This window comes from Xenorhabdus khoisanae (assembly GCF_001037465.1).
Classification (GTDB): Bacteria; Pseudomonadota; Gammaproteobacteria; order Enterobacterales; family Enterobacteriaceae; genus Xenorhabdus; species Xenorhabdus khoisanae.
Genome location: NZ_LFCV01000005.1, coordinates 1 through 44,252, shown reverse-complemented (window position 1 = coordinate 44,252; position 44,252 = coordinate 1). Strand labels below are relative to the sequence as shown.

The 44,252-nt window shown below is 47.8% G+C and carries 65 protein-coding genes and 3 tRNA genes; 52 read left to right on the top strand and 16 right to left on the bottom strand.

Annotated features, from left to right (window positions below; genetic code table 11):
• The first annotated feature begins 680 nt into the window (after positions 1-680).
• From AB204_RS01225 to AB204_RS01190, 8 genes are all read left to right on the top strand, one after another.
• Positions 681-1,046, top strand: a complete 366-nt coding sequence (locus tag AB204_RS01225; protein ID WP_047961578.1) for a hypothetical protein — start codon at positions 681-683, stop codon at positions 1,044-1,046.
• A gap of 190 nt (positions 1,047-1,236) precedes the next feature.
• The gene (locus AB204_RS01220) at positions 1,237-1,638 is read left to right on the top strand and encodes a GFA family protein (protein WP_047961577.1); all 402 of its coding nucleotides are present in this window, start codon (positions 1,237-1,239) and stop codon (positions 1,636-1,638) included.
• Positions 1,639-2,014: 376 nt separating this feature from the next.
• Complete coding sequence (gene uvrY / locus AB204_RS01215; protein WP_047961576.1) at positions 2,015-2,674, top strand: UvrY/SirA/GacA family response regulator transcription factor; 660 nt, start codon at positions 2,015-2,017, stop codon at positions 2,672-2,674.
• A 22-nt stretch (positions 2,675-2,696) separates the two neighbouring features.
• On the top strand, positions 2,697-4,529 hold the full coding sequence (gene uvrC, locus AB204_RS01210; protein ID WP_047961575.1) for an excinuclease ABC subunit UvrC: 1,833 nt from the start codon (positions 2,697-2,699) through the stop codon (positions 4,527-4,529).
• A 56-nt stretch (positions 4,530-4,585) separates the two neighbouring features.
• On the top strand, positions 4,586-5,134 hold the full coding sequence (pgsA, locus tag AB204_RS01205) for a CDP-diacylglycerol--glycerol-3-phosphate 3-phosphatidyltransferase (RefSeq protein ID WP_047961574.1): 549 nt from the start codon (positions 4,586-4,588) through the stop codon (positions 5,132-5,134).
• A gap of 144 nt (positions 5,135-5,278) precedes the next feature.
• Positions 5,279-5,354, top strand: a tRNA-Gly gene (locus AB204_RS01200).
• Positions 5,355-5,358: 4 nt separating this feature from the next.
• Positions 5,359-5,432, top strand: a tRNA-Cys gene (locus tag AB204_RS01195).
• 6 nt (positions 5,433-5,438) lie between these two features.
• Positions 5,439-5,525, top strand: a tRNA-Leu gene (locus AB204_RS01190).
• Between the two features lie 110 nt (positions 5,526-5,635).
• Here the strand turns inward: AB204_RS01190 and AB204_RS01185 are convergent.
• From AB204_RS01185 to AB204_RS01135, 12 genes are all read right to left on the bottom strand, one after another.
• Positions 5,636-6,664: a tyrosine-type recombinase/integrase gene (locus AB204_RS01185; protein ID WP_047961573.1), complete on the bottom strand. Its 1,029-nt coding sequence runs from the start codon at positions 6,662-6,664 to the stop codon at positions 5,636-5,638.
• 2 nt (positions 6,665-6,666) lie between these two features.
• Positions 6,667-6,885 (bottom strand): DUF4224 domain-containing protein, encoded by a 219-nt coding sequence (locus AB204_RS01180; protein ID WP_047961572.1) that lies wholly within the window; start codon positions 6,883-6,885, stop codon positions 6,667-6,669.
• On the bottom strand, positions 6,854-7,051 hold the full coding sequence (locus AB204_RS21070; RefSeq protein WP_072061369.1) for a hypothetical protein: 198 nt from the start codon (positions 7,049-7,051) through the stop codon (positions 6,854-6,856). The genes AB204_RS01180 and AB204_RS21070 overlap by 32 nt, the downstream gene beginning before the upstream one ends.
• A gap of 66 nt (positions 7,052-7,117) precedes the next feature.
• Entirely contained in the window at positions 7,118-7,300 is a 183-nt protein-coding gene (locus AB204_RS01175) for a hypothetical protein (protein WP_047961571.1), read from the bottom strand.
• Complete coding sequence (locus AB204_RS01170; protein WP_047961570.1) at positions 7,293-7,916, bottom strand: HNH endonuclease signature motif containing protein; 624 nt, start codon at positions 7,914-7,916, stop codon at positions 7,293-7,295. Before AB204_RS01170 ends, AB204_RS01175 begins: the two co-directional genes overlap by 8 nt.
• Positions 7,913-8,143 (bottom strand): hypothetical protein, encoded by a 231-nt coding sequence (locus AB204_RS01165; protein ID WP_047961569.1) that lies wholly within the window; start codon positions 8,141-8,143, stop codon positions 7,913-7,915. The genes AB204_RS01170 and AB204_RS01165 overlap by 4 nt, the downstream gene beginning before the upstream one ends.
• A 13-nt stretch (positions 8,144-8,156) precedes the next feature.
• Positions 8,157-8,336 (bottom strand): hypothetical protein, encoded by a 180-nt coding sequence (locus tag AB204_RS01160; RefSeq protein WP_047961568.1) that lies wholly within the window; start codon positions 8,334-8,336, stop codon positions 8,157-8,159.
• 43 nt (positions 8,337-8,379) lie between these two features.
• Positions 8,380-8,877 (bottom strand): siphovirus Gp157 family protein, encoded by a 498-nt coding sequence (locus AB204_RS01155; RefSeq protein WP_047961567.1) that lies wholly within the window; start codon positions 8,875-8,877, stop codon positions 8,380-8,382.
• Entirely contained in the window at positions 8,874-11,000 is a 2,127-nt protein-coding gene (locus tag AB204_RS01150; RefSeq protein ID WP_047961566.1) for a hypothetical protein, read from the bottom strand. Before AB204_RS01150 ends, AB204_RS01155 begins: the two co-directional genes overlap by 4 nt.
• 15 nt (positions 11,001-11,015) lie before the next feature.
• Positions 11,016-11,264, bottom strand: coding sequence for a hypothetical protein (locus tag AB204_RS01145; protein ID WP_047961565.1), 249 nt, complete (start codon positions 11,262-11,264; stop codon positions 11,016-11,018).
• A 13-nt stretch (positions 11,265-11,277) separates the two neighbouring features.
• Positions 11,278-11,610, bottom strand: coding sequence for a hypothetical protein (locus tag AB204_RS01140; RefSeq protein ID WP_047961564.1), 333 nt, complete (start codon positions 11,608-11,610; stop codon positions 11,278-11,280).
• Positions 11,611-12,463: 853 nt separating this feature from the next.
• The gene (locus AB204_RS01135) at positions 12,464-12,835 is read right to left on the bottom strand and encodes a hypothetical protein (protein ID WP_053067806.1); all 372 of its coding nucleotides are present in this window, start codon (positions 12,833-12,835) and stop codon (positions 12,464-12,466) included.
• Positions 12,836-13,235: 400 nt separating this feature from the next.
• Between AB204_RS01135 and AB204_RS01130 the strand changes: the two genes are divergently transcribed.
• The 16 genes from AB204_RS01130 to AB204_RS01065 all read left to right on the top strand — a co-directional run bounded on the left by AB204_RS01130 (position 13,236) and on the right by AB204_RS01065 (position 21,033).
• Positions 13,236-13,463: a transcriptional regulator gene (locus AB204_RS01130; protein WP_047961563.1), complete on the top strand. Its 228-nt coding sequence runs from the start codon at positions 13,236-13,238 to the stop codon at positions 13,461-13,463.
• 56 nt (positions 13,464-13,519) lie between these two features.
• Positions 13,520-13,981: a toxin YdaT family protein gene (locus AB204_RS01125; protein WP_152671476.1), complete on the top strand. Its 462-nt coding sequence runs from the start codon at positions 13,520-13,522 to the stop codon at positions 13,979-13,981.
• 15 nt (positions 13,982-13,996) lie between these two features.
• A complete protein-coding gene (locus AB204_RS22665; RefSeq protein ID WP_161796532.1) occupies positions 13,997-14,167 on the top strand; it encodes a hypothetical protein in 171 nt (56 codons plus the stop codon).
• Between the two features lie 9 nt (positions 14,168-14,176).
• Positions 14,177-15,292, top strand: a complete 1,116-nt coding sequence (locus AB204_RS01120) for a conserved phage C-terminal domain-containing protein (RefSeq protein WP_072061368.1) — start codon at positions 14,177-14,179, stop codon at positions 15,290-15,292.
• Positions 15,293-15,438: 146 nt separating this feature from the next.
• Positions 15,439-15,870, top strand: a complete 432-nt coding sequence (locus tag AB204_RS01115; protein ID WP_047961562.1) for a hypothetical protein — start codon at positions 15,439-15,441, stop codon at positions 15,868-15,870.
• A gap of 2 nt (positions 15,871-15,872) precedes the next feature.
• On the top strand, positions 15,873-16,109 hold the full coding sequence (locus AB204_RS01110) for a hypothetical protein (RefSeq protein WP_047961561.1): 237 nt from the start codon (positions 15,873-15,875) through the stop codon (positions 16,107-16,109).
• Positions 16,110-16,121: 12 nt separating this feature from the next.
• Entirely contained in the window at positions 16,122-16,295 is a 174-nt protein-coding gene (locus AB204_RS22660; RefSeq protein WP_161796531.1) for a hypothetical protein, read from the top strand.
• Between the two features lie 2 nt (positions 16,296-16,297).
• The gene (locus AB204_RS01105) at positions 16,298-16,543 is read left to right on the top strand and encodes a hypothetical protein (protein WP_047961560.1); all 246 of its coding nucleotides are present in this window, start codon (positions 16,298-16,300) and stop codon (positions 16,541-16,543) included.
• Positions 16,536-16,874, top strand: coding sequence for a hypothetical protein (locus tag AB204_RS01100; protein WP_047961559.1), 339 nt, complete (start codon positions 16,536-16,538; stop codon positions 16,872-16,874). Before AB204_RS01105 ends, AB204_RS01100 begins: the two co-directional genes overlap by 8 nt.
• 20 nt (positions 16,875-16,894) lie before the next feature.
• Positions 16,895-17,581 (top strand): hypothetical protein, encoded by a 687-nt coding sequence (locus tag AB204_RS01095; RefSeq protein ID WP_047961558.1) that lies wholly within the window; start codon positions 16,895-16,897, stop codon positions 17,579-17,581.
• A 35-nt stretch (positions 17,582-17,616) separates the two neighbouring features.
• Positions 17,617-17,904 (top strand): HigA family addiction module antitoxin, encoded by a 288-nt coding sequence (locus AB204_RS01090; protein WP_047961557.1) that lies wholly within the window; start codon positions 17,617-17,619, stop codon positions 17,902-17,904.
• 88 nt (positions 17,905-17,992) lie between these two features.
• Positions 17,993-18,586, top strand: coding sequence for a DUF1367 family protein (locus tag AB204_RS01085; protein WP_047961556.1), 594 nt, complete (start codon positions 17,993-17,995; stop codon positions 18,584-18,586).
• Between the two features lie 16 nt (positions 18,587-18,602).
• Positions 18,603-18,902 carry a Ref family recombination enhancement nuclease gene (locus tag AB204_RS01080; protein ID WP_047961555.1) on the top strand — a complete coding sequence of 100 codons (300 nt, stop codon included), beginning with the start codon at positions 18,603-18,605 and terminating at the stop codon, positions 18,900-18,902.
• A 34-nt stretch (positions 18,903-18,936) separates the two neighbouring features.
• A complete protein-coding gene (locus AB204_RS01075) occupies positions 18,937-19,488 on the top strand; it encodes a DUF1133 family protein (protein ID WP_047961554.1) in 552 nt (183 codons plus the stop codon).
• A 200-nt stretch (positions 19,489-19,688) separates the two neighbouring features.
• Positions 19,689-19,889: a hypothetical protein gene (locus tag AB204_RS01070; RefSeq protein WP_047961553.1), complete on the top strand. Its 201-nt coding sequence runs from the start codon at positions 19,689-19,691 to the stop codon at positions 19,887-19,889.
• A gap of 112 nt (positions 19,890-20,001) precedes the next feature.
• Complete coding sequence (locus tag AB204_RS01065; protein WP_047961552.1) at positions 20,002-21,033, top strand: DNA-methyltransferase; 1,032 nt, start codon at positions 20,002-20,004, stop codon at positions 21,031-21,033.
• 88 nt (positions 21,034-21,121) lie between these two features.
• Here AB204_RS01065 and AB204_RS01060 read toward each other — a convergent pair whose 3' ends face one another.
• The 3 genes from AB204_RS01060 to AB204_RS01050 all read right to left on the bottom strand — a co-directional run bounded on the left by AB204_RS01060 (position 21,122) and on the right by AB204_RS01050 (position 22,082).
• Positions 21,122-21,481, bottom strand: a complete 360-nt coding sequence (locus AB204_RS01060; protein ID WP_047961551.1) for a helix-turn-helix domain-containing protein — start codon at positions 21,479-21,481, stop codon at positions 21,122-21,124.
• A 64-nt stretch (positions 21,482-21,545) separates the two neighbouring features.
• Positions 21,546-21,806, bottom strand: a complete 261-nt coding sequence (locus AB204_RS01055; protein ID WP_047961550.1) for a type II toxin-antitoxin system RelE family toxin — start codon at positions 21,804-21,806, stop codon at positions 21,546-21,548.
• A gap of 84 nt (positions 21,807-21,890) precedes the next feature.
• Positions 21,891-22,082: a hypothetical protein gene (locus tag AB204_RS01050; protein WP_047961549.1), complete on the bottom strand. Its 192-nt coding sequence runs from the start codon at positions 22,080-22,082 to the stop codon at positions 21,891-21,893.
• Positions 22,083-22,142: 60 nt separating this feature from the next.
• Between AB204_RS01050 and AB204_RS01045 the strand changes: the two genes are divergently transcribed.
• From AB204_RS01045 to AB204_RS01030, 4 genes are read left to right on the top strand one after another with little or no spacing between them, the layout of a single operon-like run.
• Complete coding sequence (locus tag AB204_RS01045; protein WP_200898188.1) at positions 22,143-22,478, top strand: phage holin, lambda family; 336 nt, start codon at positions 22,143-22,145, stop codon at positions 22,476-22,478.
• The gene (locus AB204_RS01040) at positions 22,456-22,857 is read left to right on the top strand and encodes a structural protein (RefSeq protein ID WP_047961547.1); all 402 of its coding nucleotides are present in this window, start codon (positions 22,456-22,458) and stop codon (positions 22,855-22,857) included. Before AB204_RS01045 ends, AB204_RS01040 begins: the two co-directional genes overlap by 23 nt.
• Entirely contained in the window at positions 22,854-23,318 is a 465-nt protein-coding gene (locus AB204_RS22195; RefSeq protein WP_053067805.1) for a lysis system i-spanin subunit Rz, read from the top strand. The genes AB204_RS01040 and AB204_RS22195 overlap by 4 nt, the downstream gene beginning before the upstream one ends.
• Before the next feature lie 12 nt (positions 23,319-23,330).
• Positions 23,331-23,516, top strand: a complete 186-nt coding sequence (locus AB204_RS01030) for a hypothetical protein (protein WP_235428007.1) — start codon at positions 23,331-23,333, stop codon at positions 23,514-23,516.
• A gap of 110 nt (positions 23,517-23,626) precedes the next feature.
• On the opposite strand, the gene AB204_RS01025 is transcribed toward AB204_RS01030, so the two are convergent.
• Positions 23,627-24,265, bottom strand: coding sequence for a hypothetical protein (locus AB204_RS01025; protein WP_047961545.1), 639 nt, complete (start codon positions 24,263-24,265; stop codon positions 23,627-23,629).
• 234 nt (positions 24,266-24,499) lie between these two features.
• Here AB204_RS01025 and AB204_RS01020 point away from each other — a divergent pair, with 234 nt between their 5' ends.
• The 24 genes from AB204_RS01020 (at position 24,500) to AB204_RS00905 (ending at position 44,057) form a co-directional block, all read left to right on the top strand.
• On the top strand, positions 24,500-24,982 hold the full coding sequence (locus AB204_RS01020) for a DNA-packaging protein (protein WP_084728501.1): 483 nt from the start codon (positions 24,500-24,502) through the stop codon (positions 24,980-24,982).
• Positions 24,963-26,189, top strand: a complete 1,227-nt coding sequence (locus tag AB204_RS01015) for a PBSX family phage terminase large subunit (protein WP_047961544.1) — start codon at positions 24,963-24,965, stop codon at positions 26,187-26,189. Before AB204_RS01020 ends, AB204_RS01015 begins: the two co-directional genes overlap by 20 nt.
• A gap of 4 nt (positions 26,190-26,193) precedes the next feature.
• The gene (locus tag AB204_RS01010) at positions 26,194-27,681 is read left to right on the top strand and encodes a phage portal protein (protein WP_047961543.1); all 1,488 of its coding nucleotides are present in this window, start codon (positions 26,194-26,196) and stop codon (positions 27,679-27,681) included.
• 37 nt (positions 27,682-27,718) lie between these two features.
• Positions 27,719-28,432 carry a phage head morphogenesis protein gene (locus AB204_RS01005; RefSeq protein ID WP_047961581.1) on the top strand — a complete coding sequence of 238 codons (714 nt, stop codon included), beginning with the start codon at positions 27,719-27,721 and terminating at the stop codon, positions 28,430-28,432.
• A 1-nt stretch (position 28,433) separates the two neighbouring features.
• Entirely contained in the window at positions 28,434-29,717 is a 1,284-nt protein-coding gene (locus tag AB204_RS01000) for a DUF2213 domain-containing protein (protein WP_047961542.1), read from the top strand.
• Between the two features lie 3 nt (positions 29,718-29,720).
• Complete coding sequence (locus AB204_RS00995; RefSeq protein WP_047961541.1) at positions 29,721-30,215, top strand: structural cement protein Gp24; 495 nt, start codon at positions 29,721-29,723, stop codon at positions 30,213-30,215.
• A 2-nt stretch (positions 30,216-30,217) separates the two neighbouring features.
• Complete coding sequence (locus tag AB204_RS00990) at positions 30,218-31,285, top strand: major capsid family protein (protein ID WP_047961540.1); 1,068 nt, start codon at positions 30,218-30,220, stop codon at positions 31,283-31,285.
• A gap of 54 nt (positions 31,286-31,339) precedes the next feature.
• Positions 31,340-31,696: a hypothetical protein gene (locus AB204_RS00985; RefSeq protein WP_047961539.1), complete on the top strand. Its 357-nt coding sequence runs from the start codon at positions 31,340-31,342 to the stop codon at positions 31,694-31,696.
• Positions 31,696-32,133: a DUF4054 domain-containing protein gene (locus tag AB204_RS00980; protein ID WP_047961538.1), complete on the top strand. Its 438-nt coding sequence runs from the start codon at positions 31,696-31,698 to the stop codon at positions 32,131-32,133. The genes AB204_RS00985 and AB204_RS00980 overlap by 1 nt, the downstream gene beginning before the upstream one ends.
• On the top strand, positions 32,124-32,678 hold the full coding sequence (locus AB204_RS00975; protein WP_053067804.1) for a hypothetical protein: 555 nt from the start codon (positions 32,124-32,126) through the stop codon (positions 32,676-32,678). Before AB204_RS00980 ends, AB204_RS00975 begins: the two co-directional genes overlap by 10 nt.
• On the top strand, positions 32,678-33,046 hold the full coding sequence (locus tag AB204_RS00970; protein WP_047961537.1) for a phage collar protein: 369 nt from the start codon (positions 32,678-32,680) through the stop codon (positions 33,044-33,046). The genes AB204_RS00975 and AB204_RS00970 overlap by 1 nt, the downstream gene beginning before the upstream one ends.
• Complete coding sequence (locus AB204_RS00965) at positions 33,036-33,548, top strand: phage gateway protein (RefSeq protein WP_047961536.1); 513 nt, start codon at positions 33,036-33,038, stop codon at positions 33,546-33,548. The genes AB204_RS00970 and AB204_RS00965 overlap by 11 nt, the downstream gene beginning before the upstream one ends.
• Before the next feature lie 9 nt (positions 33,549-33,557).
• Entirely contained in the window at positions 33,558-35,045 is a 1,488-nt protein-coding gene (locus AB204_RS00960) for a DUF3383 domain-containing protein (protein ID WP_047961535.1), read from the top strand.
• Between the two features lie 24 nt (positions 35,046-35,069).
• Entirely contained in the window at positions 35,070-35,522 is a 453-nt protein-coding gene (locus tag AB204_RS00955; protein ID WP_047961534.1) for a phage tail fiber protein, read from the top strand.
• 55 nt (positions 35,523-35,577) lie between these two features.
• On the top strand, positions 35,578-36,036 hold the full coding sequence (locus tag AB204_RS00950) for a hypothetical protein (protein WP_047961533.1): 459 nt from the start codon (positions 35,578-35,580) through the stop codon (positions 36,034-36,036).
• 87 nt (positions 36,037-36,123) lie between these two features.
• On the top strand, positions 36,124-38,337 hold the full coding sequence (locus tag AB204_RS00945; protein WP_047961532.1) for a phage related-protein: 2,214 nt from the start codon (positions 36,124-36,126) through the stop codon (positions 38,335-38,337).
• A complete protein-coding gene (locus AB204_RS00940; protein ID WP_047961531.1) occupies positions 38,334-38,870 on the top strand; it encodes a phage baseplate protein in 537 nt (178 codons plus the stop codon). The genes AB204_RS00945 and AB204_RS00940 overlap by 4 nt, the downstream gene beginning before the upstream one ends.
• Entirely contained in the window at positions 38,870-39,187 is a 318-nt protein-coding gene (locus tag AB204_RS00935; RefSeq protein ID WP_047961530.1) for a phage baseplate plug family protein, read from the top strand. Before AB204_RS00940 ends, AB204_RS00935 begins: the two co-directional genes overlap by 1 nt.
• Positions 39,153-39,968, top strand: coding sequence for a baseplate hub protein (locus AB204_RS00930; RefSeq protein ID WP_047961529.1), 816 nt, complete (start codon positions 39,153-39,155; stop codon positions 39,966-39,968). The genes AB204_RS00935 and AB204_RS00930 overlap by 35 nt, the downstream gene beginning before the upstream one ends.
• 3 nt (positions 39,969-39,971) lie before the next feature.
• Positions 39,972-40,664 (top strand): Gp138 family membrane-puncturing spike protein, encoded by a 693-nt coding sequence (locus tag AB204_RS00925; protein ID WP_047961528.1) that lies wholly within the window; start codon positions 39,972-39,974, stop codon positions 40,662-40,664.
• A complete protein-coding gene (locus tag AB204_RS00920; RefSeq protein WP_047961527.1) occupies positions 40,661-41,005 on the top strand; it encodes a hypothetical protein in 345 nt (114 codons plus the stop codon). Before AB204_RS00925 ends, AB204_RS00920 begins: the two co-directional genes overlap by 4 nt.
• Positions 40,998-42,185, top strand: coding sequence for a baseplate J/gp47 family protein (locus AB204_RS00915; protein WP_047961526.1), 1,188 nt, complete (start codon positions 40,998-41,000; stop codon positions 42,183-42,185). Before AB204_RS00920 ends, AB204_RS00915 begins: the two co-directional genes overlap by 8 nt.
• On the top strand, positions 42,182-42,835 hold the full coding sequence (locus AB204_RS00910; RefSeq protein ID WP_047961525.1) for a DUF2612 domain-containing protein: 654 nt from the start codon (positions 42,182-42,184) through the stop codon (positions 42,833-42,835). Before AB204_RS00915 ends, AB204_RS00910 begins: the two co-directional genes overlap by 4 nt.
• A 4-nt stretch (positions 42,836-42,839) precedes the next feature.
• A complete protein-coding gene (locus AB204_RS00905) occupies positions 42,840-44,057 on the top strand; it encodes a hypothetical protein (RefSeq protein WP_047961524.1) in 1,218 nt (405 codons plus the stop codon).
• Positions 44,058-44,252: the final 195 nt, after the last annotated feature.

Here is a 44,252-nt window from a genome sequence, read left to right as displayed (position 1 = left end):
CGTTAGCTATTAGTCATGTCAAGCCAATTGTATTTATAAGTTATTATTATCAGATGTGAAATTCATTTATTCATTACTTTCTGTTTTGATTGTTCTTTTATTTGAATTTTTTAATTTTCTGGTTTATCAAGTCTTACTTATAAAAAATAAGTTATTTGTTTTTATTAAGTGCATTAATATTATTGGTGTTGGTTTGAGGTCGTTAATTGGTTAACATCGATTGTTTTTACTGCAATATAAGGCGTGGTATTAATAGGGTATGTGCCATTAAGAATAAATTAAAGGCGTTGTTTGTTAATTTGGTGAGTGATGAAGTAAAACTTTCCTTTAAATTTTTGAGTTATCATTCCATTTTATTGATGTGTTACTAAATTTAATGTTTCTCTTTAAAAATATTATTTACCCTTTTAAAGGGCTGTGCTCAAAATTTTTACATATTGTATATATGCTTTGGTTTCTGTGCACAGTCCGTGTTTGGGGTTGCCTGATGGAATGGAAATGTTTCCTTATCCGGATAAATAACCTTTCCTGTTCGTAATGGCTGCTGAGGATTGTTCAACAAAATTTTTATGTGGCACCAGTATTCAGCGTAATTGGAAATATCTGACGGATAATCATTGATAAAAATAAAAACTAACATACAATCACCATGGTAACTAATTTATTAGTGGAGGATTGGTATGGAAAAGTTTACTGATAAATTAATTAGCCTCGATAGATTTATTTTACGGATAGTGCGTTTCCTTTTGCACGCATTTATTATCTTTTTGATCGGCATTATTCCAGGAGTATTGGGGTTTTTCTTGATTGAAAGCCATGCTATACCCGATGCAATATTGAATTCTGTTTCAATGATTGGAACTCAAAATTTGCACATTGAGCCAGTCAGTATGCTGGGAAAATATTTTGCAGCCATTTATGGACTATTCCTTCAGGCTATCTTTTTCATTGCAGTTGGGATGGTAGTGACACCTTTTGTCCATCGAATACTGCACAATTGGCATATTGATGATGATGATGAGGAGGAGGATGCACGAGATAAATAGTTTATTTTTTATTTGTACTTTCATTTTTTAAACTGCAATTTTGGAACTATGAGTTATTATTTATATAACGCGCTAAAAACTGGGGAGTTACTGTGGTGAACATGGGGTTTTTAATGAAACATGGTGGTGATGTTGTTCAACCTCAGATATGAGTTTTTTCTATAAATTTGGGTAGATAGAGAGCGAGATCATGAATCAAGGTCATTGTTTATGTGGCGCTGTTGGTATAAAAACTGGTCAAGGCATTGAGGAAGTTAACGCATGTCATTGTAAAATATGTCAAAAATGGAATGGAGGTCCATTTCTATCTGTAGACTGTAAGGATGATTTACAAATAGAGGGGGCTGAAAATATTTCAACATATTTATCGTCAGAATGGGCAGAACGAGCTTTCTGTAAAAAATGTGGCACACATCTTTTCTACCACTTACATCATCCCAGTGCTTATTATGTTCCAGTTGCCTTGTTCGAAAATAATCATTCTAGTAAATTATCCCGCCAGATTTATGTAGACAGCAAACCTAAGTATTATAATTTTGTTGAAAAAACGCCGATGTTGACTAAGCAAGATATCCTTAATTTATTTAAATAATTGTTACAATACGAATGGGGTAGTATTACCCCATTCGTATTATGGTGGATTAAAGCGGGCTATTATGAATAATATATTTATATGTTGTTCTGAAAAGTATTAAACAAGGCTGTGTGGTTAAAATATTTCATAATAAACGGAATGATTAAAATAATTTACTTTATTGATATGTAACAATTTTCTTTCTGTTTCGTACTAATGTTAGTATAATCCGTTAATTCATCAAAAAGATCTCTCTCTCATTCGAGAGAGAATGCTGTCTTCTTTCTAAATTATTTTATGAAAATCATGAAGATAAAATAAGCATATTGGCTTGGTTTGGGATCTTATTAATTTATCACTATTTCAGTGGGTATTACGTTAGTGGAGATGTTGTTTGATTAATGTTTTATTAGTTGATGACCATGAACTGGTTCGCATTGGCGTGAAAGGTATCCTTGATGATGCAAGAGGAATCAAAGTCGTAGGAGAAGCTGGCAGTGGAGAAGATGCGGTCAGATGGTGCAGATCAAACAGCACAGATGTTGTGATTATGGATATGGGAATGCCCGGAATCGGGGGGCTTGAAGCAGCCAAAAAAATTATCCGCTATTCACCTGATATACGGGTGATTATGTTAACTATCCATACTGAAAGCTCTTTGCCGACAAAAGTGATGCAAGCAGGAGTTAGGGGGTATTTGAGCAAAGCAGCAACACCGCAGGATATGATTAATGCGATTCGAACAGTTTATGCTGGTCAACGCTATATTTCCCCAGATATTGCCCAGCAGATGGCGCTCAATCAATTATCCCCTCAAAAAGAAAACCCATTGGATGAACTTTCAGAGCGTGAATTACAAATCATGACAATGATAACTCAAGGTCGTAAGGTTAATGAGATTTCTACACTGCTTAATTTGAGTCCTAAAACAGTGAATAGCTATCGTTATAGAATGTTCAGTAAACTAAATATCAATGGTGATGTAGAATTGACCCATATAGCAATACGCTGTGGATTGCTTGATACACAAGATATAGTGAACCACGGTGGGTGAGAAAATTTGATGGGTGGAAATCGTGGCAGATCAATTTGATTCAAAGATATTTTTAAAAACAGTCACTAGTCAGCCGGGTGTTTACCGAATGTATGATGCCTCTGGTACGGTGATTTATGTTGGCAAAGCCAAGGATCTGAAAAAACGGTTATCCAGCTATTTTCGGACACAAGTTAGCAGTCGTAAAACAGAATCACTGGTGAAAAATATCGTTCAGATAGATGTCACAGTTACCCATACAGAGACTGAAGCCCTTCTGCTCGAACATAACTACATCAAACTTTATCAACCTCGCTATAATGTATTGTTGCGGGATGATAAATCTTATCCTTACATTTTCTTAAGTGGTGATATCCATCCTCGCCTGACATTATACCGTGGAGCTAAACATGCGAAAGGGGAATATTTCGGGCCATTTCCTAATTCCCACGCTGTGCGTGACACCTTGATTTTATTGCAGAAACTATTTCCTATCCGTCAGTGTGAAGACAGTGTGTATCGCAACCGCTCAAGGCCTTGCCTGCAATATCAGATTGGCCGTTGCCTTGCTCCTTGTGTTAAGGGGTTCGTAACAGATGAAGAATATCAGCAGCAGGTTGAATATGTTCGCTTGTTTCTAGCGGGTAAGGATCAACAAGTGCTGACTGAATTGGTTGATAAAATGGAAAAAGCCAGCCAGCAACTTAAATTCGAAGATGCTGCTCGTTACCGTGACCAGATTCAAGCTGTACGACAAGTGACTGAACGGCAATTTGTTTCTGGTGAGGGGGATGACCTTGATGTTATTAGTGTCGCCTTTGAATCAGGTATGGCCTGTGTACACGTATTATTTATCCGTCAAGGAAAAATATTGGGCAGCCGGAGTTACTATCCCAAAATTCCTGTTGATACTAAATTAGATGAAGTCGTACAGACTTTCCTTGGTCAATTCTATCTTCAGGGCAGTCAAAACAGGACATTACCGACAGAAATTTTGTTGGACTTTGCGTTACCTGAAAAAGAACTGTTGGAAACATCACTTTCTGAATTATCGGGCAGAAAGATCTATATCCAAGCGCGCCCAAGAGGCGATCGAGCGCGTTACCTGAAATTGGCACGTACTAACGCAGCCACTGCATTAACCACGAAACTCTCCCAGCAATCAACAATCCATCAACGCTTAGAATCACTTGCTGCATTCGCAGGTCTTACAAAAATTGGGCGTATGGAATGTTTCGATATCAGCCATACAATGGGAGAACAGACTGTTGCATCCTGCGTTGTTTTTGATAGTAACGGCCCTGTGCGTGCAGAATATCGTCGCTATAATATTACGGGTATCACACCCGGAGATGATTATGCGGCGATGAATCAAGTTTTACATCGTCGATATAGTAAGGCGATTGATCAATCCAAAATTCCAGACATCATCTTTATTGATGGTGGTAAAGGGCAACTCGCACGGGCAATAGAAGTTTTCAATTCTTTGGACGTTGAATGGGATAAAAATCATCCCAAGCTGATTGGTGTTGCGAAAGGAAGTGATCGCAAAGCAGGGTTAGAAACTTTATTTTTTGAAGCGGGGGGTGAGGGCATGGCGCTTCCTCCTGACTCACCAGCCTTACATGTTATTCAACACATTCGGGATGAATCTCATAACCATGCCATCACTGGCCACCGTCAGCGCCGAGAAAAAGTGAAAAAGACCAGTACACTGGAATCAATAGCAGGCATAGGGCCGAAACGCAGACAAATGCTGCTAAAATATATGGGTGGATTACAGCCTTTACGCAACGCAAGTGTAGAGGAGATCGCAAAAGTGCCTTCTATTTCTTATGCATTGGCAGAAAAAATCTATAATGCGTTGAAACACTAAGAGTATTGATGCACCATACTGATAAACTTTACATGGCCAGATAGTTACTAAGCATTATGCAATTAAATATTCCAACATGGCTTACCCTGTTTCGTATTGCCTTAATCCCATTCTTTGTTTTGGCATTTTACCTGCCATTCCAATGGGCACCGATGTTGTGTGCCAGTATCTTTGTTATCGCTGCTGCAACGGATTGGTTTGATGGCTTTCTTGCCCGTTTATGGAAACAGACAACGCGCTTTGGGGCATTTCTTGATCCGGTAGCAGATAAAGTTATGGTTGCCACTGCGTTGGTGCTTATCGCAGAACATTATCATACGTGGTGGATCACACTGCCTGCTGCGACAATGATTGCTCGCGAGATCATCATATCCTCTCTGCGTGAGTGGATGGCAGAATTGGGAAAACGTAGCAGTGTGGCTGTTTCATGGCTGGGAAAAATAAAAACCACCGCACAAATGGCGGCATTAGTGGCTTTATTATGGCGTCCTTGCACTGAACTGGAAGTGGGGGGATTTATCTTATTATATGCAGCTGCGGTATTGACGTTCTGGTCCATGTTTCAATATTTGAGCGCCGCATGGGTTGATTTGCGTGAAGGTTGATCGAAGTGACGCAAAAATCAGCGAACGGACGGATTTTCTAAATAATTGTGTTGACTCATTTCGTGAAATAAGTAGAATGCAACGCATCGAACGGCACATGAGGTTTACGAAACAAGTTAAGTAAATCAACAAGTTCGAAGAAGAGCGGGAATAGCTCAGTTGGTAGAGCACGACCTTGCCAAGGTCGGGGTCGCGAGTTCGAGTCTCGTTTCCCGCTCCAAAAAGGCGCGTTGGCAGAGTGGCCATGCAGCGGATTGCAAATCCGTCAACCTCGGTTCGACTCCGGGACGCGCCTCCAAATTCAGCCCAGGTGGTGAAATCGGTAGACACAAGGGATTTAAAATCCCTCGACCTTTAGGTTGTGCGGGTTCAAGTCCCGCCCTGGGCACCATATAAAAACTTGCTGATAAAACAGTGAGTTAGGGTTAGAAAGAGCCACCTTTACGGTGGCTTTTTTCTTTGATGTAAATCACATTCCTAATAATTTCCTAATATCTTTGCCTAATATCCTTCGGTGTGTTGTCCGCCAACAACCGGAACCACTTCAATTTTTCTGTCGTATCTTGCCGTCTGGGTAATATTTTTATGACCCGAAATCACCTGCTTCTCTGCCAGCGTACCGTCCAGATCTGAAACCCCTTTCGCCTTTAAATCATGAAACGTGAAGTTAAAATCCAATTCTGGAAAAGTTTCTTTCGCGATATTTCTTGCTTTCTTCCAGCGGCTGTTAAAACCATCACGGGTATATTTATGCCCCGTGGCCTGACAAATCACATACATACTGACAATACCCGGCTCGGTAATTAAGGTGTCACTCAGTTTTACCGCCTCTTTTAAGCGTTTCGTCCAGGCCTTAATTTGTTGTTTTCCGGTTTTACCCTGCCGGATAAAGATCCCTTTTTCCATTAACTGTGCGCGGGTGAGTGACAAAACATCGGCTTGTCGTGCACAACATAAATAAGCCAGTTCCATTGCCATTCTAACAACGGCAGGGGCGACGGAATAAAGCGCATTATATTCAGCATCGGTGATATACCGTTCTCGCGCTTTCTCCTTGTATTGTTTCACGCCCTTACACGGATTGCCTTTGACCATGCCCCGCTCATAGCCCCATTTGTAGACCCGGGAAAAGAAAGTTTTCTCGCGGTTGGCCTGCGTTCTGCTCTTCAGGCCGCGTTTGTCCATGTATTTTCTGACGTGTTCAGGTTTCACATTGTCCGGTGCCATTTTCCCGAACACAGGGGTCAGCTTGTTGGCATATTTCCGATAATCTTTTTTAGTATCTGTGGCCAGATCCTGAAACGTGGCTGAAGCCAGAAATTGTTTGATTAACTCTGACACGGTGTTTTCCTCTCGTGACATGTCACTGATAACTTTTTCATATTCCGCCCAGATAACTGAAAGCGGGGCGTCCAGAGGACAGAGGGAAATCGATCCTCCTCTGGCCGGATGAAATTCAAATTTGGTTTTTCCCCGATAGACCCGTTTGGGTAACTTAGCATCGGCGGCGTTCTTCCTTGTTCTGGCCATAATTACATGTTCTCGAAATCGGGCTCTTCGGCAGGCTTAGAGTAACGGGTGGCAATCATAGGGTTGTTAAAATGCGTCCAGGTTGTTCTGGGTTTATTGTCTTGGCGCGCGATAAAGAAAATGCCATGTTTGGCCAGTACTTCACATTGTTTGGAAGGGATTTGATACCCAGTCAGTTCTTCCATTTCTTCATCGGTGATAATGTCGCGATTTATTTCCATGGTCTTGGTCTTGCCTCATCATCAATAGAATGAACAGATCAGCGGTGTCACAGGCGCGGGTAATCTCGGCCTGACTGCAGGGCGTGTTTTTGACACTGGCCGCTAATCGTCCCAGTTTGATATCGAAGTTAGTTAATAGTTGTTGTCCCGGTTGCCAGGGCTGCATGATGGTGCTCCGTTCAGTGGATGTCCCATCATGCTAGTCATTACATGGCCAAGTTTCTGATTAGGCTTAATCAGTTTTACGGGCGGAAGATGGACTGTCGGGTTCAGTGCGCTCAACCGGCTCGATTTTGACTTCGGGCGGGAAGTCGTAGAAGACGGCGCAGCGGCGGTCAGTGATGATTTGACCGCTTGTACCATCGGGCAGGGTGAGTCTGATGGGATGGTAACGTTTATGTTGATGTTTAAGCATGGGTCTGGCCTCTTTTTATACTGCGATTTGGTCTGATTTTCTGGCTTTGTTTAGCTACGGCTATTTTTATCCGTGCCAGATTAATGGCGGTGGGTTTATGTTGTATGGATACGGCGTGATAGAAATTGTTTATGACGCCATGTTCCTTGTTCGTGAGCATCAATAAGTTATCAATCTGGCAATTTTGCGGGTTGCCATCTTTAAAGGTCAGGATAGTTCCCGTGGGGCGTTTGCCATGATGTGCTTCCCAAATAACATGGTGTTTATGCCGCCAGATATTGGGGTCAGCCACTTTTATTTCGGTATAACCCTCACGAGTTATCCGCTCCGTGCCTACCGGACGTTTATTCCATGCCGGCTGACCTTTCTTAAATGAACCGGCATTGGGCCTGGTTAATCCTTTGGTACCGGCATTAGCAGGGCGGTTTCCTGTGCGGAATTGTCCGCTGCGGCCTGTACGCAATCCCAGTCTTTTTCTTAAACCATTAATCGCTTCGTTAGAGCGGTTAACAGAAAAAGCGTGGTTGAACCGGGTGGTCAGTTCGTTTAATGGCAACAGGTAGTTGGCTTTCATCCAGCTTTCCATTTCAGGGGAATACACAAATCTCTGGCTCATGATCGGCCCTCCAGATATTTGGGGGCGGACTTGATTTCATGATTACCCAGGGCCTTTTGAACTTTAAGCGCCAGGTGTCCGTTGCCGACGATTTGGGTGGCCACATCAGAAATGGCTTTTGCCCGCCGGATTTCCGTTTCTAACACTTCGTTGGAAAGATCTTCGTCAGACAACCGTTCTAATTGCGCAAAAAGATGGTTATTCAAATCTTCAAGCGTATTTTTCATGATGTTTACTCCCTCAATGTAATTGACCGTTACGGGAACCCGCACTGAGTTGGTTTATCAGGGCAGTTTCCAGTTGTTCCAGGGTGGCCTTTTCCATGGGCGAAAAATCTTCGGTTCTGTCTGCCGACCAGGTCACTTCGCACTGCCCAATTTCTTCGTTATAAAAGATACTGACTTCAAGTCTTGCTGCCATAATGTCCTCCGTAATGCCCGAATCATCGGGCATAAACTGATGGTTAACGAACCTGCAAACTTCTTTCCCCGATTTCAATATGCGCGCCCGGCACAACTTCGCCACGTTCAATAGCCTCTTTGATGGCTTTTTTATCCGGTGCGGTAATGGTCTGAACATCCACTAATTCATCGGGCAATAACATCTCATTATCGATAATGACTCTGGCGACGCCCTGACGCGCACTGAAGGTATTTTTCGTGGTCTTAAGGCTGTTCAGTTCTGCTTTCAGTAAGCAATCCAGCACATATTTCTTAAGGTGTTTGACCTGACCCTCAAAGGATTTTTTACGTTCGGCCAATCTCTTGGCTTCGTCGTCCAGCGTTCTGGCCTGTCCTTCAAGGTTACGAACATGGATCATAACGGCATCCAGTTTGTCACCTAAAGCACCTTCGAGACCTTCAAGGGTGTCAGCGATGGCTTCCGGCGAAAATTCGCCGGTGGCTATCAGTTTTTGCAGCTGATCATAATCAGCGGCTAATGCAATAGCGGTCGTGGTCATGGGTTTGCCTCTTTTAGTTGGGTTAAACAGTCTTTCTCGATTTCAGTTAAACGGCGTAAGCGGCCTGACAGGTAGCGTTCATACTCTTTGTCACCAAGCGACTTCGCGTTCTTGAGATGCACGTCGATTTCACGGGTGAGCGTGGATGCAATGCCCCTGAGCTCATTTTTAGTGATCGCCGTTTTCATGGTTTCGGTGTTGCGGGCAAACTTCTCGTCCAGCTCTTTACGCAAACGGGTGAGGTCTTCAGCTTTGTCACTGGCGGCCTTGATACCGAATTCGATTTTGTTTTCTGCCAGATATTCCGGGTTATCATGCATGCCCATAAAGACATCAGCACTGAATCCCAGCATGGATAAGGCTTTTTTAATGGCATCCGTCAGGGATTTTTTCAGTACTTCACCGTCAGCTTTAGGGCCATAAGTTGACTGATAGCGATAGGGTGTAGCGCCATAACTGGTGAACTCGCCCCGTTCCCCTTGTTCATTCACATACCAAAACAAGATCTTGATAGAGTGATTCTGGGTAAAAATAAGTGAACCGTCGCCATCACGTAAAAAGCGGGTGGCTATCTGTTTATGACGCTCATCCAGAACGGGTTCAGTCATGGGAATGCCGTCGATAGATTTTTCTTCCAGAATGTCATAGCCCCAGCCTTTACCAATTGGGCCAAATATTTCAGTGGCCCGCATCAACATATAGTTACTGTTAATACTGGTACCGCTATAGCCCATGCCTTCCAATGGTTTGGTAAAGCGGGGATCGGTACGCTGAACCGCTTTCCAGATATGCAGATTGGCCTGCTGTTGATTACCCTGTGCCTTGATGGTTTCTTCGAGCAGATCGGCACGGTGCTGGAAATTATCATTACTGGCGTTCTGGCCACTGACTGGCAGCAATGGGGTGATTTCATCATTTGCCGCCGTTTTGGGTGCATCTTTCTCGGTTTTTGGTGCAGCTTTCTCAGTTTCTGGTACGGTTTCCTCGATTTTTGGCCCGTTTTTATTAGCTTCTGGCGCGATTTCTTCGGTTTCCGGTACGGTTTCCTTTTTGGCAGGTCTGGTCTTTCTGGTTTTACGGGGTTTAGTTTCGCTTTTTTCCTCTTTGGCTTCGGGCGCTGTCTGGGTTTCAACTTCATCGGCAGTGACGTTTTCTGCTGAGATTTCTGGTATTGATGCAGGCTCGTTAGGCTCATCCTGTAATTCAGTGATGTTGGTGTCACCTAAGGCGCGGTTTAAAAATGCCTTCATCGCGTCAGCATCGGTCAGCAATTCAGGGTGCTGCTTGCCTTCACGCACAACACTGAAAAGTGTTTCCCTGGGAATGGATAAAGCATCGGTCCTGATACGAAATGCCGTAGACCAGCGTCGCCATGCTTCATCATGGTCGGCCATCAGCTTTTTAGCTGCGCTCATTTCTTGTGAGAGGATCTCCCAGCAATCAAAGTCACCGTCCAGCAAGGCCATTGCAATTTCTAAGTCCAGCGTGGCGTAATTATGATCAAACTCGCGTTTTTGGTACGAACCAGACAGCCACTTTTCCCCAAATTGGGTGACTTGTTCATAATCAACCTCCTTCGCAGAGGAAAAGTGTTCCTGAACAGCCCGCACGATTTTTTGTGTCTGTGCCGCATTCATCAATGAGGTTTTTATGATGCCGCCTAACCCATAGGCGATGTTGCGCAGTTTGGGTTGATCCGTCCCTTGATGAACAAATTTCAGCGCATCAGAAATTTGTCCGTTTGTCAGCTCAGTGGTGTTGAATAACAATATGGCCGCAACACGAACAATGGTGGCCACTTTGCTAAAGTTAGCGAGTTCGTTTCGGGTATCGAGCTCAACAACTTTAGCTTTCCACGTTGTGCCGTCAAATTCATATTCAGACGCAAACTTCTCATCAAACTTACCCACGGATGGGCGAGGGGAACCGACACGGTCTTCACAAATCACCGGGGTATCAGTATTAAATTTATCCATGTCCTCCGGGTACTCCTCACCCAGATGAACGATGGCTAATGCTTTAGCCATTTTGATGGAATTGGCTTCAAGGGCGATGGCTAAAGATACCGCACCATCCTGTTGAGCCGCCTGGGTCGGCTCAAATACACAAACATAAGTTTTCATGGGTCTTGCCTCTGGTTAATTGCCTGTTTTAGCCAGTTTGATGGCTCTTCGAATGCCGGCTTTGGGACGTCGGAAAGTAGAATAAAGTCCCTTGACGGGATTGGAGTAAACCATCCCCGTTGTCGGGTAATATTCCACCCGCCGCTTTCCGCCAAGAATGGAGATATGGGTTACCCCGTTCACGAAGTCACTGTTATTTTCGTGCTCAACCGCAGCTAAGCCTGCATCCAGAATCATTTCAATCACATCATTGATGCTTTGCATAATTCATCCTGGTTTAATAAGGCAGTTCCATATCGGCAGTGGAAACAGGTTTACCTTCGATACACAGCAGTGACTGGATGCGGTCTTCAATCCGGTTCACTTCCCGTTGTGCAGTGGCTAACACTTTTTCTTTTTCAGCCTTAAGTGCGTTGATCTGCGCATGGATGAGATCAGATTTGTTGATGGATGGGAGAGGAATTTCCACCGCCTGCTGATGCACTAATGCGCCCCAATAGGTCACGTTCTCGGCTTCGCAGGTCAGCGTGGTGAATTCAACCTGTTTATCAAAACCTTCTTTGGCATAGACGTAGAGAGTGACATTGAGCGTCTTGGGTTGTGCTTTCATAGCAACTCCTATATATTATCGTGGATCGATGAGTAATCATTGGTCTTGCCTCTTTGGGCGGATTGGTCTCCGCCCTGAGAACTCCCGATAGCTTTGGTCGGCGATTCGGGGTAAAAGAACCCACTTCGGTGGGTTTTTTTACGTCTGTAATAAAGTGCCCGTCTTTCCGGGCAGTCAGGTTACTTATTGCCGCTTACGTATCATCATGTCGATGAGATGGTCTCCGAACTAAAAGGTGCTGGTTACGCTATCCAGCGTCGCTTTACCCTGGTCAAGGCTGACGACCGGTTTAGTTGCCTCTTTGGTGCATCACTCTAATGGTGATTGGTCTCTTTCTAACTGTATCCCCTGGTGTTGGGATAAAAGCCAGTTGTCATCAAGTGGTAATCATGGCAGGTCATAATGAGCGCTGCGGTTCTCCTCCTTCATGACAACTGAAACGGTAAATTCGGTCTTGAACATTTAAACCTAAACGGCTGCTGTGCCGTGTTGTCTGAGCAAATCATCTACCTCTTCATATGCCGGTAGCGGCTACTTCGTGGGCATCCTGCCTGTTTGCTGATGGAATGAAGTTTAGTAATTAATAAACTAAAAGTAAAGTAAAGATTAAACAATGAGGAGTTATTGGTCGGTATTCATGGATTAATTAATTGATTTTTATTGAATATATTTTTTCAGTTGAGGGGCTGTATTTGTTTTTGTTGAGGAAAATATAGGGTAGGTTTAGTTGTAGGTAGCTGTAAGTCTATCTATTCAGCTAATTAATTATGAGTAGAGATATTTGGAAATAAGACTGTCTGTGAAATAATTATCTAATTGATAAAAAAGGAAAAAGTCAGAGTATGACTCTTTCCTATGCTTTCTTTTGCTTTTTTTTATGTAATAATTCTTCTAGCAAATTATCATAGTGCTGTTTTTTCTCCTCAAGATTTTTTATCAGAGCAGTAGCTTCACTCTCTGGCAATTCTTCGAACAATTCCAACAGAATTTTTTGTCTAGGTGTTAAGGTAACTTGCAGCGGATCTATTATATCTGCATCGTTCGCACCCGCATCCAGATAGCCTTCTGGCATGTGATAGTCCTTTTCTAATCGTCTCGCCGCCTTTTCACCAAAAGATGCCTTACCGTTCATAAGCTGTGATAAATAACTCTTCTCTTTTTCAGGAAGAGTTTTGTCGGAAAACCAAGTTCTTAGACGTTGCTGTCTGATATTTTTAATAGTCATTTTATTTCTAAAGTTCCATATAAGGGATTGAACAGAAGTGACATCACTCGTTGCATCATGTAACACTATTTACCGCACACAACACTATTTACCGCACACAACACTATTTACCGCACACATAACGCTATTCACAGTGCACACAACACTATTTACCGCACACATAACGCTATTCACAGTGCACATAACACTATTTACCGCACACATAACGCTATTCACTGCACACATAACGCTATTCACTGCACACATAACGCTATTCACTGCACATATAACGCCATTCACTGCACATGTAATGGTATTCATTACATGAACGTAATTTTGATTAGTATTCACTAAACAAGCAAATACTTGACAAAAGTTTAGTGTTTATTAAACTCTTGTCATTTCCAACGAAGAGGTACCTATGAGACTCAATGATTACATTTCTACTCTAAAACGTGGCGAAGCTAAACGTCTTGCCGAGAAACTTGGTGTTTCCAGTTCCTATTTGTCACAAATGGCACATGGTCATGCTCCGGTTCCTCTTGCTCGATGCTTTGATATCGAAAACGCCACGGATGGGAAAGTCACAAGGAAAGATCTTCGTCCTAATGATTGGCAGAAGATCTGGCCTGAAACAGATATTAGCTGAGGTGTCAGTAAGAAACTGATTTTCAATAATCAACATTGCGACAGGAGACGCAAATCGTGGAGCAAGACATAAATACGCTTAAAGCTGAAGTTGAGGCTTGGGCCATGGAGAGAGGTCAGGAGCATGTAGCCATTGAAGTCAGTCGTATGTATTTCCTGTTGTATTGTGGTGGTTCTCAATCCCGGTTACACCGGATTGAAGACACATTAGGGAATGCGGACTGGAAAGCCATCAACAATAACCGCCAACAGATCTTCCGGTGGTTACGCAGTGATTCCACTGCGGCGCAACGTAAGATCACGGAACTGTTGCCAGCGATTGAAGCGGCATTACCGGCAGAACGTCGGGCAAAGTTAACCAGCGAAGCCCGGTTAAATTATCTTGCTTCGGTGGCGATTAAAGAATTTGCCGCTGCCATTAGCGAAACCCTGTTAGGAGGGCGTGACATGTCACACCGAATAGCGATAGCCATATCCGCGTTAAATGCCATTGAACCGCGTCTGACCAACGTACATTAACGAGAGGCAAGACCAATGATGAAACCCATCGATAAGATCACTTATCGCAATGGCTTTCGCCGGAACGATAAGCCGGCCACTTTTGAGGAAGTGTCAGAAATTTTTGAAGGTCGTAGGGAAGCGGCTCTGATTGATTGGGAACAGCGTCAACAGCAGAAATCCCGGTCGCAGAGCCAGAATAAGTAAGGGCGTGGTATGAGTTTGTTATTGTTAAAAAGTCGCCCACTGGTGGTTATTCCTGAGCTGGCTACGCGCCTGGGATTGAATGAGGCCATTATTTTGCAGCAGATCCAATACTGGCTGACGGAGACGTCATCCGGTGTTGAGGTCAATGGCTGCCGCTGGATTTATAACACGGTCGAAAAATGGCAGGAACAATTCCCATTTTTATCGGGTTCGACCATCAAACGGGCGCTGGGGAATTTGAAAAAGATGGGCGTGTTGCAGATTGAGCAGATTAATAAATCCAGTCATGACCGGACGAATTATTACGCGATAAATTATGAACACCCGCTGTTAGCCGATAAGGTCAAAATGACCCCATCGAACAACGTAAAAGAAGACCATCGAGCGGGTCAAAATGACCTTATCGACCAGGGCAATTTGAAACACTCCAACGGGTCAGAATGCGCCGTTCTGAATGGGTCAAATTGGCCTGATCTTACAGAGACTACAACAGAGATTACTACAGAGAGTACAACAGAGACTAACTCTTCTTGTCAGGTTCCCGTGGAACCCGACCATGATCCAGCCCGGCAAGTATTAATTTATTTCAATCAGGTGACTGATTCTAACTACCGCGATGGCAAAACCACGATGGGGTATATCCGTGCGCGGCTAAGCGACGGTTATGTAGTGGAAGACCTGATGCTGATCACCGACTACCTGACGGCCAAGTGGTTGGACGATGGCAAGATGCAGGATTACTTACGCCCGAAAACCCTGTTTGGCCCGGATAACTGCGCGGAATATTTCGACAAAGCCCGCAAATGGGACAAAGCGGGGCGTCCTCCCTGTGTCAACGGCCGCTGGCTGAAAGCCGGAGAAACCGCCATCACCATTGATACGGTGGAGCGCGATGCCACGTTCCGACAATTGTTTTCAACCGGCTGGACACCGGCTAATCGTATTCAGGAACTGGCGGCGCAACTCGCGCGTAAAGCGGGTTTAGGGCGGATGAGTGAAGTGCCGGCATTGGCCGCCTGGCGTGGGATCTGGAAACAGGCTGCAGAGCAGGCGGCGAAAGAAGCATTGCAATCGGGATTTCGGGTTGTGGGTGGATCTATCGAGACGCAATGTATAACCCAATGAGTCCTGCGACGAAGTAGGCCGGATGCAGCAGCAAGCTCAACAACGGGAACTGCGAGAGCGCCGTTATACCGATAAGGCATTTTGACCCATAACAACGTAGAGGCTTTCTAACCCAAAGCTAAAAAAACAAAAAGAGGCAAGACCCAATGACCAACGAGACCAACTTAGCAAAATTGATCCTTGACCGTCGCCGCAGTGCTGATGATGGATGCGACCACTCAGCCAGCATTATCGACAGTTACCATCAGGCAGCACGGGCGCGCAGCCGTCAGCCTTACCAGCCTAAACCGAAACCCGTTCAGGTTGCCAAGCCTGCGACGGTATCTGAACCGATTGTCAAAATTGGCGAACGTATTAATTACGGGCGAAAAGTTGTCAGGGGGATCTATGAATTATCCCGTCTTGGGCGCAGCGCCGAAAGTATCGCTATCCTGCTGAGGATGCCGTTGGATCGTGTTCATCATGTCCTGTTATGTAATAGCGCCATGAAGAAAGCCGTTTACAAGCAGGTCATGGCAGCACAGAAACCCACGGAAAAAGCGGTCATGAAACGTCTGGCGGCTGAATCCAAGGCGTAATCATGGGGGCACAATCTGATTATTTACCTGCCGGGTTGCCACATAACCGCGGGTTATGGCCACAAGCCTATCGTGATCTGGAGAACTTGGATTTAAAAGCCAGCCGGTTAATCAAACAGCTCAAACTGAGGAAAATCAGCCGGGCAACCATTTTTATGGAAATTGAAAAGACCCCCGGTGACCAACGGGAGTTTTTTAGAACACGCCTGAATTACTGGCGTGAAGTGATGAACCCTTAAGAGGCAAAACCAATGAAAAATAATTACCTTCATTATCTGAGAGACGAAGTGATCGGTTACTGGCAGATATTCACTGATGAAGCGTTATGGATTTATGTACTCGCCTTGTTCCTGCTCCTGACATTTCCGGTTTCACTGCCGGTGATGGCGTTGATCCGGTTTGTTTACGACTGGCTGGGAGAGTAACAATGGATAAACAGTTAAATACCCAAGCGATTGCATACACGGCTGAAATCGAGCTGACAGGATTTATTCTCTACGGTAACCATGATTTTCGGGCAAGCGGGCGTATTTATCATGATGTTCATCAGCGCTGGTTTGATGGCGCTGAAATTATTACGTCACCGGTTGAAAATATTCATAGCTTTAATTCAGATGGATTTATCCGCACCCGCAATTCGGTTTATAAACTCAGGGTGTTCAACCATGGCTAAATCCCCGGCAGAACGCAAAGCCGCCCAACGTCAACGCCAGCAGGAGGCTGGCGTTACCAAAATCGAATTGCTGCTGGATAATCAGGAGCTGGCGATGCTGAAGCGTAATTGTGCACTGCGCAGACCGGGCAGGGAGCCTTACGACATCAATGAATATCTCACGATGTTAATCCGAATGGATGACCGTTCATCAAAACAGCAGGTGGTTGAGCTACAGCAACAATGCTGTGGAAAATGTGGTGAATCGTTACCCGTGACGGAATGTTGTTTTTCGGGGGAAGCGGCCTGTTGGAATACGTTGGGTTGGCATGAATTGAAATTAGCGTTATAAGGAGTTACCTCTGAAGAATTATGCCAAGCTGTATAGATGGTGTTGTTCTTGAAGATTGGACCTATCATGCATTAAAAGCAGTGTTGAATGCAGGAGGAATTATGGGACAGTATCGACACTCGATATCCAGTATTATGGCAATGACGGGTAATGAGTTGGGGCAGAAAACGACCCAATTGTACCAGTATGAGGAGGGCAGGTTTTTTTGTTTTTTAGACGAACCGAAACACAAGCCCAAATATAGACTCAATATTGTGGGGCATTCATCTCCAGTGGGTTCTCCGATATTATTTTGGGGAACATGTGAATATGCACATGGGATGAATTTAGATAATTTTTGCAAAACAGTTCATAACTTATTAATCAGTCTAAAAAACAAAGGGCATAATATTCAGTGTATCAGAATAATAGCTTGCTGGGCTGGAGCAAATGGGCTTGCTCAAAGATTAGCTAATCATCTCAATATGCCAGTTAAAGGTTCGTTAGGGGGGACGAGAATATATTCAACGTCTAACTTACGCCCAAAGCTTAATATAAACCGGCATTTTATTGATAAACCAGATGGAGGTAATTACTATTTTCCAGAGGAGGAGGACAGACAACGGCGACATGATCCCGCCTATGGGCTGTATAGGTGGTACTATCCACAACTTTCAGATCCAGACAGTGGATTTGAGGCTTTTATTCATGAACGAATATCAAGATAGAAGGTGATAGCCTGATCATATGAGGATTACCACTAATGAGCACCATGTATAATCCGCCCCATCCGGGCGAGCTGATCAAGGAAACAATGGAAACCTTGAATCTGAGTGCCAGAGCCTTGGCGAAAGCACTAGATGTTGCGCCGTCTACCGTACAGCGGCTGATGACTTGTCAGTCCCATGTTTCTCCTGAAATGGCGGTACGCCTTTCGATGGTGATCGGCAGTGCGCCGCATGTGTGGCTGGGAATGCAGAATGCCTATGATATCTGGCATATCAAGCAGAGTCTGGATACCTCCCGCTTGCAGAAATTGTCGGTAGCATAACAGGTTGTAACCCGCTAAAATCATTCCATCGGCCTGAACATCCGAACCTAAACACAAGCTGCTGTGCCATTACCTTAAGGGAACAAGAATGGCGCAGCATAGTTTTATCAAAATTTCCGACGACACTCTACGGCCTGCTACTCCAGCAACCAGAGAATACCTGCATTCGAGAATCAAATGCGGCGATGTGCTGCAGGCTGATTTCAAGAAAGCCCGTAATCCCCGTTTCCACCGTAAATACTTTGCCTTGCTGAATCTCGGTTTTGAATACTGGGAGCCAGTCGGCGGCACGATTTCCCCTGAAGAAAAAGAACTTGTGCGCGGTTATGTACAATTTTTGGCTCACTTTGCGGGCAGTGAAGATGCCTTACAATCCGCCGCTGATGAATACCTTGCCGGGGTATCGAAAAACCGCGTCCAGAATATCACCGCTACCAAATCTTTTGACGCATTCCGCCGTTGGGTGACGGTCGAGGCCGGGTATTACGACACTTATGAAATGCCCAATGGCAGCCTGTACCGCGAACCCCGTTCAGTCAGCTTCGCCAAAATGGATGATCTGGAATTTCAGCCGCTCTATCAGGAAACCCTGAATGTACTGTGGAACTTCATCCTGTACCGCAATTTTCCGACCCGTGAGGCAGCCGAGAACGCTGCCGCACAGTTGTTTGATTTTGCGTAAAGGAGAGGCAAGACCCATGACTAAAAGTGAAAAACAGTGGCTGTCGGATGTGTCCTCATTAGGTTGTATTGCCTGCCGGAATCTGGGGTTGGGTTCATCGCCGGCTGAAATCCATCATGTGAGAACCGGGCAGGGGATGGCACAACGGGCCAATCACTTCTCCGTGCTGCCGCTCTGTCCCCGCCACCATCGGGCGTGTTATCCCACGGGATTCCATGCGGCGCCGAAAACATGGCAGGGGAACCACGGGACAGAAATTGAATTGTTAGAACAGGTTAAAAAGGAAGTGGAAGAGGTACGGTTATGTCGGGTGTGAATATATCAAGCAAGATGAAGTTAAGGGGCGCAAAATGATTTATCCGGTAACATGTGGAAAAGGTGACGAATATCTGAGGTTGCGTACCCTTGAAAGTGTCTGGATACGTGGGCAGTTAAGTGTATGGGGAAACTGGTCTGCCATTCGCAAAGTTCCGCAGGCAGCAGGTATTTTTTCTCGTTTACTGTCAGAGCCGGTGATAAGCAAAAAAGCTTTGCACATGGCCATGAAAAGAATGAAACAGGCTGGCCTGACAAAAGAAGAGTTATTGCAGATTTTTGGTCAGATGAAAGATAAAAAAGCGATCAGTAGCTTATGGTTCTGTACCGATGCGGAAGGGCTAAAAATGGATGCCGTGATTGGCCGTGTAATGGAACATGATCCCGGTCTGTTGAATATCCTGAAAGAACATTATATATACAAGAAATCTTATTATTGTATTGCCTCTGAAATGCACGAGCGGCATCCCAATACGTCACTGTCAACCTGCCGCCGCAGAATTGAAAACTGGTTAAGGGTATCAGAGTTTATGTTATATCGCCCCATGTGTGATGAGTTGGAAATACAAGACCATTACGTTGATTAAAAAAGTTTGACTTTTTGAGCAATAGAGTTACTATTTTCATATACGCTTCGCGAAGCTATATCCGCAAGCAGCGAAATTCAAAGAAAACCTGCCCCGTGCAGGTTTTTTTATACCTGAAATAAACATAAGACTTGCTGTTGTCATCGGTCAGAGTTACATGTGTGTTCACGCCGACTAACTGACCAAAGGTTAAAATTATCATGCTAAAACATGAAGATATGATAACAGCCGCCGCCTGTGTTTTGGAAACCGTCCCCCTGTATGACTGGGTTTCTGTCTCAGATATTTCCACCCTGACGGGGCTATCAGCGCCCCGTTGCCAATTACTGTTAACTCAATTTTGTCTTGCTGGCCTGATGGAAAGCCGGGACAACGACACTTTTTTTAAGCGTTGCCCTTGATAGGGGCAATGCCTTAAGCGGTGAAATAAACGGTGGGTGGATTCGATAGCACCCGCTGTTCCCCCTGTGGCTTCCCTGAGAGCCAGTCAGCGTCGATTTAGGGAAAAATATTGTGAATTTAAGTGGTATCACATTAATTAACGACGACTCGCTGAGATTTATCAAAACGTTACCGGACAACTGCATCGACTTAATCGCTACTGACCCGCCGTACTTTCGCGTGAAAGACTGTCGCTGGGATAACCAGTGGCACGATGTGACGGCTTACCTTGCATGGCTGGATGAACTCCTGGCCGAGTTCTGGCGGGTACTGAAACCCAACGGCAGCTTGTATATGTTCTGCGGTTCCCGTCTGGCTTCAGATACGGAACTCCTCGTTCGTGAACGATTCAATGTGTTGAACCATATCATTTGGGCGAAACCGTCTGGCCCGTGGCGTAGGCAGAACAAAGAAAGCCTGCGAATGTATTTCCCAGCCACCGAACGCATTATTTTTGCTGAACATTATCAGGGACCCTATCACCCGAAAGGTGATGGCTATTTCAAACAGTGTCGGGAACTGAAACAGTCGGTATTTAAGCCGCTGAACGATTATTTCCGTGATGCCCGAAAAGCGTTAGGCGTCACAGCAAAAGAGATTCACGCTGCCACCGGCAAACAGATGGCCAGTCACTGGTTCAGTGATAGTCAGTGGCAGTTACTCAATGAATCTGACTACCAGAAGCTACAAGCGCTATTTGACCGCGTTGCTAAAGAAAAACACCAACGTGGGGAACTGAATATCCCTTACAATGAGCTGGTGGAATCTCACCTGACGTTATCACGCCAGTATGAAGAATTGCGGCAGGAATACGGCCTAATGCGCCGTTCGTTCACCGTCACCGCTGCCGTGCCTTATACCGATGTCTGGCAATTTGCGCCGGTGCAATATTATCCGGGCAAACATCCCTGTGAAAAACCCGCTGACCTGATGGCGCATATTATCCAGTCCAGCAGCCGGGAAGGGGATCTGGTGGCCGATTTCTTTATGGGTTCCGGGGCAACACTGAAAGCGGCCTTGAAATTGAATCGCCGTATATTGGGTGTTGAGCTGGAAGAAGCGCGGTTTAGGCAGACAGAGCAAGAGATTAACAGCCAGTTGTAAGCCTTGGGTTTACAACTCAGTGACTGCACATAGCGTGGCTTTTCGATATTTCAGCCAAAGTAAAAGACCCCTGAGCGGGGTCGTTGGGTTATGGAATCAGTTGTTCTGGAGTACAGTCATATAGCGCAGCCAGTTTTTCTCGTGTGCGCTTCTGTGGTCGATCTGATGCCTCCCACTGAGACACGGTTGATTGAGCTGTGTTGAGCTTTTCAGCTACATCGTACTGAGACAACCCACGATAGATACGCCAAGCCGCCAGAATAGAAACATCCTGGTCAACCATGATAGATACGACACCGTTAGGTACGGTCACATCATCGTATTTTGACGGAGTGTATGGAACATCCTCCCAATCTTCCTTTGCGCTGATAAGTTTTTCGTATTCAGCTACTGGCAGGACAACATATAGTGGTTTTCCTGCTTCATCGTTTATGTATTGCATTTTCATGTATTCATCCGGGTGGCTAGAGTCGCGGTGAATTTAATAATGAGGAAATGGCGGGTTACCCCGCCTAGTACGTTGTCGATGTTCTCCGTTTGACTGCCATTATCGAGCAGATAACCGGTTCGCCGTCAGTAATTTCGAAGATTATCCTGTATTCGCCAACCCGTAGCCTGTACTGGTTATCAAGGTCATGAAGCTTCTTGATATCTAGTTTCACTGCAGGAAAAGTTTCAAGTTGGTTAACCTTCTCATTGATAGCTTTCCGGTATCTGGTATCGATTGAAAGCAACTGTTTTCGTGCTTTCCTTGTCCATTGAACCGTAACCATCGTTTCCTCATTTGTTAAAGAGCATATCCGCTTGGGATGATTAGATAATACGGTTTTGATCGCATTATGTCAACATAAATACGATTAAAATACGATATTGTTTTCAGGGCTGCGCTTAGGTGTGGCTTTTTTATAATCACTTTCCTCTTTTTCTTCCTCACTTGAGGGGCGAAAATAAGAAGTGGCCATCAATGTATTAACCGAATTTGCCACCGCAATCACTTCCAGAACTTCAGTATCTCTATTGTGGCTGGCATCCCACTTACTACAACTCACAGGGGCGAACCTATTTCACCCCCACGGACGCCCATTGTTCAAATGGGGTGGAATATGAAGATGAAAGAAAATCCTGATTTCTGGGTGCATCTTAGTGACTGGCTCGTCTCAATAAGAGAGCAGGGTATCGGGGCTGCACTCGCGGGGACAATGGCTTTCCTCCGGGGCCGCTATAACGGCGGGGGGTGGCTACGAGTCTCTATTGATGCCTTTATGTGTGCCATGTTCGCCTGGTTCATACGTGATGTATTAAATCTCATGGGCCTGAATCCTGACTTGGCCTACATCGGCAGTGTGGTGATTGGTTATCTGGGTACGGACTTTATCGGCCAATTGCTGCGTAAGGCGGCAGAGAGAAGAGCGGGGGTCAGCAATGACGAGGGGAATTCGCAATAACAACCCGGGCAATATTGATCACAATCCCGCTAATAAGTGGCAGGGTCAATTGAGGCATGATCCGAAGCTCGAGCCTCGGTTCTGTCGTTTCGTGACTGCGGAGTACGGTATCCGGGCACTCATGAAGTTGCTGACCCATTACCACAAGAACGGTTATCAGAGTGTGTCCAAGATGATAGACCGCTGGGCGCCGACCAATGAGAACAACACCTCAGCCTATATCAAGGGTGTTGCTAAGGCACTGAATGTCGATCCGAATCAGGCTTTGGACATCAATAAACCCACGCTGATTGCGCTGGCTAAGTCCATTATCCGGCACGAGAACGGCAAGCAACCTTATTCCGATGATATCTTCACACGGGCATTTGAGATGCTATGAATACGAAACTGGAGAAATTTCTCTATCTGGGCGCATTGGCATTGTTTTCCATTTTGATTATCGCTCTGCAACTCCAATCGGACGAGATAGCGGAATTGAAGAACGACAAAGAGCAGTTGGAGCAATCTTTATCAGAACAAGTCGCCATCAACACCAACCAGCAAGAGCGCATCAAGCAACTCGCAGAACGGGACACTAAACAACTACAGGAACTCGCCAATGCCAAATCTAAACTTGATGAGCTTAGCGATACTCTCCGCACTAACGTTAAGCGCGTGTACGTCAAAGCCGAGTGCCCCGTGTCTGAAACCGCTGCCCCCTCCGGCGTGGATGGTTCAAGACCCGCCAGACTGGCGAAAGACGCTGAACAGGATTATGTACGTCTCCTCGGAGAACTTGAAACCCTCGAAGCCCAGTTCCTCGGATTGAGGGATTGGGCGAAGATTGAATGTCAAAAATGAACGGAGGTTATTATGTCATCAATTATGAAGTACTTTGAATATGCTCACCTGCCACCGCATTTACAAGCCGTGAGTAAACCTATCGGTGACTTGGCTAAATCAATGGATGAATCACTGCCTGATGGAGTGGAAAAAGCAGTAGGTCTACGCAAGCTGTTAGAAGCTAAGGACTGTCTGGTCAGGGCAAAATTAGGTTAATTGGCAAATAACACCCCACCACCTCAGAGCAAATGATACTGGGGTGGCAGGAGTATATTTCGAGGTGGTATTAAATCAAGAAACAAATTAATTTTAGGTATTACAATTTCTCAGGAATCCCTTCTTGCTCTTTTACCTTGCATAAATGGATTGGTTTCTGGAGAGGGAGTTCTGGAACCTTGATGATTTCTTTTTGTGCTTATCGATGGGAGTTCATTAGTAGAAAGATTACCAAACTCCTGAAACATAGATTCCATATCTCGTATAACTGAGGATCTATCTGCAGTTTTTGATGTTGCCATTGAGCTTGAGGGAATAGGACTTGGGCGACGTTCTGGTATTAATTGTAAAGTGTTTGGGGATTGCGGAATCGGGGAATGCCTAGCGGTAGATTGATTACCAAATATACTATCAACTACGTTGTGAAACGAGTCAAAATTATGAATCCCCATATTAGAAATAACACTTTGATTTAACTGGGGAAGAATCTGGCTTTTGTATATATTGATAGTTATGTGAACATTATGGTTACATAAAGCATATCCATCATTTGGAGGATCCCATATAAATCCCATGTGCCCCAACAGTGTTACAACATCAACTTGAACATTCCGTGTAACTATTGGTCTCAGTATTTTCGTATCCGCAGTTGTTATACGTAGTGAGCGCTTCCCAGTCCTTGGATTCATGTATTCTTCGATAACATTCTTTCTATCATGAAGCTCGTTAAAGTAGGTGGTCAGTATCATGGAAATATACCCAAAAGGAATAAAAAACACACGGATAACCTATAAGCCCATCCTCATCCAATAACAAGCGAATAATACTTAACTGTTAGTTACTCTCTGAAACTAAAGACAATATTTCTGTGTCCATTCCCTGAGTGGCTACAGGAATAACCCATGCTGCCACCTCGTTCCTGCCGCGTACCCAACGCACATGGGCTGGTGGCTGGTGGCATTTTTATTTATGAGGAAAAGAAAATGGCGGCTCCAAAGGGCAATAGATTTTGGGAGGCCCGAAGCAGTCATGGACGGAACCCGAAGTTTGGTTCGCCTGAGGAACTGTGGCAGACATGTTGTGAATACTTCGCATGGGTAGAAGATAATCCCCTGCATGAAACCAAAGCCTTTCATAATCAGGGCGAAATCGTTTATGCAGCATTGGCAAAAATGCGGGCTATGACAATATCAGGTCTGTGTATTTTTTTGGATATATCACGCTCAACATGGACAGAATACACAAAGCGCGAAGATTTTTCGTACATCACTACACGCGTGGAAGACATTATCTATAACCAGAAGTTTTCGGGTGCAGCGGCTGACTTACTTAATGCCAATATCATTGCACGTGATTTGGGATTGAAAGAGCAAACCGTTAACGACCATCTTTCTACTGACAGCTCAATGTCCCCCGCCAAGATAATACTGGTACCCGGAGGACAACGTGACGACAGCGAGGATTGAACTCCCGCCCAAGCTCATTCCGGTATTCAGTGGTGATTATCGCTACCGAGGTTCATATGGTGGGCGTGGTTCAGCTAAAACACGTTCATTTGCACTAATGACGGCTATCCGTGGTTACATGGCTGCCCAGAATGGACAATCAGGCGTGATACTTTGCGCTCGTGAATATATGAACTCCCTTGAAGAGTCATCAATGGAAGAAGTGAAGCAAGCAATACGCGCTGTTCCGTGGCTGGCTGACTTCTACGATATTGGCGAAAAATACATTCAAACAAAATGTAAGTCGGTAAGCTATGTCTTTGCCGGATTGAGACACAACCTTGACAGTATTAAGTCCAAAGCAAGGATTTTGATAGCGTGGGTGGATGAAGCGGAATCGGTTTCTGAAACCGCATGGACAAAGCTCACGCCAACTGTTCGTGAAGAGGGTTCTGAAATTTGGGTGACATGGAACCCGGAAAGAGACGGAAGCGCCACTGATAAACGATTCAGAAAGAACCCACCTGAAAATTCCATCATTGTTGAGATGAATTACGATGATAACCCGTGGTTCCTGTCTGTGCTGGAAGAGGAAAGGCTAAGTGACCAAGCAAGGTTAGACCCTGCTACTTACTCATGGATTTGGGAAGGTACTTACCTAGAGAACTCCGATAAGCAGGTGTTGGCGAATAAATACGTTATCAAGGAGTTTCCTGATGACCTGTGGCAAAAAGCGGACAGGCTGCTGTTTGGTGGCGATTTCGGTTTTGCCAAAGACCCCAGCACACTGATCCGACAGTTTATTCTGAATGATTGCCTGTATATCGACTATGAGGCTTATGGTGTTGGCGTAGAGCTTGACCACATGCCCGCGTTCTATGACAAGGTTCCTGAATCCCGTAAATGGCCTATCAAGGCAGATTCTGCCCGACCGGAAACCATCAGCTATCTCAGACGGCAGGGGTTCAATATCTCAGCCGCCAGTAAATGGCAAGGCAGCGTTGCGGATGGTATCAGCTATCTACGCGGCTTTAAGCAGATTTATATTCACCCGCGCTGCAAGCAGACCGCCAAAGAAGCCCGGCTCTATTCCTACAAAACCGACAGGATTACCGGCGAAGTGTTGCCGGTGATTGAAGACGCCAACAACCACTGTTGGGATGCCAGTCGCTACGGGTTAGACGGCTATATCAAGAAAAAAGGCAGTTTCTTTACAACCAAGAGGTAATATTATGTGGCCGTTCTCAAAACGAAAGCCTACGGCACCCCCTGTCCAACGTTCAGCATTTTCCACCGATTTATACCCATCGCTTGTTAAAGATAATGGCTTTCAGGGGTTGGACTTGCCGCAGCCAACCATCGCAGGCGTCGCAATGGATTCAGTAGATGGTTCGATCCCCTCATTTAAAGCCGGTAGCCTGTATGGTGTGCCCGAAGCGCAAGCGGCGTGGTACTCGAACCAGTTATTTATCGGCAATAATCTGTGTGCGGTGATTGCCAAACACTGGCTGGTGGATAAAGCCTGTAATATGCCTGCCCGTGATGCCATTCGCCAAAGCTACGAGATTGACTGCGAAGACAGCACCATTATTGAGCGGCTGAAAAAACGCGATAAAAAATACCGTATCCATCAGGCCATGAAAGAGCTGGTACATTTCGGGCGCGTGTACGGCGGTCGCATTGCGTTGTTTGTGGTGGAAACACCCAATCCGAAAGAATTCTATGAAAATCCGTTTAATCCGGATGGTATTGCACCGGGTTCATACAAAGGTATCAAGCAGGTTGATCCACAGTGGGTGATGCCGGAACTGACCGCCGATAACGTACAAGACCCGGCATCGCTGAACTTCTACGAACCCACTTACTACCGTATTGGCGGGCGGCGTTATCACAAATCCCATCTGGTGAAGTTCGTACCGTTCCCGGTGCCGAACGTACTTAAACCGATGTACAACTACTTCGGTGTGTCTGTGCCCGAGCGGGTGTATGAGCGCGTGTATGCTTCCGAACGTACCGCCAATGAAGCGCCACAGCTTGCCATGACCAAGCGCTTGCTGACATTAGGCATGGCAGATGCGGAAAACGCAGACAAAGGCGTGATTGCTGAAAACATCGAATACTTTGCCTCAATGCGGGATAACTACGGGGTACAGGTGACGAGCAATCAAGACACCGTCCAGCAGTTCGATACCTCATTGGCCGATTTAGATGCCACTATTATGACGCAATATCAGCTTGTCGCCGCAGCCGCCAACGTACCTGCCACCAAGTTACTCGGCACGACACCCAAGGGCTTTAATGCCACGGGCGAGTATGAAGAAGCGGCTTACCGTGAAGAGCTGGAAAGCATTCAGGCCAATGATCTGGAAGACCTGCTCCAGCGTCACTATGAAATCCTGTTACGTAGCGAGGGGTTGCCGGTTGTTGATATCAGTATCTCATGGCGACCACTGGACAGCCCAACTGCCGCCGAATACGCCGATATCGAGCTGAAAAACTCCCAGACCGCCGTTAACTACGCCAATGTAGGCGCGGTGGATGGGCACGATATCCGCCAGAAACTGGCAGCTGATAAAGAATCCAGTTACTTCGGCTTAGACATTAACGAGGAAGACGATGGCGAAGCAGATCCGTTTGAAGAAGAGCCGGGAACAGTGGGCAACGGCGCGGCAGGCAGTCATGAAGGGCAAGCCGCTGCATTATTCGGCGGCAGCAACTGACCGTTATCAGCGTGACCTGTCACGACTCATTAAACGGATGCTCAAAGAGTACGAACAGACGTTAACCCGGTTACAGGATGATGTCGAGCCGGTCGCAATGGATGCCAGCATTGCCAGCCAGACGCGCATTTGGCTCAACAAGTTAAAGCGCCGTTGGGACAGTATCTTTAACCGCAAAGCCGCAGAGATGGCAGATAGATTGGTCAGCCAGACTGATTTAAACGCCAAGCGCAATCTGGATGATTCGCTCAAACAACTCTCTGGTGGCTTAACCATTAAAACCCCGGACATGCCAACAGCCATGCAAGACCGGATCACCGCCGCCACCGCCGAAAATGTCGCCCTGATTAAATCCATTCCGCAACAGTTTCATTTTCGCATTGAAAGTGCGGCACTGCGTTCTATCAGCCAAGCGGGTGAGGGGGCAAAAACCTTGCTGGAGGAAATCAAAGCCATTGGTGGCGTAACGGAAAAACGGGCGCAGTTTATCGCCGTTGACCAGACCCGCAAGATCACCACGGCGGCGAACTATGAGCGCATGAAATCAGCGGGCATTAAAAAGGCGGTCTGGCATCACTCCGGTGGCAGTGCTGAACCACGAGCCTTACATCTGAAACTCGATGGTCAGGTCTTTGAGCTGGATAACCCGCCGATTATTGATGAACGGACAGGCCAGCGTGGGTTACCGGGTGAACTGCCGAACTGCAAATGCTTCTGGACGCCCGTCGTCGATTTTGGAGACAACACATGACATGAGTAAACGTACTTACGACCTGAACGGCTGGCTGGAAGTCAAAGATAACCCCATCTCGAAAGTGGGGGTGTTTGATTATCTGGGGTCGGAAATTGGCGCACCGGTGGCAGATCAGATTTACAAGGTACTGCGTCCACAGGAAGAGTTGGAAAATATCGCCACGATCAATTCATTCAAACTTATGCCGTTTGTGGATGAGCACGAGATGTTAGGCAAAGAGGCCACGCCTGCCGAGAAAAAAGGTATTGAGGGCGTGATTGGCGAGAACGTTTATTTCGACTATCCCTACCTCAAAGGCAACATCAAGATCTTATCCAACTCAGCGTTAAGCCAAATCAACAACGGCAAGATTGAACTCTCGCCGGGTTATCGCTGCCGCTATGACTTTACGCCCGGCACCTTTAACGGCGAGCACTATGATGCTATTCAGCGCGATATCCGCGCCAATCATCTTGCATTGGTGGATGAGGGACGAACCGGCCCCGATGTCGCTGTGCAGGATCACCGCATTATTACGATTGATACCAAGGAGTTAGTCACTATGGCTACCGAAGAAGACAAAAACAAAAAAGACCAACGAACCACCGATGATAGCAGTTTCACGCCAGAGCAACTTGAAGCATTGAAAGCCATCATTACGCAGGTTGTCTCCGGGCAACAAACCCCGGCTGCCGATGACGACCCCGAGAAGAAAGAGACCAGCGATGATGATCCTGATCCCGATAAGACCTCACAGGACGAAGAAGAAAAAGCCGAAGATGCCGTGGAAGAAGCTGAAACTGCCGCTGAAGTGGCTGAGTCCGGCGAGCCGGAAGCGGTGGAAAATGCCGAAGTCGCTATTGAAGCGGCAGAGCAGGCAATTGAAGAAGCCAAAGAACACTTGGATCAGGCAACAACCGACAGCCTGAGTCGCCGCCTTAAGCGTCTGCGCCGTGGCATGCAGGCAATGGATGATATTTCCCGTCTGAAACGCAAGGTCAATAAGCTGGAGAAAGCCAAGCCAACACTGGATACCAGCGATCTGATTAAACAGTTGGCAGGCCGTGACACGCTGGCACATAAACTGACGCCATTTGTTGGGGTATTTGACCACAGCAGCATGACCAAGCAGGGTGTCGCGGAATACGGTGTCAAGCAGCTCGGTATACCTTGCCAGAAAGGGCAGGAAGCTATCGCACTGGATGCGTGGATGCACGGGCGTGTACCGGATTCGCAAAAACCAACCAGCACGATGGACAGCATCACTACCCAACAATCTATCAAAGACAAGTGGAGCAACTAAATTATGGCAATACCCAAAAGTATTCTTAACGGGCTGGTCAGTGGCGTAGTCGGGGAACTTTCCCATACCGGGCCGATCCGTGTGACCAGCGCCGTACTGGCCTCCGATGACGAAACCAAGAACTTGTTCGGGCTGGCCTACACCTACCATGATTTTGGCGTGGAATCGGTGCAGGTCGGCGGCAAGGGTCCTTTTGCTGGCATTATGATCAACCCCAAAGCCTATCGTATTGGCGCACTGTATGCCGAGAACGGTAGTACCGGTGAATTTCTCACGATGGGCGAAGTGAATGTGCAACTGGAAACGGGTATCAAGCGTATTAACGCGCCTGTGGTGTTTGACAGTGACGGCAAACTGTCTGCCAAAGAAAGTATTGGCGCTGGTGACAGAGTCATTGGCTTTGTTTCCCGTCATCTGGAATCTGAGGCCAGTCCACATCTGTGCGTAATACGCCTGACTGAAATCCCTTATACCTTAACGACAAAGGACGGTAACTAATTATGGCTGTCAGCAAAGAAAAGTTTTATCTCTCAGGCCGCGAAATTCGCCAGCGCGGGGCACTCAACATTAAACCCGACCAGAAATGGACGTATGGTGAACTGTCACAAATCGGTTTCGGTGGCTTGCAGGCAATGGACAGCGCCTTAACAGGCCCGGCGGCGGCAGGTGGCTTTATCCAGCGCCATATGCTGCAACATGTGTTACCGGGGCTGATCCGCACCGCAACCCGTATTCGTATTCTGGATGAAATTACCGGCGTGATGAACGCGGGCGAATGGCATCATGAAGAAATCGTGCTCAATGTCGCCACACCATCAGCGAAAGCCGAGCTGTACGGCGATCACACCAATATCCCGCTGGCTAGCTATGAGAATGATATCGAACGCCGGGGTATCGTGCGTTACGAACAAGGTTTTCAGGTCGGTAAGCTGGAAGAGGCCCGCCAGAGCGCGGCCGGGTTCGAAGCTGCCGCCGAAAAACGCAACGCGGCCACCGAATCGCTGGAAATGTCCCGTGAGCGCACCGGCTACTACGGGTTTAACAGTGCTGAGACACGGGTATTTGGCCTGCTCAATGATCCCAACTTGCCTGCTTATGAAACCAGCAAGAAAAAATGGCAGGACGCCACCTTTGCCGAGATCACGCGTGATATTACCGCGATGTTCTCGCGCATTGAGCTGTCATCCGGCGGGCGTATCAAAGACGACACACCAATGACCCAAGTGTTACCGCTGGGCTTTCGTTCGGTACTGAATATCGCTAACCCGGTGGCACGTGGGGAAACCGTGATGCAGTGGGTAAAAGAGAACTACCCGAACCTGCGCTTTGTCTTCTCGCCGGAATTCCGCGAGGCCAACGGTGGAGCCAATATCACATACCTGTTTGCTGACAGCGTAGACGATGGTTCCACCGCGACCAATGCCACGCTGTTGCAGGTCGTGCCGGTGAAATATCAATTGCTGGGTTCTGACAATGGTATCAAAGGCTATCTGGAAGATGCGACCAACGCCACCGCCGGTATTTTCGTGACCCGCCCGTGGGCGATCACCCGCTTAACCGGTATTTAATCTCAGCCCTCTGCTGAGGGCATTTTGTTTATTCTTTAAGACAGGAGTTTCTTCATGTCTCAATCTCTTTACGTCTATTGCACCCTGTCCAATGACCAGAATTACGCGGTGCGTGATGGCGCGGTGTTTATTCACGGGCAGGCCAATATCATGACCAAGGCTCTGCACACCCCGCGCGGGCGCGTGACCGAAGTCAGTGCCGAGCAGTATGCGCAACTGAAAGACAATCACGTCTTTAAGCTGCATAAAGAAAACGGCTTTATTTTGGTCGAAAGCTGTAAAACCGAGCCGGAAAAAATCGCCACCAATATGGAAGCCAGCGACCAGTCAGCACCGGATACACCGGAATCACTGGAAGCCGAAGGCAAAGACACGCCGAAAACCAATATTAACAAAGGCAAGGGCAAATAATGAACACGGATACATTCCCCCTGACCGCGTTTCGGGTGTTGTATCCGCAGTTTGCTGCTCAGCCCGATGATGCTGTTAACGTGATTGCCGGATCTGCCCGGCACTATTTTTCCCCGTGTCGGGGTGTTTGTACCGATGAGCTTTGGATACTGGTCACTGCCCATATGCTGGACTTGCGCCGGTTAATGGCACAGGGAGAATCCCCCACCGGTGTTGTCACTGCGGCAACCATCGGCAGTGTAAATGTTTCTTTCACTGCACCGCCGGTTGGCTCTAATACCTCGCACTGGTTCAACCTGACACCCTTTGGTCAGCAATATCTGGCGCTGCTCAATCGTTGTGGACGGGCACCGATGTATGTCGGTGGCAGGGGCGAACGCGCAGCCTTTCGTAGCGTCGGCGGGCGTTTTCCTAATGGGGGACGGGTATGGCGATAAATCCGAAACTGGCACACCTTAAGCGGATCTATGACGAACTGGGCAAGAAGCAAATCAAGGTCGGTTTCTTTGAGCACAGTCAATATCCCGATGGCACACCGATTGCCTATGTTGCCGCCATTCAGGAATTAGGTCATGGCCCTATTCCGCCGCGCCCTTTTGTTCGTCCGTCAATCAACGCCAACAAGGAAAAATACCAGCGTGGTTTTAGGATGGCAGTTGATAAAGCGATTTCAGGTGAACTCAGTCTTGAACAAGGCCTTGCTCAGGTGGGCGAAGCGGCAAAAGGTGATGTCCAAATAGGGATCACGGCGGTTCAAACGCCCCCGTTGTCGATGGTAACCCTGTTACTGAGAAAGCGGCGTAAACAGGACGGATTTAAAAGGGGCGGTAAGGCGGTGGGTGAAGCGCACCGGGATGTACACTTTATCGGCCCCCGGCCTAAGAAGGATAAAACACTGGATATCTCCGGTGTCAGCCAAAAACCGTTAGTGGATGAAGGGCTTATGATCCAGTCGGTTAACTATGCCGTGGAGGACAAATAATGTTTGGCAATTTACAGCGCATTGCCTCGCGCTATATCCCGCAACAAACCGTGCTCTGGTATCGCTTTAAGGCGCGTGAGCTGGATGAGCTAGGCCGATGGCAAAATACTTATCACTATCCCATTCCCATCAGAGGAAGCTGGCAGGCCGTCGATACGCAGGATGTGCGGGAGATGGGGCTGGATACGGCGAAAGTGTACCGTAAGCTCTACACCACGCATGATATTCACCATATCCAGCGGGGCACATCGCCGGATTTTCTGGTTTTCGCCGGACGGCGCTACGATGTGATGGGTGATGCAGACTGGTACGCGCAGGACGGCTGGCTGTCGATTGTCTGCATTGAGGCGGGCGACTATGACGGATAAACAGATCTATGCCGCCATCCGGGCACAGTTGCTGAAACAGCTTGGGGAAGTCGGTATTGCTGTTCCGGTAATAGCGGGTTTCCAATCGACCAAACAGGGGCGGGAAGAACGCTTTGTGATGTTCTTTCCTGTCAGTGAGAACGCCCACGGCTGGCAGGGACGTCACTACCGGATTATCGGTAATAACGCCAACCATCAAGAAACCCAGCTTGTGGAGAAAACGCTACAGGTGCAGGCGGTCGGTGAGTTTGAACAGTACACGGCAGGCGATATCACCGCCACCGTGCGCATGATCATGAACTCGTTGCCCTTTGTGGAAGCACTGCATAAGCAGAGGATCGGCGTTCAACGTGCAGGCAGCCTGCGAATGCCATTCTTTATTAACGATCAGGGCAATTATGAAATGTCACCCTCGTTTGATATCACTCTCACCCATTCACGCGACATTAAACCCAACACAGCCGCTGTCAGTGTGCTGTTTCCCGATATTTACCGAATATAAGGTTAATCTATGCCAATAAAACAAACCCGATACGTCGATATCGCCAGTGCGGTGATCGGCGCATCCAGTGTACCTATGCGTAAACTCACAGGGCGCGTATTTTCTACCCATCCCAAAATTCCGGCAGGCAAGGTATTAGAGTTTGCCCCCGGTCAGGTCGATGATTTGCTCGGTTCTGACTCACTGGAGGCCAAATTTGCCCGTCAGTATTTCAGCTACGTCAGTCCTGCCCCGGTCAGTAAACCGAAAGAATTGCAGATTGTGGCTTATGAACCCATCGGTCGTGCGCCGTCGGTTTATGGCACTCGTGCGGCAGCATTGGATGAACTGAAAGCGTTAGTGGATGGCACTATCACGGTGACCCTTGGCGGGGTGACGAAAACCTTCCCCGACATCGATTTATCGAAAGCGACTTCCTACGCTGATGTTGTTTCCGCTGTGCAGGCCAAACTGAACGCTGAGAAGGCGCCGCAATTTGCCAATGCCTATCTGACCTTTAACGCGATGGACAGCGCCTTTGTCTTAAGCGGCGGGGTGCAGGAGAAAGCAGAGATCAACGTGGCTTACTCGGTACTGGCGGATGCCATGGGCTTATCCTCCGGCAGTCGTTCAGCCGGTAATGCTGCCCAGTCACCACTGGATGCTTTTCTGGCAGCGGAAAAAATCTCGGATTCGTTTGGCAGTGCCACGTTCCTGACGGACATCGCGTTAACACAGGCGGCTGAACTGGCGCAGTATGTTGCCGGGGAAAACGTTAAATACCAGCTCCATTTAGCCGTGACAGCTGAAAGAGCCGAAGACTGGAGCGCGGCATTGATCGGTACAGCTTCCACCGGCTTAAACCTCAAGACCGACGATAATGCCTTTGTGCAGGCGTTACCGATGGCGATTATGGCCGCCACCGATTATGACCGTACCAATGCCACTACCAATTATATGTTCCGCCAGTTTGGTGTCACCTTTCAGTCCCAAATCAGCGCGGATCTGGATGCTGACCGGCTCGATAAATTGCGCGTCAACTATTACGGTGAAACGGCAGTGGCGGGTTCGCAAATTCGCTTCTACCAGCGCGGCTTCCTATGCGGTTCATCGTCGAATCCGCTGGATATGAGTGTTCACGCTAACGAACAGTGGTTAAAAGCCCATATTACCCAGCAATGGTTCAGTTTGCTGATGTCCACACGTGGACTTCCAGCCAATAAAGACGGTGCCGCCCGTGCCATGACGGTGATTGCGGGTGCGGTCACGAAGGCACTCAATAACGGCACGATTTTACCGGGTAAAACGTTAACCGAAGTGCAGAAACTGGCTATTGCTGATGCCTCCGGTGACGATTTGGCGTGGCATGACGTGCAGGACAAGGGCTATTGGTATAACACGCAGATTGTGGAGCAGACAGGCGCGTCAGGCTTGCCTGAATACGTCATGAAATACGTGCTGATTTACAGCAAGGGCGACTGGGTACGTAAAGTCGATGGTTCGCACAATCTGGTTTAAGGCTGGTTTTAAGGAGTAAGAAAAATGTACGATGTTTCCGCCACCGGCTTGAGTCTGGTAATTCAGGCCAGTACCACTTTCCCGTCAGGGATTACCATTACCCAATTTGCCGATGATGCCGATCCGCTGGACTTACCCGCGGTCGATATTGCCCAGACCGGCATGGACATCAACGGCAACCTGAACTACTGGTCAACACCGACGCCGCAAACCATCACCATTAACGTGCTGGCAGGCAGTGAAGAAGATGAAAACCTCGCCATTCTGTTAGAGGCCAACATTGCCAAGCGGGGGCGCCGCCATGCCGGTGACATTATCACGCTGGTTGCCTCTTATGGTGATGGTTCAACCACCACCGCGCGTAACGGCAAGATCACCAATGGCAGCCGGGGTAACTCTGCCGCCAGTGCCGGGCGTCTGAAATCCAAACAGTATACCTTTGTGTTTCAAGACTTCGACCGCACTCGTGCACGTTAATACTTTTTTATCAACGAACTGGCGGCTTGTCCGCCTTTTTTGATCTGAGGCCATGATGTTAATCAAACCCAAAACTATCACGATCACCGATGCCGACCGTGAAGCGCATACCTTTATTATCAGCCGATTGCCTGCCACGGTCGGTCGGGAGATCCTCGCCAAATACCCGCTCGCCAATGTGCCCAAGATAGGTGACTACGCTATCAGCCATGAAGCGATGCTGAAGATGATGCGCTATGTGGCGGTCGAACGCGACGGTGACGAAATCTTACTGAAAACCCAGATCCTGATTGATAACCATGTGCCGGATGGCGAAGCGCTGATCCGGCTGGAACTGGAAATGCTGCGGTATAACACCAGTTTTTTCGGGGCAGACGGGAGCCGCGGTTTCCTCCAATTCCTGCTGGACAAAATCAGCGGTTCACTCCCGTCGATTATCAAAACGCTGATGGGTTCATTGCCGTCATCGTTAGCGCAGGCTACGCCACCCTCACCGAACTCAAAACGTCGATAGATTTGGAAGAGGCGTTCGACCTGTGGGAAATCGCCATCACCAACCGGTATAACGAAGCGTTGGCGGCATCAACACCGAGGTAACTTTATGTCACTGTTAGATACCTTCGTGCAGGTATTTGAATTTGATACCCGTCAGGCGGATGCGGCGTTTGATCAGTTCCGCCGCTCTACCGATGACATGATTGCGGATATGAGAAAAGCGCAGCAGGCCGCCGAAGCAGGCTCTGGCGGTTTTAGTCAGTTTGTGCAGGAACTGGCTGCCTCACTACAGGAAATGTCAGGTGGCGGGGGCATCAATTTTGATGTTGATCTGCACGAAAGCCAAGAAAAATTGACGTCCGTCCGGGAAAAAATCAGTGAGCTGGAGGCGGCGCTTGCCACACTGGACAGCCAGCGGGAGCAAGCCAGCCTTGGCTTGCAGGACAGTAGCACAACGGTCACTGAGCTGACGGCACAGTATGACCAGCTACAGGGGGAACTCAGTACCCTCAATGGTGAGCTGGGCAGCCTGACCGCTGCGGAGCAAAAGAACGCCAAAGCCAAAGAAGCCGTAAACGCCATAGTTGAGGCATTACAGGCGGATTACGCCAAGTTTGTGGCTACCATGCGCACACAGGGCATCCAGGCCGCTATTGATGAAGCGAAAGCTCAAAATAATTTGCAACGAGCGTTGACCGATACCGAGGGCAAATATAAAGCGGCCGGAGAGTCAGTGGCAGGTTTTGCCACCAAAGCGCTCGGCGCGGTCGGCATTGTCATGAGCATTGGCGGGATTTTTACCGATGCAGTGTCACGCTCACAGGAAATCGAGGCACTGGATAAACTTGGTAAGAAAATCGGTATTGCCACTGAAAATGTGGATGCGTTTGGCGGCGCGCTGGCAGAACTGGGCGGTTCGCGGGATGCGGCACAGGCTGATCTTGAGGCGATGTCGCAGTCATTCGGCAAAGCCACTAATAAGATGGAAAAAATTCTGGCCACGGCAGATAAAGTCAAGGGTATGAAGTTTGATAAGGCCAAAGCGACACTTGCCGGGTTGGGTGTCTCAGATGACAAGACCGTCGAGCTGATGATGAAAGGCCGCAAAGAGCTGGAACGGGTGATGGGGATTCAGAAAGAATATTCCGGCATCACCAAAGAGAGCATCGAAAAATCCATCAAATTCAATGCCGCCATGAACAAGTTTCAGCAATCCTCCGGCCTGCTCAAAAACAGCTTTCTGGAAATGGTAATCCCCGTTCTCGCCAAAGGCATGGAATGGTTGTCCCAGTTCATCGACTTTTGTAAGGATAATAAGAACCTGATTATTGGCTTCTTTTTAGCGGTTGGTATTGCAGTGGCCGCATTTTATGTGCCACCCATGCTGGCTGCCGCAGCCGCGACACTGGCGGCGACGTGGCCTATTCTGGCCATTATCGCCATCATTGCATTATTGGCCGCGGCCTTTGCCATTGTCTATGACGACATCATGAACTTTATCGACGGCAACGATTCGATGATAGGCCGCATCATGGACAAGTATCCCATGGTGAAGAAAGTCATCATGATGCTGTGGGAAGCGTGGCAAACCCTGTTTGGTTATCTTAAAACCGGGGTGAAATTTGTCGCCGATATCGTGATTGCCGCCTTTAATTATATGGATCAGAAAATCACTGAATTTATCAACTGGCTGCTGGGTTCAGTGGCTTCCCTGACTGAATGGGGCAGCCAGTTTAGCGGGGTATTTGATACCGTCTCGGATGCGGTGGTCGGCGCGTTTAAATGGATGTGGGAGCAGGTACAGAAAGTGATTGGCTGGATAAGTAACGGACTGGACGCCGTGTCCAAGGGATTAAGCACGGTGAAAGGCTGGTTCGGTTTTGGCAACAATGACGTGGCGGTTGACCAAAAAGTTGAACATAACGTCACGACCCAAGACGCGGAACAATACCTTAATGTGCTGGCCGCCAAACGTAAAAGTGCACAAGAATCAGGCATCGATACGGGCGAGCTGGATAAGGAGCTTCGGTTACTGCGTCAACAACTGGCGGACGGGCAGAATGCGGCTGACGTGGTGGCAGGGGTCGAGGCAGCGAATAAAAAACTGATGATGGCTTCGCAAAACCCGTTAAATCCGGTCACCAGTCAGGCTATCAGCAACCAGTCGCACCAGACCCATGAAACCAATACGCAGATCGGTGAAGTCAATATCACGACACAGGCCACCGATGCGCAGGGGGTCGCCAAGGATATGAAAGGCGAGCTGAATAACCAACTGAAAGACTTAGGTCAGCAAACATCAACGGGGGTGGCGAAATGATCACCGAGGTGAAAATCTTTAATGTCGAGAACTTCTCTACCTTGTTTGCCTCAGCCAGCCCGATACAACTCAGTATCCGGGATGAACATAAGGTGACGAAGTTTCAGGTGGAGAACGGCGAAACCCGCAGCGACCATATTGTGGTGGAAGCCGTCGAGATTGGCATGGAATTGTTGCTGACCGGGGAACTGAAAAACAGTTTTTCGGCCATGCAGCAAGCCTACGATACTCATCAGTTAGTCGGCATTCAGACACGGGTGAAAACTTACCAGCCGATGATCCTCGTCAACTTCTACCATGATGAAATCGCGGAGATGGCAGACGCGATCAAGCTGTCTTTACGGTTCAGCGAGTGGCGCACGGTTGAGCCGGAATACGGTGAACTGCCGCCCCGGAAAGTGGCGAAAAAAAACCAGTCCGGCACGGTCAACCGGGGCAATGTCCAGACCAAGCCGGTCGAGGGCAAGAAAAAATCCGTTGCCATCAAAATCATGGATGGCGAAAGTCTATTCGGAAATAGTGGAGGCCAATGATGCGCGAAATCCCGTTACGCGCCATTCCTAACCAGCGGCTGGCGGTGACATTGGACGAGGCCAACTGGGTGATCACCCTCAAAGTGGCACGCACGATGATGGTCTGTGATATTCAGCGCGATGATGTGATAGTGGTTCAGGGCAGCCGCTTAATCCCCAATACGCCGTTAATTCCTTATGCGTACCTCAGCACCGGCAATTTTGCCTTGTTGACCGAACATCACGAACTGCCCTGGTGGGAAAAGTTCGAATCCACCCAAACGTTAATTTACTGGAGTCACGATGATAGATCTGCGACGCATCCGGCTGGGGATTGAAGTCAGCGGGCGGCTGAACTGGTACGAGGGCATGCGTATCTCGGCCTCCGGCACCAAGTACGCCAATCCCCTGCAAAATGAATGCACCGTGAATATTGATGGCCTCAGCGCCGACACCCGCGATTTTCTCCTCACCCAAACCAGCCCCTACACCAAAAGTAAACAACCCCGCCGCCTGATACTGGAAGCGGGGCGGGTGAATACCGGGCTGTTTCGGGTGTTTGTCGGCGATATTGTCAGCGCGGAGATTACCTCGCCGCCGGATGTGACCTTAACCCTCAAGGCCAAGACCGGCAACAGCAGCAGTGGTGAGATAGTTTCCTCCTCTGGCGGGGCACTGAAAAAACTGTCTGAAATTGCACAGGGCATTGCCAATGACTGTAAGGTCAAACTGGATTTTCAGGCCACCGATAAGCAGATTGCCAATTGGTATTATTGCGGGGCGGCCTTGTCGCAAATCACACGGTTACAGGAGTCCGGCGGCGTCAAAGCCTTTATTGATGATGAAGTGTTGTATGTCAAAGACAGCAATCAATCACTCAAAAATCGCCTGCGTATCCTGAACATGAAATCGGGCATGGTCGGTATTCCCAAAGCCACCGAGAAGGGGCTGGATGTCAGCTTCCTGATAGATGGTGAATCTTTCCTTGGCGGGATGTTGCGTCTGGACAGCAAACTGAATAAATCCCTCAACGGCGATTACCTTATTGAGCAACTGAAGTTCGATATTGCCTCTCACGATGATGCCTTTTTCTACACCGCCACTTGCAAGCGAGCATAAACCATGAATCAACCCAATAGCGATATGGCGAGTGAGGGCAGCCTTGCCGGGCAGTTTATGGCGGCCTTTCGTAACCTGCTGCTCAATGTCGAAGACATGCTGCCTGCCACGGTCGTGAGTTATGACGACCAGACCAACCGTGCCACCATTAAACCACTGGTGATGATGGCCACGACAGAAGGACAAACCGTTTCCCGTGCGCCGCTGGCGAATATTCCGGTCTTCCGCTTTGGCGGGGGCGGCTTCTTTCTGCGTGTGCCGCTGAAACCCGGTGACTTTGGCTGGCTGAAAGCCAATGACCGCGATATCAGTCTGATATTCCAGCGCGGTGGACAGGAAGACCAGCCCAATACGGCGCGGCTCCATTCGTTCAGCGATGCCATGTTCTTTCCTGACACCATTAAAGGCTGGGCGATTGATGGCAAGAACTTGGATGCCTTGGTTATTCAGTCGATGGACGGCAGCGTTTGCCTTTCTCTTCACAGCAATAAGGCCGTACTGGACACGCCGAAATTTGAGATCAACGCGCCTGAAACGATATTCACTGGCAATGTCACCATTAACGGCAACCATGCGGTCAATGGTAACAGTGATTCTTATGGCGGTACGATGCGCCATAACGGCCACAATATCGGGGATACCCATCAACACAGCGGGGTACGAACCGGCGATGGCAATACGGGAGCACCCCTATGATCACGTTTTCTGTGGATGACAATAACGATTTAATGCTGGGCGATGACGGCAACCTGTCACTTTGCAAAGGCGAGCAGGCGGTTAAAAACCTGTGTGTTCACTATGCCCGTGCATTACGGGGCGAGATGTTGCACAAGGTGGATAAGGGTATCCCTTACTGGAAAACTACCTTCGGGCGCCACGCTGATATTCCGATGTTTGAAGCCGCGTTCCGTGAACGCATGCGCGAGGTGGACGGGGTAGACGAGGTTGTTTCCTTTCAGGCTGAAATCGCGGATGGCGAACTGCGTTATGTTGCTGTGATCCGCTCAATTTACGGGAGTTTTACCCTCAATGGCTGATTATCATTACATTACCCGACAGGGCGTGATTGTGCCGGATACGGCAGACTTGCTCGGCGCCGTGGAAGCCGATTTTCGGGCGGCGTTCGGACAGGACATCGATTTGTCACCGGAAACGCCCCAGGGCGCATTGGTGACAATGGAAACCGAAAACCGTGACGCGATGGTCAGGAACAATGCCGAGCTGGCCAACCAGATTAACCCCGATATCGCGGGCGGGATATTTCTGGATGCGATTTGGGCGTTGATGGGCGGCAGTCGCTTTGCAGCTACCCGCTCCTACCTGTCCAATGTCGAATTTGGCGGTGTGCCCGACACCGTTATCCCTCAAGGGGCGCAGGCGGAATCGGTCACCGGTGCACGGTTTGAAACCATCAGCACCCTGATTATCGGCAAGGACGGCAAAACCACCGGCGATATGCGGGCGGTGTTGTTCGGCACAATTGAATGTAAGGCCGGCCACCTTGAACGGGTGGCCAGTTCTATCCTGGGCTGGGAAACCGTCACCAATCCCACGCATGCAGTTGTCGGGCGTGAAGCCGAATCCGATATCAGTGCCCGGCAGCGGCGCAAACAGACGCTGGCAAAAAATACCGTTAGTGTGGGGGAGGCGATCACCTCTTCACTGTACGAACTGGAGGGGGTGAATTCGCTGTCGTTCCGTGAGAACTACGCCCCCCAGATCATCACAATTGATGGCATCAAATTGTTGCCCCATAGCGTCTATGTCTGCGTGGAAGGGGGCGACCGTGAAGAAATTGCCCGGGCTTTGTTGCGCACCAAAACCATTGGTGCGGCCTATAATGGCAAAGAGGTCGTGACGGTGACGGAGAGAGTCAGTGGACAGGAATATGAAATCCGCTTTGACCGTCCGATGGAAAAAATCACCTTCTGTCGTGTCACCGTGAGAAAGTCCACAATGGACGCCCAAAGCATTATCCCCGCCGCCATTGAGCGATGGGTACGCGGTGAGCTGGAAGGGGACAGCGGGCTGGTAGTCGGGCGTGAAGTGTCGCCCTTTGAAATCTCAGCGGCTGTCAGTGCCGTTGAACCCCGGCTGTTTATCACCAAAGTCGAGTTATCTTTGGATGGCCAGTCATGGTTAATAGGCACTATTCCTATCAAACTCAATGAAGTGGCCCGGTTACACCGGGGATCAGTGCAGGTGGTGATGGTATGAAGATACAAAAGCTGGCACTTCATTCTGACCTGCTGAAGGCCATTCTCTGGCAATACGAGAACGCCGATAAACTGAAAACACTGGCGACCCGTAAGGCCGATTATTTCAACCGCAATACGATAGCATTCTGGCAGCACTGGTACCGTGATGTGTTCAATATCGATACCGCTAATGACTTCGGACTGGCCGTCTGGTCGCGAATTTTGGATGTGTCACTCGGTATTGACGTAGCACCCAGCGATAAAACCAAAATCGGCTTTGGTTTCGGCAGGAAACGTAACTTCAAGGGCAACTTCCGGCGCAATGCCGATTACACCCTGATGCTGACCACTGACCAGAAGCGCTTAATCATTCGTATGCGTTACTTCAACCTGACCCAAAGCCCCACGGTCGTCAATATCAACACTTTTTTAGAGCGCTTCTTCTGGCGTAATGACAGCAAAGTGTTTGTGCTCGATCCACTCGACATGACCTACATGTATTACGTTTTCAACTTCAACCCCGATGAAAATCTCAGGGTGTTGCTGGAAAACTTTGATCTGATGCCACGTCCTTCTGGCGTGGGCGTCAAATACCGCGTTGTCACCAAAAAAGCCTTTGGCTTTGGCAAAAAACACACCAACTACTTAAGCAGTAACTTCGGAGCTTAATTCCATGACAAAAATCTTTAAAACCCCCTTTGCTGCGCAAGGGGACAGGGTTGCTATACCTAATGAAGTCCAGCCAGACGGCGCAGTCTCCTACGCACAAGGCTACGGCTACGATTACGAACGTGACCAGAACACTGATCCGGCAGCGAAAGATATCGAACGCGAGAAAATGAACGGCATTTTTCACGATATCACGGAAGCGGTGGGGGAGATGCAGGCGTTTGGTGCTGCGCAATGGTCAACCGAGGCGCAACCGTACCCAATACGGGCACTGGTGTATCACAAGCAAAAATTGTGGCAATCCCGCATTGAGAATAACAAAGAAGAACCCACGGCAGGCAATGGCTGGTTAGAGCTGAAAGCTGATCTGACCGCAACTGATGTTGGTGCATACAACAAGGAGGAGGCTAACCAGCGTTTTCAGCCATTAGGGAACTATACACCTGCAGGTTATAGCTATGGCAAAGAAGAGTCTGATAATCGTTTTCAACCGAAAGGCAGCTATCAACCTGCAGGTAATTACGCGCTGAAGGGGGAAAGTTATCTTAAGTCAGAATCGGATGGGAAATATCAGCCGAAGGGAAATTATCTGGTAGCCGGTTATAGCTACTCAAAGAACGAAAGCGATGGTCGCTATCAACCCAAAGGCAATTATGCCCCTGCTGGGAACTATGCCTTGAAAGGAGAAAGTTACACCAAAAGCGAGTCGGACAATAAGTACCAACCCAAAGGTAGCTATCAGTCTGCCGGCAATTATGCCGTTCGTGGGGAAAGTTACACGAAAGGGGAATCGGATGGGAAATATCAGCCGCGTGGAAATTATCAACCAGCCGGAAGTTATCAACCCAAAGGAAATTACCAGCTTGCTGGGAATTATGCAGTTAGGGGAGAATGCTATACCAGAGGAGAGAGTGATGGGCGGTATCAAATGCGGGGCACGGCTCAAAATTGGCGAAAAATTGGTGATTTTGGTGGTGCTTCTGCCGTCAAGGAAATATCTCTGAGCGAGAATTGCTTAGGTAAATATTTATTTGTTCAACGGCATAGTAGAGGAAATGGGACAATGACAGGGTTTCTAGTTCCTCCTATTGCAGGTATCCGCTTTTGCGTTCCTATGGGGGTTGAAGGTTCTTGGGATTTTATCGTTTCGCAGGATGGCAGGAGACTAAATATGGTAGATAGTACTTATGGAGCTGCATCTGGTGTTTATATAGTGGACTGAATTATTTTTCTAAAATATATCTATCTTATTCATCCAGATTGTTTTTAAAGTTATATGAGAAATTAAATTGGTTTTGCATTCCATGTTGTTTCATTTTTTATTATGTGAATGCAAGTTTTTTTTCAGCCCCCACAACGGTAGTGACGGTAATTTATGTTATCACAGATTCTGAGTTGATACGATCCGAAGCATAGC

Coding starts and splice junctions, on each gene's coding strand:
- AB204_RS01225 (WP_047961578.1), top strand. CDS start 681: ATGGAAAAGTTTACTGATAAATTAATTAGCCTCGATAGATTTATTTTA.
- AB204_RS01220 (WP_047961577.1), top strand. CDS start 1,237: ATGAATCAAGGTCATTGTTTATGTGGCGCTGTTGGTATAAAAACTGGT.
- pgsA (WP_047961574.1), top strand. CDS start 4,586: ATGCAATTAAATATTCCAACATGGCTTACCCTGTTTCGTATTGCCTTA.
- AB204_RS01185 (WP_047961573.1), bottom strand. CDS start 6,664: ATGGCCAGAACAAGGAAGAACGCCGCCGATGCTAAGTTACCCAAACGG.
- AB204_RS01180 (WP_047961572.1), bottom strand. CDS start 6,885: ATGGAAATAAATCGCGACATTATCACCGATGAAGAAATGGAAGAACTG.
- AB204_RS21070 (WP_072061369.1), bottom strand. CDS start 7,051: ATGCAGCCCTGGCAACCGGGACAACAACTATTAACTAACTTCGATATC.
- AB204_RS01175 (WP_047961571.1), bottom strand. CDS start 7,300: ATGCTTAAACATCAACATAAACGTTACCATCCCATCAGACTCACCCTG.
- AB204_RS01170 (WP_047961570.1), bottom strand. CDS start 7,916: ATGAGCCAGAGATTTGTGTATTCCCCTGAAATGGAAAGCTGGATGAAA.
- AB204_RS01165 (WP_047961569.1), bottom strand. CDS start 8,143: ATGAAAAATACGCTTGAAGATTTGAATAACCATCTTTTTGCGCAATTA.
- AB204_RS01160 (WP_047961568.1), bottom strand. CDS start 8,336: ATGGCAGCAAGACTTGAAGTCAGTATCTTTTATAACGAAGAAATTGGG.
- AB204_RS01155 (WP_047961567.1), bottom strand. CDS start 8,877: ATGACCACGACCGCTATTGCATTAGCCGCTGATTATGATCAGCTGCAA.
- AB204_RS01150 (WP_047961566.1), bottom strand. CDS start 11,000: ATGAAAACTTATGTTTGTGTATTTGAGCCGACCCAGGCGGCTCAACAG.
- AB204_RS01145 (WP_047961565.1), bottom strand. CDS start 11,264: ATGCAAAGCATCAATGATGTGATTGAAATGATTCTGGATGCAGGCTTA.
- AB204_RS01140 (WP_047961564.1), bottom strand. CDS start 11,610: ATGAAAGCACAACCCAAGACGCTCAATGTCACTCTCTACGTCTATGCC.
- AB204_RS01135 (WP_053067806.1), bottom strand. CDS start 12,835: ATGACTATTAAAAATATCAGACAGCAACGTCTAAGAACTTGGTTTTCC.
- AB204_RS01130 (WP_047961563.1), top strand. CDS start 13,236: ATGAGACTCAATGATTACATTTCTACTCTAAAACGTGGCGAAGCTAAA.
- AB204_RS22665 (WP_161796532.1), top strand. CDS start 13,997: ATGATGAAACCCATCGATAAGATCACTTATCGCAATGGCTTTCGCCGG.
- AB204_RS01120 (WP_072061368.1), top strand. CDS start 14,177: ATGAGTTTGTTATTGTTAAAAAGTCGCCCACTGGTGGTTATTCCTGAG.
- AB204_RS01115 (WP_047961562.1), top strand. CDS start 15,439: ATGACCAACGAGACCAACTTAGCAAAATTGATCCTTGACCGTCGCCGC.
- AB204_RS01110 (WP_047961561.1), top strand. CDS start 15,873: ATGGGGGCACAATCTGATTATTTACCTGCCGGGTTGCCACATAACCGC.
- AB204_RS22660 (WP_161796531.1), top strand. CDS start 16,122: ATGAAAAATAATTACCTTCATTATCTGAGAGACGAAGTGATCGGTTAC.
- AB204_RS01105 (WP_047961560.1), top strand. CDS start 16,298: ATGGATAAACAGTTAAATACCCAAGCGATTGCATACACGGCTGAAATC.
- AB204_RS01100 (WP_047961559.1), top strand. CDS start 16,536: ATGGCTAAATCCCCGGCAGAACGCAAAGCCGCCCAACGTCAACGCCAG.
- AB204_RS01095 (WP_047961558.1), top strand. CDS start 16,895: ATGCCAAGCTGTATAGATGGTGTTGTTCTTGAAGATTGGACCTATCAT.
- AB204_RS01090 (WP_047961557.1), top strand. CDS start 17,617: ATGAGCACCATGTATAATCCGCCCCATCCGGGCGAGCTGATCAAGGAA.
- AB204_RS01085 (WP_047961556.1), top strand. CDS start 17,993: ATGGCGCAGCATAGTTTTATCAAAATTTCCGACGACACTCTACGGCCT.
- AB204_RS01080 (WP_047961555.1), top strand. CDS start 18,603: ATGACTAAAAGTGAAAAACAGTGGCTGTCGGATGTGTCCTCATTAGGT.
- AB204_RS01075 (WP_047961554.1), top strand. CDS start 18,937: ATGATTTATCCGGTAACATGTGGAAAAGGTGACGAATATCTGAGGTTG.
- AB204_RS01070 (WP_047961553.1), top strand. CDS start 19,689: ATGCTAAAACATGAAGATATGATAACAGCCGCCGCCTGTGTTTTGGAA.
- AB204_RS01060 (WP_047961551.1), bottom strand. CDS start 21,481: ATGAAAATGCAATACATAAACGATGAAGCAGGAAAACCACTATATGTT.
- AB204_RS01055 (WP_047961550.1), bottom strand. CDS start 21,806: ATGGTTACGGTTCAATGGACAAGGAAAGCACGAAAACAGTTGCTTTCA.
- AB204_RS01045 (WP_200898188.1), top strand. CDS start 22,143: ATGAAAGAAAATCCTGATTTCTGGGTGCATCTTAGTGACTGGCTCGTC.
- AB204_RS01040 (WP_047961547.1), top strand. CDS start 22,456: ATGACGAGGGGAATTCGCAATAACAACCCGGGCAATATTGATCACAAT.
- AB204_RS22195 (WP_053067805.1), top strand. CDS start 22,854: ATGAATACGAAACTGGAGAAATTTCTCTATCTGGGCGCATTGGCATTG.
- AB204_RS01030 (WP_235428007.1), top strand. CDS start 23,331: ATGTCATCAATTATGAAGTACTTTGAATATGCTCACCTGCCACCGCAT.
- AB204_RS01025 (WP_047961545.1), bottom strand. CDS start 24,265: ATGATACTGACCACCTACTTTAACGAGCTTCATGATAGAAAGAATGTT.
- AB204_RS01020 (WP_084728501.1), top strand. CDS start 24,500: ATGGCGGCTCCAAAGGGCAATAGATTTTGGGAGGCCCGAAGCAGTCAT.
- AB204_RS01010 (WP_047961543.1), top strand. CDS start 26,194: ATGTGGCCGTTCTCAAAACGAAAGCCTACGGCACCCCCTGTCCAACGT.
- AB204_RS01005 (WP_047961581.1), top strand. CDS start 27,719: ATGCTCAAAGAGTACGAACAGACGTTAACCCGGTTACAGGATGATGTC.
- AB204_RS01000 (WP_047961542.1), top strand. CDS start 28,434: ATGAGTAAACGTACTTACGACCTGAACGGCTGGCTGGAAGTCAAAGAT.
- AB204_RS00995 (WP_047961541.1), top strand. CDS start 29,721: ATGGCAATACCCAAAAGTATTCTTAACGGGCTGGTCAGTGGCGTAGTC.
- AB204_RS00990 (WP_047961540.1), top strand. CDS start 30,218: ATGGCTGTCAGCAAAGAAAAGTTTTATCTCTCAGGCCGCGAAATTCGC.
- AB204_RS00985 (WP_047961539.1), top strand. CDS start 31,340: ATGTCTCAATCTCTTTACGTCTATTGCACCCTGTCCAATGACCAGAAT.
- AB204_RS00980 (WP_047961538.1), top strand. CDS start 31,696: ATGAACACGGATACATTCCCCCTGACCGCGTTTCGGGTGTTGTATCCG.
- AB204_RS00975 (WP_053067804.1), top strand. CDS start 32,124: ATGGCGATAAATCCGAAACTGGCACACCTTAAGCGGATCTATGACGAA.
- AB204_RS00970 (WP_047961537.1), top strand. CDS start 32,678: ATGTTTGGCAATTTACAGCGCATTGCCTCGCGCTATATCCCGCAACAA.
- AB204_RS00965 (WP_047961536.1), top strand. CDS start 33,036: ATGACGGATAAACAGATCTATGCCGCCATCCGGGCACAGTTGCTGAAA.
- AB204_RS00960 (WP_047961535.1), top strand. CDS start 33,558: ATGCCAATAAAACAAACCCGATACGTCGATATCGCCAGTGCGGTGATC.
- AB204_RS00955 (WP_047961534.1), top strand. CDS start 35,070: ATGTACGATGTTTCCGCCACCGGCTTGAGTCTGGTAATTCAGGCCAGT.
- AB204_RS00950 (WP_047961533.1), top strand. CDS start 35,578: ATGTTAATCAAACCCAAAACTATCACGATCACCGATGCCGACCGTGAA.
- AB204_RS00945 (WP_047961532.1), top strand. CDS start 36,124: ATGTCACTGTTAGATACCTTCGTGCAGGTATTTGAATTTGATACCCGT.
- AB204_RS00940 (WP_047961531.1), top strand. CDS start 38,334: ATGATCACCGAGGTGAAAATCTTTAATGTCGAGAACTTCTCTACCTTG.
- AB204_RS00935 (WP_047961530.1), top strand. CDS start 38,870: ATGCGCGAAATCCCGTTACGCGCCATTCCTAACCAGCGGCTGGCGGTG.
- AB204_RS00930 (WP_047961529.1), top strand. CDS start 39,153: ATGATAGATCTGCGACGCATCCGGCTGGGGATTGAAGTCAGCGGGCGG.
- AB204_RS00925 (WP_047961528.1), top strand. CDS start 39,972: ATGAATCAACCCAATAGCGATATGGCGAGTGAGGGCAGCCTTGCCGGG.
- AB204_RS00920 (WP_047961527.1), top strand. CDS start 40,661: ATGATCACGTTTTCTGTGGATGACAATAACGATTTAATGCTGGGCGAT.
- AB204_RS00915 (WP_047961526.1), top strand. CDS start 40,998: ATGGCTGATTATCATTACATTACCCGACAGGGCGTGATTGTGCCGGAT.
- AB204_RS00910 (WP_047961525.1), top strand. CDS start 42,182: ATGAAGATACAAAAGCTGGCACTTCATTCTGACCTGCTGAAGGCCATT.
- AB204_RS00905 (WP_047961524.1), top strand. CDS start 42,840: ATGACAAAAATCTTTAAAACCCCCTTTGCTGCGCAAGGGGACAGGGTT.